At 61.4% G+C, this 57,671-nt stretch carries 47 protein-coding genes, 6 tRNA genes and 1 pseudogene (2 of these 54 only partly in view); 39 read left to right on the top strand and 15 right to left on the bottom strand.

Annotation, left to right across the window (positions count from 1 at the left end):
* On the top strand, positions 1-706 hold the 3' portion of the coding sequence (locus AUL39_RS06065; protein WP_059054688.1) for an alpha/beta fold hydrolase. Its footprint begins 767 nt before the window's first position; the window shows 706 of its 1,473 coding nt (coding positions 768-1,473); the start codon falls outside the window, past its left edge; it ends in the stop codon at positions 704-706.
* 93 nt (positions 707-799) lie between these two features.
* Here the strand turns inward: AUL39_RS06065 and AUL39_RS06060 are convergent.
* Both AUL39_RS06060 and AUL39_RS06055 read right to left on the bottom strand, forming a co-directional pair.
* A tRNA-Arg gene (locus tag AUL39_RS06060) sits at positions 800-876 on the bottom strand.
* A 23-nt stretch (positions 877-899) separates the two neighbouring features.
* Complete coding sequence (locus AUL39_RS06055) at positions 900-1,529, bottom strand: NUDIX hydrolase (protein ID WP_059054687.1); 630 nt, start codon at positions 1,527-1,529, stop codon at positions 900-902.
* Positions 1,530-2,319: 790 nt separating this feature from the next.
* Here AUL39_RS06055 and AUL39_RS06050 point away from each other — a divergent pair.
* From AUL39_RS06050 to ptsP, 7 genes are all read left to right on the top strand, one after another.
* The gene (locus AUL39_RS06050; protein WP_082667275.1) at positions 2,320-3,204 is read left to right on the top strand and encodes a transporter substrate-binding domain-containing protein; all 885 of its coding nucleotides are present in this window, start codon (positions 2,320-2,322) and stop codon (positions 3,202-3,204) included.
* A gap of 62 nt (positions 3,205-3,266) precedes the next feature.
* Complete coding sequence (locus AUL39_RS06045; RefSeq protein ID WP_059054686.1) at positions 3,267-3,920, top strand: amino acid ABC transporter permease; 654 nt, start codon at positions 3,267-3,269, stop codon at positions 3,918-3,920.
* Positions 3,913-4,755 carry an amino acid ABC transporter ATP-binding protein gene (locus tag AUL39_RS06040; protein ID WP_082667274.1) on the top strand — a complete coding sequence of 281 codons (843 nt, stop codon included), beginning with the start codon at positions 3,913-3,915 and terminating at the stop codon, positions 4,753-4,755. The genes AUL39_RS06045 and AUL39_RS06040 overlap by 8 nt, the downstream gene beginning before the upstream one ends.
* A gap of 116 nt (positions 4,756-4,871) precedes the next feature.
* Positions 4,872-4,947: transfer RNA gene (locus AUL39_RS06035), tRNA-His, on the top strand.
* A gap of 16 nt (positions 4,948-4,963) precedes the next feature.
* Positions 4,964-5,039, top strand: a tRNA-Lys gene (locus AUL39_RS06030).
* 263 nt (positions 5,040-5,302) lie between these two features.
* Entirely contained in the window at positions 5,303-6,340 is a 1,038-nt protein-coding gene (locus AUL39_RS06025) for a 1-phosphofructokinase family hexose kinase (protein ID WP_059054684.1), read from the top strand.
* 95 nt (positions 6,341-6,435) lie between these two features.
* On the top strand, positions 6,436-8,139 hold the full coding sequence (ptsP, locus tag AUL39_RS06020) for a phosphoenolpyruvate--protein phosphotransferase (RefSeq protein WP_059054681.1): 1,704 nt from the start codon (positions 6,436-6,438) through the stop codon (positions 8,137-8,139).
* Between the two features lie 102 nt (positions 8,140-8,241).
* Here the strand turns inward: ptsP and AUL39_RS06015 are convergent, their stop codons facing one another.
* On the bottom strand, positions 8,242-9,171 hold the full coding sequence (locus AUL39_RS06015; protein WP_059054679.1) for a diacylglycerol/lipid kinase family protein: 930 nt from the start codon (positions 9,169-9,171) through the stop codon (positions 8,242-8,244).
* Between the two features lie 152 nt (positions 9,172-9,323).
* Between AUL39_RS06015 and AUL39_RS11635 the strand changes: the two genes are divergently transcribed.
* On the top strand, positions 9,324-9,722 hold the full coding sequence (locus AUL39_RS11635) for a CdiA C-terminal domain-containing protein (protein ID WP_353612412.1): 399 nt from the start codon (positions 9,324-9,326) through the stop codon (positions 9,720-9,722).
* 153 nt (positions 9,723-9,875) lie between these two features.
* Here AUL39_RS11635 and AUL39_RS06010 read toward each other — a convergent pair.
* A tRNA-Gly gene (locus AUL39_RS06010) sits at positions 9,876-9,951 on the bottom strand.
* A gap of 160 nt (positions 9,952-10,111) precedes the next feature.
* Between AUL39_RS06010 and AUL39_RS06005 the strand changes: the two genes are divergently transcribed.
* Entirely contained in the window at positions 10,112-10,705 is a 594-nt protein-coding gene (locus AUL39_RS06005; protein WP_059054678.1) for a uracil-DNA glycosylase family protein, read from the top strand.
* A 16-nt stretch (positions 10,706-10,721) separates the two neighbouring features.
* Here the strand turns inward: AUL39_RS06005 and AUL39_RS06000 are convergent, their stop codons facing one another.
* On the bottom strand, positions 10,722-11,405 hold the full coding sequence (locus tag AUL39_RS06000) for a Crp/Fnr family transcriptional regulator (RefSeq protein WP_059054676.1): 684 nt from the start codon (positions 11,403-11,405) through the stop codon (positions 10,722-10,724).
* Positions 11,406-11,510: 105 nt separating this feature from the next.
* On the opposite strand from AUL39_RS06000, the gene hcp reads away from it, so the two are divergent.
* From hcp to AUL39_RS05980, 5 genes are all read left to right on the top strand, one after another.
* Positions 11,511-13,103 carry a hydroxylamine reductase gene (hcp, locus tag AUL39_RS05995; RefSeq protein WP_059054674.1) on the top strand — a complete coding sequence of 531 codons (1,593 nt, stop codon included), beginning with the start codon at positions 11,511-11,513 and terminating at the stop codon, positions 13,101-13,103.
* Positions 13,104-13,434: 331 nt separating this feature from the next.
* On the top strand, positions 13,435-14,172 hold the full coding sequence (locus tag AUL39_RS05990; protein WP_160327042.1) for a hypothetical protein: 738 nt from the start codon (positions 13,435-13,437) through the stop codon (positions 14,170-14,172).
* A complete protein-coding gene (locus AUL39_RS11075) occupies positions 14,138-14,335 on the top strand; it encodes a hypothetical protein (RefSeq protein WP_153001576.1) in 198 nt (65 codons plus the stop codon). Before AUL39_RS05990 ends, AUL39_RS11075 begins: the two co-directional genes overlap by 35 nt.
* The gene (locus AUL39_RS05985) at positions 14,332-14,688 is read left to right on the top strand and encodes a YjcQ family protein (protein ID WP_059054670.1); all 357 of its coding nucleotides are present in this window, start codon (positions 14,332-14,334) and stop codon (positions 14,686-14,688) included. The genes AUL39_RS11075 and AUL39_RS05985 overlap by 4 nt, the downstream gene beginning before the upstream one ends.
* A 103-nt stretch (positions 14,689-14,791) precedes the next feature.
* Positions 14,792-14,992 (top strand): HK97 gp10 family phage protein, encoded by a 201-nt coding sequence (locus AUL39_RS05980; RefSeq protein ID WP_059054668.1) that lies wholly within the window; start codon positions 14,792-14,794, stop codon positions 14,990-14,992.
* Positions 14,993-15,059: 67 nt separating this feature from the next.
* Here the strand turns inward: AUL39_RS05980 and AUL39_RS05975 are convergent.
* A tRNA-Pro gene (locus AUL39_RS05975) sits at positions 15,060-15,136 on the bottom strand.
* 260 nt (positions 15,137-15,396) lie between these two features.
* On the opposite strand from AUL39_RS05975, the gene gdhA reads away from it, so the two are divergent.
* From gdhA to clpX, 7 genes are all read left to right on the top strand, one after another.
* Complete coding sequence (gene gdhA / locus AUL39_RS05970) at positions 15,397-16,728, top strand: NADP-specific glutamate dehydrogenase (protein WP_059054665.1); 1,332 nt, start codon at positions 15,397-15,399, stop codon at positions 16,726-16,728.
* A 523-nt stretch (positions 16,729-17,251) separates the two neighbouring features.
* The gene (gene carA, locus AUL39_RS05965) at positions 17,252-18,505 is read left to right on the top strand and encodes a glutamine-hydrolyzing carbamoyl-phosphate synthase small subunit (protein ID WP_059054662.1); all 1,254 of its coding nucleotides are present in this window, start codon (positions 17,252-17,254) and stop codon (positions 18,503-18,505) included.
* Positions 18,506-21,715 carry a carbamoyl-phosphate synthase large subunit gene (gene carB, locus AUL39_RS05960; RefSeq protein WP_059054660.1) on the top strand — a complete coding sequence of 1,070 codons (3,210 nt, stop codon included), beginning with the start codon at positions 18,506-18,508 and terminating at the stop codon, positions 21,713-21,715.
* A gap of 342 nt (positions 21,716-22,057) precedes the next feature.
* Positions 22,058-22,144 (top strand) — tRNA-Leu (locus tag AUL39_RS05955).
* 67 nt (positions 22,145-22,211) lie between these two features.
* On the top strand, positions 22,212-23,573 hold the full coding sequence (tig, locus tag AUL39_RS05950; protein ID WP_059054658.1) for a trigger factor: 1,362 nt from the start codon (positions 22,212-22,214) through the stop codon (positions 23,571-23,573).
* Positions 23,574-23,687: 114 nt separating this feature from the next.
* Positions 23,688-24,308, top strand: coding sequence for an ATP-dependent Clp protease proteolytic subunit (locus tag AUL39_RS05945; protein ID WP_032111898.1), 621 nt, complete (start codon positions 23,688-23,690; stop codon positions 24,306-24,308).
* A gap of 3 nt (positions 24,309-24,311) precedes the next feature.
* Entirely contained in the window at positions 24,312-25,637 is a 1,326-nt protein-coding gene (clpX, locus tag AUL39_RS05940) for an ATP-dependent Clp protease ATP-binding subunit ClpX (protein ID WP_059054656.1), read from the top strand.
* Positions 25,638-25,744: 107 nt separating this feature from the next.
* Here clpX and AUL39_RS05935 read toward each other — a convergent pair whose 3' ends face one another.
* The 3 genes from AUL39_RS05935 to AUL39_RS05925 all read right to left on the bottom strand — a co-directional run bounded on the left by AUL39_RS05935 (position 25,745) and on the right by AUL39_RS05925 (position 28,538).
* Complete coding sequence (locus AUL39_RS05935; RefSeq protein ID WP_059054654.1) at positions 25,745-26,818, bottom strand: glycosyltransferase family 8 protein; 1,074 nt, start codon at positions 26,816-26,818, stop codon at positions 25,745-25,747.
* 197 nt (positions 26,819-27,015) lie between these two features.
* Positions 27,016-27,777: a TatD family hydrolase gene (locus AUL39_RS05930; protein WP_059054651.1), complete on the bottom strand. Its 762-nt coding sequence runs from the start codon at positions 27,775-27,777 to the stop codon at positions 27,016-27,018.
* A complete protein-coding gene (locus AUL39_RS05925; RefSeq protein WP_059054649.1) occupies positions 27,774-28,538 on the bottom strand; it encodes a tRNA threonylcarbamoyladenosine dehydratase in 765 nt (254 codons plus the stop codon). The genes AUL39_RS05930 and AUL39_RS05925 overlap by 4 nt, the downstream gene beginning before the upstream one ends.
* A gap of 166 nt (positions 28,539-28,704) precedes the next feature.
* Between AUL39_RS05925 and AUL39_RS05920 the strand changes: the two genes are divergently transcribed.
* Positions 28,705-31,392, top strand: a complete 2,688-nt coding sequence (locus AUL39_RS05920) for a valine--tRNA ligase (protein WP_059054648.1) — start codon at positions 28,705-28,707, stop codon at positions 31,390-31,392.
* A 210-nt stretch (positions 31,393-31,602) separates the two neighbouring features.
* Here the strand turns inward: AUL39_RS05920 and AUL39_RS05915 are convergent, their stop codons facing one another.
* The 4 genes from AUL39_RS05915 to AUL39_RS05900 all read right to left on the bottom strand — a co-directional run bounded on the left by AUL39_RS05915 (position 31,603) and on the right by AUL39_RS05900 (position 36,526).
* Positions 31,603-32,271, bottom strand: coding sequence for an ElyC/SanA/YdcF family protein (locus AUL39_RS05915; RefSeq protein ID WP_059054646.1), 669 nt, complete (start codon positions 32,269-32,271; stop codon positions 31,603-31,605).
* 253 nt (positions 32,272-32,524) lie between these two features.
* Positions 32,525-34,153: a UDP-glucose--hexose-1-phosphate uridylyltransferase gene (locus AUL39_RS05910; protein WP_408033261.1), complete on the bottom strand. Its 1,629-nt coding sequence runs from the start codon at positions 34,151-34,153 to the stop codon at positions 32,525-32,527.
* A complete protein-coding gene (locus tag AUL39_RS05905) occupies positions 34,144-35,358 on the bottom strand; it encodes a galactokinase (protein ID WP_059054644.1) in 1,215 nt (404 codons plus the stop codon). Before AUL39_RS05905 ends, AUL39_RS05910 begins: the two co-directional genes overlap by 10 nt.
* Before the next feature lie 85 nt (positions 35,359-35,443).
* Positions 35,444-36,526, bottom strand: a complete 1,083-nt coding sequence (locus AUL39_RS05900; RefSeq protein ID WP_059054641.1) for an aldose epimerase family protein — start codon at positions 36,524-36,526, stop codon at positions 35,444-35,446.
* A gap of 191 nt (positions 36,527-36,717) precedes the next feature.
* Between AUL39_RS05900 and AUL39_RS05895 the strand changes: the two genes are divergently transcribed.
* Positions 36,718-37,740, top strand: a complete 1,023-nt coding sequence (locus tag AUL39_RS05895) for a LacI family DNA-binding transcriptional regulator (protein ID WP_059054639.1) — start codon at positions 36,718-36,720, stop codon at positions 37,738-37,740.
* 301 nt (positions 37,741-38,041) lie between these two features.
* Positions 38,042-38,344: a hypothetical protein gene (locus AUL39_RS05890; protein ID WP_201783923.1), complete on the top strand. Its 303-nt coding sequence runs from the start codon at positions 38,042-38,044 to the stop codon at positions 38,342-38,344.
* A 36-nt stretch (positions 38,345-38,380) separates the two neighbouring features.
* Here AUL39_RS05890 and AUL39_RS05885 read toward each other — a convergent pair whose 3' ends face one another.
* Positions 38,381-39,997: a PucR family transcriptional regulator gene (locus tag AUL39_RS05885; RefSeq protein ID WP_160327041.1), complete on the bottom strand. Its 1,617-nt coding sequence runs from the start codon at positions 39,995-39,997 to the stop codon at positions 38,381-38,383.
* A gap of 247 nt (positions 39,998-40,244) precedes the next feature.
* On the opposite strand from AUL39_RS05885, the gene AUL39_RS05880 reads away from it, so the two are divergent.
* The 11 genes from AUL39_RS05880 to AUL39_RS05830 all read left to right on the top strand — a co-directional run bounded on the left by AUL39_RS05880 (position 40,245) and on the right by AUL39_RS05830 (position 52,097).
* On the top strand, positions 40,245-41,477 hold the full coding sequence (locus AUL39_RS05880) for a hypothetical protein (RefSeq protein WP_059054635.1): 1,233 nt from the start codon (positions 40,245-40,247) through the stop codon (positions 41,475-41,477).
* Between the two features lie 14 nt (positions 41,478-41,491).
* Positions 41,492-42,481, top strand: coding sequence for an aminomethyltransferase family protein (locus AUL39_RS05875; RefSeq protein ID WP_059054633.1), 990 nt, complete (start codon positions 41,492-41,494; stop codon positions 42,479-42,481).
* A gap of 12 nt (positions 42,482-42,493) precedes the next feature.
* Entirely contained in the window at positions 42,494-43,318 is an 825-nt protein-coding gene (locus AUL39_RS05870; protein WP_059054631.1) for an SDR family NAD(P)-dependent oxidoreductase, read from the top strand.
* A 555-nt stretch (positions 43,319-43,873) separates the two neighbouring features.
* Complete coding sequence (locus AUL39_RS05865) at positions 43,874-45,541, top strand: formate--tetrahydrofolate ligase (RefSeq protein WP_059054629.1); 1,668 nt, start codon at positions 43,874-43,876, stop codon at positions 45,539-45,541.
* A 217-nt stretch (positions 45,542-45,758) separates the two neighbouring features.
* On the top strand, positions 45,759-46,403 hold the full coding sequence (locus AUL39_RS05860) for a cyclodeaminase/cyclohydrolase family protein (protein WP_059054626.1): 645 nt from the start codon (positions 45,759-45,761) through the stop codon (positions 46,401-46,403).
* Complete coding sequence (locus AUL39_RS05855; RefSeq protein WP_059054624.1) at positions 46,403-47,245, top strand: bifunctional 5,10-methylenetetrahydrofolate dehydrogenase/5,10-methenyltetrahydrofolate cyclohydrolase; 843 nt, start codon at positions 46,403-46,405, stop codon at positions 47,243-47,245. The genes AUL39_RS05860 and AUL39_RS05855 overlap by 1 nt, the downstream gene beginning before the upstream one ends.
* A gap of 86 nt (positions 47,246-47,331) precedes the next feature.
* Complete coding sequence (folE, locus tag AUL39_RS05850) at positions 47,332-47,892, top strand: GTP cyclohydrolase I FolE (protein WP_059054899.1); 561 nt, start codon at positions 47,332-47,334, stop codon at positions 47,890-47,892.
* Between the two features lie 83 nt (positions 47,893-47,975).
* Complete coding sequence (locus tag AUL39_RS05845) at positions 47,976-48,836, top strand: formate/nitrite transporter family protein (protein WP_082667272.1); 861 nt, start codon at positions 47,976-47,978, stop codon at positions 48,834-48,836.
* A 60-nt stretch (positions 48,837-48,896) separates the two neighbouring features.
* Positions 48,897-50,324, top strand: coding sequence for a bifunctional folylpolyglutamate synthase/dihydrofolate synthase (locus AUL39_RS05840; RefSeq protein ID WP_059054619.1), 1,428 nt, complete (start codon positions 48,897-48,899; stop codon positions 50,322-50,324).
* 122 nt (positions 50,325-50,446) lie between these two features.
* Entirely contained in the window at positions 50,447-51,439 is a 993-nt protein-coding gene (locus tag AUL39_RS05835; RefSeq protein ID WP_059054616.1) for a 3-hydroxyacyl-CoA dehydrogenase, read from the top strand.
* Positions 51,440-51,665: 226 nt separating this feature from the next.
* Positions 51,666-52,097 (top strand): zinc ribbon domain-containing protein, encoded by a 432-nt coding sequence (locus tag AUL39_RS05830; protein WP_032111879.1) that lies wholly within the window; start codon positions 51,666-51,668, stop codon positions 52,095-52,097.
* Between the two features lie 382 nt (positions 52,098-52,479).
* Here the strand turns inward: AUL39_RS05830 and AUL39_RS05825 are convergent, their stop codons facing one another.
* Complete coding sequence (locus tag AUL39_RS05825) at positions 52,480-54,036, bottom strand: helix-turn-helix domain-containing protein (protein ID WP_059054613.1); 1,557 nt, start codon at positions 54,034-54,036, stop codon at positions 52,480-52,482.
* Positions 54,037-54,274: 238 nt separating this feature from the next.
* Between AUL39_RS05825 and AUL39_RS05820 the strand changes: the two genes are divergently transcribed.
* From AUL39_RS05820 to AUL39_RS05810, 3 genes and pseudogenes are all read left to right on the top strand, one after another.
* Positions 54,275-55,699, top strand: a complete 1,425-nt coding sequence (locus tag AUL39_RS05820; protein ID WP_201783922.1) for an aminomethyltransferase family protein — start codon at positions 54,275-54,277, stop codon at positions 55,697-55,699.
* A gap of 88 nt (positions 55,700-55,787) precedes the next feature.
* Positions 55,788-56,978, top strand: a complete 1,191-nt coding sequence (locus tag AUL39_RS05815) for an MFS transporter (RefSeq protein WP_059054611.1) — start codon at positions 55,788-55,790, stop codon at positions 56,976-56,978.
* A gap of 66 nt (positions 56,979-57,044) precedes the next feature.
* Positions 57,045-57,671: pseudogene (locus tag AUL39_RS05810) on the top strand (DUF2252 domain-containing protein); it runs 949 nt beyond the window's last position.

The following is a 57,671-nucleotide window of genomic DNA, read 5'->3' as shown; positions in this document are numbered from 1 at the left end:
CACCGGTGACGTGAACCTGCCCGATGGCTCTCCCTTCTCGGTGAGGCGACTTCAGCTCGTGGGGGGTGGCCTTGGTATGAAGCCTGCGCCCGAGCGCCTGCACGCCCTCTTCGACGTTGCCTTTGCCGATGGCGACGGTTCCTGCGACGATGCTCTTGCCGCGGCCGGTGGAGACGCCTCCCACGTGCGTCTCTTTGGTGGCTTCCTCGATCAGGTCCAGTCGATGACCTCCTCGTATACAAGCCCGCTCTACTGGACGCTCCAGGAGTTCATCTATGCGGACGGCACGCTGAACGCGCCCATAGACTGGGCCGCGGCACACGAGGCGGCGAGCAGGCCGGAGTTCTCCGAGGACGCGCGTCCCCTCATGCTCTTTGCCGAGGCGATGTTCCCCTGGATGTTCAAGGACGATCCTTCGCTCACGCCGTTTGCCCCCGCGATGGACATTCTCATGGCCGACACCGAGTTTGGCCATCTCTACGACCAAGAGCAGCTTGCGAGAAACGAGGTCCCGCTCCAGGCGGCTGTCTACTTCGACGACACGTATGTGGACTCTGGCCTTCAGCTGGACACGCTCTCGCGGGTGGGTGCAAGCCACGCCTGGGTCACCAACGAGTTCGAGCACGACGGCCTGCATGGCAGCGTGGTCTTTAAGCACCTCTACGAGGAGGCACTCAACCGCGGCGACTTGGCTGGCGTGAAGTAGGGGAGAGCTTCTCGGCACTCCTGCGGTGGGGCCGTCACGGCGCTTCAAAGAAAAAAGCCCAGGGCACTTTTCGTGCTCTGGGCTTGTCTTTTCTGGTGCTCCCTGGGGGATTCGAACCCTCGACATTCGGATTAGAAGTCCGCTACTCTATCCAGCTGAGTTAAGGGAGCATCGCCTGTGCGACCCTGTCATTCTAGCGCAAGTCGCCCATTGGCTCATCGCTGAGAAGCGCTCGCGCAGCAAGAACCCCCGCGACGGTCTTCCCGTCTTGGATGAGTCCTGCAGAGATTGCGCGCAGGACCTCGTCAAGCGGAATCCAAACCACGCGGACGACTTCGCCCTCGTCGGGACGGGCAGTACCCTGCGAGAGTCCCTGGGCGAGAAACACCTCGGTGTGCTCGTTCGTGAAGCCGGGAGACCCCAGCACGGTTGCCAGGTGCACGAGCTTCTCGGCACGAAGGCCAGTCTCCTCGGCAAGCTCGCGTGCGGCGCAGCTCTCGCCCTGCTCGCCTGCCTCGAGCTTTCCAGCAGGAATCTCGAGCGTCACGCGACCGAGGACCACCCGGTACTGACGCACCAGGCACACCTTGCCGCTTTGTATGGCAACGACTCCCGCGCCGCCGTGGTGGTGCACGACCTCGCGCCACGCATGTGAGCCGTCCGCGAGTTCTACCTCGAGGTGGTCCACGGAGAAGATCTTGCCTTGCCAGACGTGCTCGTCCCCGGTCACACGCTCAAGAAGCGAGGACTCTGGTTCGAGCGCCCTGCGAACCTCGTCAAGGCCTGCGTCATTCTCGCCTAGTCCCTGGGCCGTGCTATTCATGCGTTCCTCCTGGTCCGACTGTCTCCTCTGCTCCCTACCATAGCTGGTTTTTTCTTCAGGTTCAGCAGCAGCGCCTTGCTACCCATTTGCGACTACAGAACTACGCACGGTCGCGTTTCAAGTTTGTGGATTGCTGGGCTTTTGCGCGGCCCGGCTCTCACCGTGCGTAGTTTGGACAACTGTCGGACCGCTGTGCCTGCCGTACGCGGCGGCATTCTCTGCTCTCCGTCGCTGTCGGGCAGAAATAGGATGTTCCGTGTCTTGCTGAAGGGAAACTCCGTTCGGAAACTGCCCGACAGCGCCAGCACGCGATTCGGACAGATCATATTTGGCGCCGGCTGGATGCTCGCCAGATCAGCCTTGGCAGGAATCGACGGTTGGGCAACTGTTTTTCTGGGGTACCCCAAGTACAAACAGATTTGAAGTCTGATAAATCGCAGGTCAGAGAATTGCCACCGCGCTGCAGGCACATAAAGAGTCTTATCAAAACTGCTGCCAACCGGAAGTCTGCCCGCCTCGTCCGGCGCGTGGCCACCTCTTCATGCGCTGTTGAGAATTATTTCGACACTTTGGGGCCCGCTCGCCGCAGATTTCGTCCGAAATCTTCTCAACAGCAACTGCGTCGGTGACAGCGCCGGCAACGCCATGCCCCGATTGTTAAGCGAAGGATGCATGGCAGCTGAAAGTGTTGAACGTGGGGCAAGTCGCGGCTATTCTGTACACCTGTACTCCATCGTACTAAAGTGCCGCACGTTATTTTGCACGTCATTCACCGCAGATGGGAGCAACCATGTTCAACGCCACGCTCAACCGCCGCCAGTTCATCACCGCCGCCCTGGGAATCACGGGTGCTCTTGGCCTCGCCGCTTGCGGTTCCTCCACAACCGCCAGCAGTTCCAGCACAACTTCCAGCTCGGCCGATGCGTCCTCGGCCTCCACCACCTCCTTCGACGGCAACTTTGTCTTGGGCTTCGACCAGGACTTCCCGCCCTACGGCTATGTGGGCAACGACGGTTCCTACACCGGCTTTGACATCGACCTTGCCCAAGCTGTCTGCGACCGCGAGGGTTGGACGCTCGTGCCCACGCCCATCTCGTGGGACGCCAAGGACACGCTGCTCAACTCTGGCCAGATCACCTGCATCTGGAACGGCTTCACCATTGAGGGCCGCGAAGACGGCTACGCCTTCACCGACCCCTACATGGAGAACCGTCAGGTTGTTGTTGTGCCCGCTTCCTCCGACGTGCAGCAGCTCTCGGACCTTGCTGGTAAGAACGTCATTACCCAGGCGGACTCCGCGGCGCTCGACGTACTCTCGGAGGGTGGCTCGCAGGAGGAGCTTGGCAAGAGCTTTGGCAACCTCCAAACCATCGACAACTACAACACGGCCTTCATGATGCTCGAGAGCGGCCAGGTGGATGCCATCGCCATCGACTATCCCGTGGCCGTCTTCAACATTGGTGACAAGACCTCCGAGTTCCGCATCCTCGACGAGAACCTCAACTCCGAGCACTTTGGCGTTGGCTTCGCGAATACGGACGACGGCGCCCAGCTCGCCAAGACCGTCGAGGCGGACCTCCAGGTGCTCGACTCCGAGGGCACTGTCAAGGAGCTCTGCGAGAAGTACGCTGACCAGGGCGTCTCCTACGACCTCTGGTGCCTGCCCAAGGCGTAGGCGCAACTGCGCAATCACGACAACAACAGCGCACGCAACGGTGCGACAAGGGAGCTGGTAAGGTGGACTTTGGAACGATGGTGGGGATGCTCCTCTCGGGGTATCGCATATCGATGATCATTTTTGCGGTGACGCTCGTGGGGTCTATCCCCCTGGGCATGCTGGTGGCGCTGGGACGGCTCTCCAAGTTCAAGCCGCTCTCACTGCTCATGCAGCTCTTCATTTCGGTGCTGCGCGGCACGCCCCTGATGCTTCAGATGTTTGCCGTCTCCTTCATGCCGTACTACGTGTTTGGCCTCAAGACCGGGGCGGACTTCCCCATGATTGCGGTGCTCATCTCGTTTGTGATCAACTACGCGGCATACTTCGCCGAGATCTACCGCTCGGGCATCCAGTCCATCCCGCGTGGCCAGTACGAGGCCGCCGAGGTCCTTGGCTACTCCAGCCGCCAGACCTTCCAGCGCATCGTGCTGCCGCAGGTGGTCAAGCGCGTGCTCCCCGCCATGGGCAACGAGGTGGTCACGCTCGTCAAGGACACCTCGCTGGCCTTCTCGCTGGGCGTTCTCGAGATGTTCACGCAGGCGCGCGCCATCGTCACGAGCCAGCGCACCATGGCTGCCTTCGCCGTGGCCGCGCTTATCTACTGGGTTACCTGCCTCATCATCGAGTACATCATGAGGCGCATCGAAAAGAAGCTGGACTACTACCATGACTAACGCCGAGAAGCACGACGCCCGCGCGTCTCGTCACCAGATTCCCGTGCCCGACGCCTCTGTCTCGCAGATTCTGGGCCTGCCCGCCGTCTACGTGAAGGGCGCACGCAAGTCCTTCTCGGGCCGAGAGGTGCTCCACGACGTGTCGCTCTCCATCGCGCGCGGTGAGGTCGTCTCGGTCATTGGCCCCTCGGGCGCCGGCAAGTCGACCCTGCTGCGGTGCCTCACGCTGCTCGACACCTTTGACGCGGGCGAGCTCTACTACGGCAGCCTCCGCGTGACCGAGCAGGACGAGAACGGCAGGGCCAGCTACTCCAAGGAGGCAAGCGCCAAAGCCCGCATGCAGTTTGGCATCGTGTTCCAGAACTACAACCTCTTCCCACACTTCACCGTTATGCGCAACGTCTGCGACGCCCCCATAGCGGTGCAGGGGAGAGACCCCGACAAGGTCAAGGCAGAGGCCAAGCAGATCCTTGAGCGCTTGGGCCTTGCCGAGCATGCCGAGAAGGTACCCAACCAGCTCTCAGGAGGCCAGCAGCAGCGTGTGGCCATCGCGCGTGCGCTTGCCATGCACCCCAAGGTGCTCTATTTCGACGAGGCTACCTCGGCGCTTGATCCCAGGCTCACGGCGGACATGAGACGCATCATCCGCGAGCTTGCCGCTGATGGCATGGCAATTGGCATCGTGACCCACGAGATGGGCTTTGCGCGCGACGTGTCTGACCGCGTGGCATTCCTTCTCGACGGGCGTATCGTGGAGGAGGGGCCTGCCGAGGAGGTCATGGACCACCCCACGGACGCTCGCGTTCGGGAGTTCCTTGCCACTGCGGAGGACTAGGTTCTACGTCGCGTTCGACGCCGCTCAGATTTATTCCGAAAGTTTTTCAAGAAAGTGCTTGCATCCGTCTGATTCTTTGTCATAATAAACGAGCGCTTCACGAGGTGGGCCAAATGGTGGGTGTAGCTCAGTTGGAAGAGCGACGGACCGTGGCTCCGTAGGTCGAGGGTTCGAACCCCTTCACCCACCCCATCTGAAAGCCGAATATGGGTCGTTAGCTCAGTTGGTAGAGCAGGGGACTCTTAATCCCAAGGTCGAGGGTTCGACCCCCTCACGACCCACCATGTACATGCAGCCCGGGACCTCTGGTTCCGGGTTTTTCTTTATGCCGCCTCTCGCGTCGCCAAGCGGTGTGGCCAATCCAAAAGCCGCGCTCTATGGTTTCGTTTTTCCCCGGGTGTTAGGTTTCGATACGTTACACTGAATGGTAACTACGTCGGTGCAGTAGTCGCATGGGGTTTGCGGGGTGAGAACGATTCCAGCCCCCTGCCTCTCCCATTGCGGCATACTGTACCCTGCCGAGGGAACCCGCTGGAAGGAGCTTGTGTTGATTTACACGATGACCCTGAACCCCGCGCTCGACTACGTGATGCATCCCCTCACTCTGGATATGGGCTATACCAACCGTTCTTCGAGCGAGGAGCTCTACTGCGGCGGTAACGGTATCAACATCTCCACGCTTCTCAACGAGCTCGATGTAGTCAACGTGGCCATGGGCATCGTCGCGGGCTTCACTGGCGAGTACCTCATCAACGAGCTTCAGGATGCTGGTATCGCTAGCAACTTTGTGAAGCTGGATCGCGGCTACACGCGCATCAACGTCAAGCTCAACGGCATCGTTATGACCATGGTCAACGGCATGGGTCCCAAGATTCCGCAGAAGAAGGTCGACGAGCTTCTCGGCCGCATGGACGTCCTGCAGTCCGGTGACACCCTCGTCCTTACGGGCTCCATCCCCAACTCCCTGCCCGAGGACATGTACAACCAGATCATGGCCCGCCTTGCCGGCCGTGGCATCCAGTTTGTGGTCGATGCCCCCGGCCAGCTCCTCATGGAGTCCATCAAGGCGCATCCCTTCCTCATCAAGCCCAACAACCACGAGGTCGGCCGCATCTTCAAGGCTGATCCCATGCCCGAGACGCCCGAGGACTGCCTCCCGTACGCCAAGAAGCTCCAGGAGGGCGGCGCCCGCAACGTCATTGTCTCCTGCGGCGGCAACGGCTCGCTCCTTCTCGACGAGTACGGCACCGAGCACATGGTGCCCACGGCACGCGTGCGCCTTGTGAATGCAACGGGCGCCGGCGACTCCATGGTCGCTGGCTTCCTCGCCAAGGTCACGCGCGGCATGGATTACGAGAACGCTCTCATCTACGCTTCCGCCTGCGGTACGGCAACCGCCGCCAGCAAGGGCATCGCCAAGCGCTCGACCATCGACCGCGTGGTTACAGCCCTCTACAAGAAGATGGGTCGCGAGATGCCGGCAAGTATCGCGGACGATATCAAAAACGAAAAGGCACGCGCTGAGGCTCAGGCTCTTGCCGCCGAGGGAAACGATGGGGAGAAGCAGTCCCCCGAGGGCGAGTAACGCGTTAAACTGTGTTTGGCTCTTTAGCGCCCCACCCGGGGCGCTTGGCATTCTGGGAGGTGGCCGCACAGCGGCCGGTTATGAGGGGGATTGCAATGTATGAGGGAGTAAACGCATCTGATGGCATCGGCATTGGCGTGGCCCGTGTAGCCGTCGAGCCTGACCTCTCGTTCACGCCGCATGCGCCGGAGGATCCGGAGGCCGAGAAGGCTCGCTATGCTGCTGCTGTCGAGAAGTTCGTCGAGCAGACCAACGCTCAGATCGACCGCATGAAGCAGACGGTTGGCGAGGACGCAGCTGCCATCATGGGTGCTCATATCGAGTTTGCCGAGGACGAGGGCATCCGTGAGATGGTCACGGGCTCCATCGACTCTGGCATGTGCGCCGAGCAGGCCGTGAGCGAGGCCTATGGCACCTTCTACACCATGTACGCCAACATGGACGACGAGCTCTTCCGCGAGCGCGCGGCTGACGTCGCAGACGTCAAGACCGGCCTTCTCGCCGACCTTCTGGGCAAGGAGGTCGTCGACCTCTCCACGCTGCCCGAGAACTCCATCGTCGTGGTGCACGAGCTCACGCCGTCCATGACCGCCGACATCGACAAGGAGAACGTCGCGGGCATCGTCACCGAGACCGGTGGCCGCACGTCTCACTCCGCCATCATCGCCCGCGCGCTCGAGATTCCCGCGGTTCTCTCCGTTGCGGACGCCACGGTCAACATCAAGACCGGCGACATGGTTGTTGTCGACGGCACCAACGGCAAGGTCATCTCCCAGCCTTCCGACCACGACCTCGAGCACTATCGTGCCAAGGCTAAGGCGTTCGCCGAGGAGAAGGCCGCCCTTGAGGCCTACCGCGGCAAGGAAACCGTGACCGGTGACGGTGACAAGAAGCTGCTGGTTGCAAACATCGGCAACCCCGATGATGCCAACGCGGCTCTCGAGCACGACGCCGAGGGCGTTGGCCTCTTCCGTTCCGAGTTCCTGTTCATGGACGCCAAGGAGCTCCCCAGCGAGGACGAGCAGTTTGCCGCGTACCAGAAGGTCGCTCTCCGCATGAAGGACAAGCCGGTCATCATCCGTACGCTGGATGTGGGCGGCGACAAGGAGATCCCCTATCTGCACCTGCAGAAGGAGGAGAACCCCTTCATGGGCTTCCGCGCCGTGCGCTACTGCCTGAACAACCCCGACCAGTACAAGGTCCAGCTCACCGCCCTGCTGCGCGCCTCTGCCTTTGGTGACATCAAGATCATGCTGCCGCTCGTCACCACCATCGACGAGGTGCGCCAGGCCAAGGCCCTCATCGAGGAGTGCAAGCATGACCTCGACGAGCGTGGCGTTGCGTACAACAAGGACATCGAGGTTGGCACCATGATCGAGACGCCCGCCGCCTCGCTCATTGCCGACGATCTCGCCGCCGAGTGCGACTTCTTCTCCATTGGTACCAACGACCTTATCGGCTACACCATGTGCGCCGACCGCGGCAACGATCGCGTTGGTTATCTCTACCAGGTGTACCAGCCGGCGGTCCTGCGCTCGCTCAAGCGCATCATCGGCGAGGGCAACAAGGCTGGCATCATGGTTGGTATGTGCGGTGAGGCTGCGGCAGACCCGCTGCTTATCCCCATTCTCATGTCCTTTGGCCTGGACGAGTACTCCGTCTCCGCTCCCTCCATCCTGCGCACGAGGAGGATTCTCTCCCTCTGGACCAAGGAGGAGGCCGACGCCCTGGCCGAGAAGGTCATGGCTCTCAAGACCGCAACCGAGGTCAAGGCCATGCTCCAGGCGGCCGCAAGGTAGGAGAGCGCAGCGCCTTAGCGAAAAAGCTAGAAACCAAGGGCCCCGGCACCATCGTCGGGGCCCTTTTATGAGACAAAGGGACTGTCCCTTTGTCTCATTGCGCTACGGCACGATGACGCGGAGCGCCTTGGGTACCACGTCCACCTCGAAGTACGTTCCGCAGAGCTCCTCTCCGTCGACCTGGCAGGGAGGCTGCGTCTCGAAGTCCATGGTCGCATGGGTGAACTTAAGCAGGTTCACGCAGCTCGAGCCCGTGTGACGGCCAAACCTCGCAAGGCCGAGAAGCGAGAGCAGCCATGGGCGGCTAGGAATCTTGACGTTGTAGCATACGTCGAGAAGACCGTCGGACGGATCGGCGTCGGGGCAGATAGCAAAGCCTCCGCCATAGGTGGGGCCAACCTGCACAGCAAAGATAACCGTAGGAAGAGTGACCTCGGGCCTCTCGTCAAAGCGTGCCCTGCATGGCCAGCCATTAGAACCCTCGGAGAAGATGCGAATGCCAGACGTAATGAAGAGTCCCTCGCCGTGCTGAGAGGTCGTCTCTTCCTGGCGGCGTTTTACGGTGTCAAGCGCGATTGCCGCGTCCATGCCAAATGAGAGCGTCTCCATGAAGTACACGCCATTCACGCGACCAACCTCAAGCGGCGTCACGCGGCCGCGAACAAGTTGCGCAAGGGCTCGAGATGGGTCGTTGATTGCCATGCCTAGGGTTCTTGCGAAGTCGTTGCCGGATCCCATGGGAACGATGCCCAGCTGAGGCCGGTCATTTGCATCGCGCTCCATGAGGCCGTTCACTACCTCGTGGATGACGCCATCGCCGCCAAGGGCGATGACGGAGTCAAAGTCCTGGGCCTCGCGAGCGAGGTTCTGTGCGTCGCCCGCCGCCTTGGTGAGAATGAGCTTGTGCGCAGTGGTTGCGCCGCGATAGGAGTCGAGGAACCGCTGCACAAATGCGGCGCCCTCTGCGCCCTCGCCTCGGTTGGCGGCGGGGTTTGCTATGACAAACGTGCGGCCGAGCGGAGACGTGCCCATCCAATACCTCCCAAATCGCGTTGCTGCCCCATTGTAGGGTATGAGATGCGGAGTCTGGATGAGGAGGTCGATTGCGATGGACGTCTACGCCAGGATGTCCTCTGGTTGATTCCGCAGCTTGCTGAACCACAGGTTATTACTCTCTATGTAGAATGCTGTCCATGAAGAATTCTGGGAACATAACGATACCGGCTAACTGCGATGTATGGCCGCATGAGCTAAGGACGGCTCGTGCTCTCGCTGCAGATGGACGCTCGGTTACGTTCGTACGGCGAATAGGCGGCAATCGGGTGCGAACTCCGGACATCCAGATGGATGGGGTTCTCTGGGAGATGAAATGTCCCGAGACGGGAAATGTTCGGTCGCTCCAGAGAGTGCTGAGACGTGCTGCCACTCAATCACCAAACGTAATTATCGATTCCAGTCGCATGCGCGGTGCAAGCGACGCAGATGTTGAACATGAGCTGCGGCGCCTTTTACCATTTGTTGGACGGGTACGAAGGCTGTTGTTTGTGAGCAAGTCACGTCAGATAATTGACTTGACTTCATAACTTTGGGTATAAAAAAGATGAAGGCCAATGCACGGTGCGGAAGCACCTCCCGCGGAGGCCTTTTTATTATATCTAAGCTCTTTTAGTAACGATTCCTATTACTATAGAAAGAAAAAATGCCCAGGGTTACGAATACCCTGGGCTGCAATTACATGGAGCGGCGGACGGGACTCGAACCCGCAACAATCAGCTTGGAAGGCTGACGCTCTACCAATTGAACTACCGCCGCAAAGCATGGGGAAGTATACAACAAGATGGACGATGGTGGGAAGCGGGGCCAAAAGGCTTGCGTCACCTACAGCACTTCTCTATTCGTTGCATTTGCAACACACACGCCTTGCCGCGCGTGCCACAGTGGAGCCAGCAACATTGAGGCAGGAGGCCCTTCCATGACAGGTACTCAAGCAGACTTCGATAGCGTCTTCCAGGCGATTCGCGCAGACGAGCAGAACGGGGAGTTCACGCGGCAGGGGATTGACCCCCTCTACACGGCGTCTGCAACTTCTCGGCTGGTGATCATCGGCCAGGCTCCCGGCAGGGTTGCGCAGGAGACGCGCATCCCCTGGAACGACAAAAGCGGCGACCGTCTACGCAGCTGGCTGGGCATCGACCGCGTCACGTTCTACGACCCCTCCGCCGTCGCCCTTCTCCCCATGGACTTCTACTACCCCGGCAAGGGCAAGTCCGGCGACCTTCCGCCTCGTCGTGGGTTTGCGGAGAAGTGGCACCCCGTGCTTCTCGGCATGATGCCCCAGGTGCGGCTCACCGTGCTGGTGGGCTCCTACGCCACCCGGCGCTACCTCGAGCTCTCCTCGTCGACAAAGCTCACCGACGTGGTTCGCAACTACGCCGACTACCTGCCACAGTTCTTCCCACTCGTGCATCCCTCGCCCAGAAATCAGCTCTGGATGAGCCGGAACCCCTGGTTTGAGACGGAGGTGCTGCCGCGTCTTAGGAGCGAGGTCGCGTCGGCGCTGCGTTGATAGGGGAGAGATCCCGCTACCGCCTTGCGGCAACTTCGGGAAGCGAGAAGCGTCGGCGGTTTGCCGTGAGCTTACCTTCTCGCTCAAGCTCGCCGATCACAGTGCAGAGCGCGCACCTGTCAACTCCCAGGTAGTCGGCAAGCTGCTGGCGCGTGAACGGAATGTCAAACTCGCTCGACCCCGCAAGCTTCGATTGTGTTGAGAGATACGCGAGCAGTTTACCCTTGATTGACTTTGGGGCAGCGTCGCGAATCCTTCGGGTAAGGCGCACGTTCTTGCGCGCAACGGATGCCAGGAGGTTCTCGGCAACCCGCGCGTGGTAGGCGCAGGCCCTAGGACAGCTGTGCATGATGTGGGTCACATCGACGAAGAGCACCCGCGTGGGCGTCTTTGTGGCAACCACGTTGGTGAGCAGCGGTTCGTCCTGTAGGGCGGCGAATGCCTCCCCAAAGAGCTCGCCTGCCGAGAAGCTCCCCATGACGCTGGCGTTGCCCCAGACGTCCGCGCCCTCCACGCGCACGCCGCCCTCAAGGACGATGCCCACGCTTTTGACGGGGCTTCCCTCCACCCAGACCAAATCGCCCTTCTCGTACGTCTTGGGCCGTGCCGCAAGGCACCCCAGCATCTCGTTAACCTCCTGAGGCGTCACGCCCCTAAAGAGGGGCGTCTTGGACAGGAACTCGGCATCTACACCACGCATGTCGCACCGCCAAAAAAATCGAGGAATGTTGTGAACACAACTTAGCACATCTCCGGACGCGAGCAGACTAGTACACAACGAACCACCCAAAGAGAGAGGGAATTGATGGACGAGAAGATGTTCTGCTTCCAGTGCGAGCAAACCGCAAAGTGCACGGCATGCACCGGGCGCGCCGGCGTCTGCGGCAAGCCGTTTGACGTTGCGCTTGCACAGGATGAGCTCACGGGTGCGCTCGTGGGTCTCGCCTGCACCTGCAAGCAGGCCGGCACTCGCAGCGAGCTTGCCGACAAGCTCATCGTTAGCGGGCTCTTCACCTGCATCACCAACGTCAACTTCTCCAAGGACACCGTCGACGCCATCACGGCGGACGTGCGTGCCGAGAAGGAGCGCATCGCTGCCGCCGCTGGAATCGAGGCTGCCCAGGATCTGCTCCTCGGCCACGTTTGGTCTGACAACGAGGATGTGCGCTCGCTGAAGTCGCTCATTCTCTTTGGGCTTCGTGGAGCGGCTGCCTACGCGTACCACGCCCGCATGCTCGGCTCCGTGAGTGACGAGGCCCAGCAGGCCTTTGTCGATTGCCTTGCCACTCTTGCCACCGAGAGCGACCTCAACAAGCTTCTCGCTGTCTCCATGCAGGTGGGCAAGCTCAGCCACGACGTGATGGGCCTCCTCGACGCAGCCAATACTGGCGCCTACGGCATGCCCGAGCCCACCGAGGTCTCGCTCAAGATCGAGAAGGGCCCCTTCATCGTCATGTCCGGCCATGACCTCCACGACCTCAAGCTGCTCCTCGAGCAGACCGAGGGCACAGGCGTCAATGTCTATACGCACGGCGAGATGCTGCCCGCCAACGCCTATCCCGAGCTCAAGCGCTATCCGCAGCTCAAGGGCAACTTTGGCACCGCATGGCAGAATCAGCAGAAGGAGTTCGCCAACGTCCCCGCTGCCTTTGTGTTCACCACGAACTGCCTCATGCCTCCTCGCCCCAGCTACGCAGATCGCGTCTTCACGACTGAGGTTGTCTCCTATCCTGAGCTCGTGCACATCCCCGCGGCTGCCGATGGCTCGAAGGACTTCACCCCGGTCATCGAGAAGGCCAAGGAGCTTGGTGGCTACGACGAGGATGTGCAGCTCACGGGCATTAACGGCGGCACCAAGGTCGTGACTGGCTTTGCTCGCGCGGCGGTGCTCTCGGTTGCCGACAAGGTTGTCGACGCCGTCAAGGCTGGCAAGATCAAGCACTTCTTCCTCGTTGGCGGCTGCGACGGCGCCAAGCCCGGCCGTAACTACTACACTGAGCTCGTCAAGCAGGCTCCCAATGACACGGTCATCCTCACCCTTGCGTGCGGCAAGTACCGCTTCAACGACCTTGACCTGGGCGACATTGACGGTATCCCCAGGCTTCTCGACATCGGTCAGTGCAACGATGCCTACAGCGCCGTCGAGATTGCCCTGGCTCTCGCGGATGCCTTCGACTGTAGCGTGAACGACCTGCCGCTTTCGATCGTGCTCTCCTGGTACGAACAGAAGGCTGTTGCCGACCTGCTTGCCCTTCTCTACCTGGGCATCAAGGACATCAAGCTTGGGCCTACGCTCCCTGCCTTCGTGAGCCCCAACGTCCTTGACATTCTGGTGCGCGAGTTTGGCATTTCTCCCATCTCGACGCCCGAGGAGGACCTCACCGCGCTTCTCGCATAGGGGGAGTGAGCTGTTGCGGCGTTAGGCGAGAGGGGCCAGGCGAATTGTCGCCTGGCCCCTTTTTTCTCTTAGCGAAGACGCCTTTTGTGTTGCTGCGGCCTCGCCTAAACCTCACACGTGTTGTTTCTATTCTTATCTGTTGCGAGAAAATCCCTGTTAGTCTGCTGACAAAATCAAATAAGAAACAACACGTGTGAGGTTTCTGGGAAGAGGCAATCTGTGCCTCCTTGTGGGCGACGACGGCCGGTTCAGCAACGGCCTGCGCTACCCGGGAGACCCCACGGGGCCGGCCTCGGAGGTGTGGAACTGCCGCTGCACGCTGGTTGCCTCCATGCCCGGCTACGACGCCTTCGAGGACCGCAACGATTCCAAGCTTGAGACCAGCTACGAGGACTGGAAGGCGGGCCGCGACTCCAAGAGGCCAAAGCCGAGCGGCCGGAGCCTGAAGGAGTTCATGGACACGCCGGCGACCGAGAGGGCCGCACAGAGGGCAGGCGTCAGCAAGACGCAGCTGCGAAGGCGCATCGTGTCACAGCTCAACGCCGACGGCAGGACCGGCCGCGACTTCCCGTCGATGACCAGGGCAGAGCAGCAGGAGGCGCTAAGGCAAGCCGTAGAGCTTACAAGGAAGCAGGACAAGCCGCGCCGCAGAGTGAAGGTCGTCAACGACGCCCTGTACAACTCGCAGAAGAACTACGTCGAGAGACATGGCGGGAAGGTAATACGAGGAGACAAGGAGTGGGAGGACCATCTGGACAAGATGGGCGCTGGGGCCTCCGCAGTAGGAGACACCATCATCCTGAGGAACGATGCAACAACGTCAGAGGTTCTCGAGGAGGTCTTTCACTTCTGGCAGTCACAGCGTGGCGACTACTCGGAGTTTGACGCGGAAACCATGCGCAACCTGCGGGAACGCGATGCTCAGATGTACCTCTTGGATTCTGAGGAGCAGTACAATATCCCCAAAGAGGAGAACGAGCAGACAAAGAAAGCGATTGACTATTACCTAGGCAAGCTAAGGGGGTCTGGGGTTGATGAGAATACTGGATTGCATCGAAATCAACGGTAAGACGCTGATGGTGCTAGACCACGACCTCCCTAGCACCGGATGGCGCGAGCTTATCGTTGATGGCACCAAGTACGCGACCATTCCAGTGATGGACATGGGGGACAACAGCATAGCCATCGATGGCATCCATGACTTCACCGGCAAGGAGGTCACGTTCGCATGAGCGACTTCAAGACCATAGCCCGCATCCTGGGCGCCATCCGCTCCTGCGAGGGGCGTCCGTTCGACGTGGCGGCGGTGAGCCCGGAGGCCATGGGCGTCAGCGAGGAGCAGCGCGACGTGCTTGCGTGCAAGCTCCAGCGCGCCGGCAAGGTGGACGGCCTCATAACCACAGAGGACATCGACGGCGCGCCGCTGCGCGTGCTGTGGGCGCAGTCGTCGCCCGAGGTCACGCTGGACGGCCTGGAGTACATGGCCACCCGCGAGCCGCTAAGGAGCGCCGCGCGCGAGGTCGTTGGCGCGTCGGTGTTGGCGGCGGTCTCCGCCACGGCGGCCGCGCTCGGCTCGATGCTGTAGCCCAGCCCAAAACCCATGCATGGCTCAGGCCCCCGCCACCACGGCGGGGGCCTCTTCCTTGCCGCGTGACCGCGACGCGACCATGGCCGCGAGGTGATGCAGCATGGCGGGGAACATCGACGTTAGCGACCACACCCAGGAGTGGCTCTCGGCGCTCGCGCCGGGGCTCTCGCGCGGCCTGGAGCAGGTTGGCCTGGCCGCCGAGGGCCACGCGAAGGCCAAGTGCCCCGTGGACACCGGGCGCCTGCGCGACTCCATAACGCACGTGCAGCTGGACAACTGCGTCAAAGCGTCTGACAGGTAGTCGGTGTGTCTCTCGATAGGAAAAACAAAAATGGGGCGGGTTTTACCCCGCCCCACCTGCGATTATCTGGTCGGGGCGACTGGATTCGAACCAGCGACCCTCTGCTCCCAAAGCAGATGCGCTACCAAGCTGCGCTACGCCCCGAACGTTATGAAGTATAGGGTAGTTCTCGTCGCGCTTCAACGGGTCATCCTCCTCGGCGGGAACCGCTCGCTGTCCCTCCTTAATACCATTCGCCCGTATATGAACGGCGTTCGGTTACTGGCGCATTTCTATCGTGTCTCTAGCGAGGCATAGATCGTTTTCAACTCGTTCCTAACTCTATGATGTTCAACGATGTGCGCGTTCGGGGAAATCACCGCGCGTCTGGAAAGGGTCCAGAAGATCGAGGAACAGGAGACTTCATGACGTATTCCGAGAGGGTCATTGCACAGCTGGAGGAGCGCTACTCCGACCAGCCCGAGTTCATCCAGGCCGCCAAGGAGGTTCTCACCACGCTGCAGCCGGCGCTCGATGCTCACCCCGAGTATGAGCGCGCCGCGCTTCTCGAGCGTCTTGTCGAGCCCGAGCGCATAGTGATGTTCCGCGTGCCCTGGGTTGATGACGAGGGCAAGGTCCAGGTGAACCGCGGCTACCGCGTCGAGTTCAACTCCGCCATTGGCCCCTACAAGGGCGGCCTGCGCTTCCACCCGTCTGTGAACCTCTCGATCCTCAAGTTCCTGGGCTTCGAGCAGATCTTCAAGAACTCCCTTACCACGCTGCCCATGGGCGGCGGCAAGGGCGGCTCGGACTTCGACCCCAAGGGCAAGTCCGACCGCGAGGTCATGGCGTTCTGCCAGAGCTTCATGACCGAGCTCTGCCGCCACATTGGCCCCGACACGGATGTCCCCGCCGGTGACATTGGCGTTGGTGGCCGCGAGATTGGCTACATGTTTGGCCAGTACAAGCGCGTCCGCAACGAGTGGTCCAGCGTCCTCACGGGCAAGGGCATCCCGTATGGTGGTTCTCTCGCCCGTACCGAGGCCACGGGCTACGGCGCTGTCTACTTCCTCGAGAACATGGTCACCGAGAAGGGCGAGGAGCTTGCGGGCAAGACCATCTGCATCTCCGGCTCCGGCAACGTTGCCCAGTACGCAATCCAGAAGGCCGAGCAGCTTGGCGCCCACGTGGTGACTGCCTCCGACTCCAACGGCTACGTCTGTGATCCCGAGGGAATCGACTTCGACCTTCTCTGCCAGATCAAGGTCGTTGAGCGTGGCCGCATCAAGGAGTACGCGGAGCGCAAGCCCGGCTCCGTCTATCACGATGGCGAGCGTCCCTGGGGCGAGAAGTGCGACATCGCGATGCCTTGCGCCACGCAGAACGAGCTTGACCTCGATGACGCCAAGAAGCTCGTGGCCAACGGCTGCGCGTACGTGGTCGAGGGTGCCAACATGCCCACCACCACCGACGCGACCACGTTCCTCATCGAGAACGGCGTGTACTTCGCTCCCGGCAAGGCGGCCAACGCCGGCGGCGTCGCTGTCTCTGGCCTCGAGATGAGCCAGAACCACGAGCACCTCTCCTGGTCCTTCGACGAGGTGGACGAGAAGCTCAAGGGAATCATGAACTCCATCTACAGCGCCGCCGCTTCCGCTGCGCGCGAGTACGGCCACGAGGGCAACCTCGTGTTTGGTGCCAACATCGCCGGCTTCCTCAAGGTCGCCGACGCCATGATGGCCCAGGGTGTGTGCTAGCCCGCTGATCTGCGTTTTTCGCGGCAAGTGATTGGTCTGGCCCTCCGGCGGCGTGACGCCTCCGGAGGGCCTTTATGTTTTCACCTTTAGAAGGGGCTCGCTCGCGATTCTTTTTTGATGCCGCGCCTCTTGGACGTTTAAGGTGCCCTAACCGTCCAAATTCCGCGGAACAATTTTATGCCGCCAAAGTTCGACGTTTAAGGGGGCTTAAACGTCCGGAATCAGCGCCTTGACGAGAAGGTCAGCGGCTCCGTTCCACGGCACCAAACAATATGTTTGGTATCCACACAAGTATCCATATCCATGCCAAACCATAGGGGATTGTTGCAGACTTGTTGAATTCGGTCAACGAAACATGCATGCCCCGTATACTTGCAACGACCTTTAACGAGCGGTACGAGATACCGAGAAGGCGTCCATAGCGCAGAATCCGGCCCAGCCTCTCGGGAGCACGCGCACGCTGCGCGCGGCTCCTTTTTTATGGCACGTCGGCGGCGCTGCACGCAGAAAGGACGGTGTTGCTGTGAACCTCTTGGTCGATGGCGGCAGGCATCGGGAGGCCCTCCTGGCGCTTGAGGACGGTACGGCCCTCAGGGGCCGAAGCGTTGGCGCGGAGGGCGAGACCTTCGGCGAGATTGTGTTCAACACGTCCATGGTGGGCTACCAGGAGATCGTGAGCGACCCGTCATATGCTGGTCAGATTGTCACCTTCACCTATCCTCAGCTGGGTAACTACGGCGTCAACGAGAAGGACATGCAGGCAGACGCACTGCATCTCAAGGGCTTTGTGTGCCATGACGCCTGCTACACGCCAAGCAACTGGCAGAGCGTCGTGAGCCTGCCGGACTTCCTTGCGTCCCGCGGTGTCGTGGGCATCGAGGGCGTGGACACCCGCGCGGTCACCCTGGCCATTCGCGAGGGCGGGGCCATGCGCGCGGCAATCTCGACCACGGACCTCGACCCCAAGAGCCTCGTCCGCCGCGTCCGCGAGTCCCCGCACATCGAGGAGCACAACTACGTCGCCGACGTCTCCTGCAAGGAGCCGCACGTCGTGAGGCCTAAGGGCGAGGTGCACCACCGCGTGGTTGCCGTGGACTGCGGCGAGAAGACCGGCATCGTGCGCCGCATGGCCGAGGTGGGCATCGAGGTCACGGTTGTCCCCTGGGACACACCTGCCGAGAAAATCATTGCCATGGAGCCCGACGGCGTCTTTTTCTCCAACGGCCCTGGCGACCCCGACACTGTGCCCACCGTGCCCGAGACCGTGCGCGCCATTCTCGGCAAGCTCCCCGTCTTTGGCATCTGCCTGGGCAACCAGATGATCACCCTGGCTGCGGGCGCCCGCGTCGAGAAGCTCCCCTACGGCCACCACGGCGGCAACGAGCCCGTGATGAACCTTCTCACCGGCAAGGTTGAGATCACGGCACAAAACCACAACTACGGCCCGGTCTTCTCTACCTTTGGTCCGCTTGTCCCCGAGCTCTCCGGCGGTCTCACCGAGCATCCCGAGAGCCTCCTTACCTGGAGCCGCATGCACGTTGCTCCCGTCGCCATGAACGAGCGCTACGGCCGCATCCGTCTCACGCACGTTAACCTCAACGACGGCACGCCCGAGGGCATCCAATTCCTCGACCTGCCGGCCTTCTCGATGCAGTACCACCCCGAGGCCAAGCCCGGCCCCAACGACTCGGCGTACATGTTCGAGTCCTTCTCGCGCCTCATGGACGGACGCGAGGACTACCTTGCCATCGACGTTCGCGAGGGGAGGCGCTTCTAGTTGCCTAAGCGTACCGACATCAAGAAGATCCTCATCATTGGCTCTGGCCCCATCGTCATTGGCCAGGCTTGCGAGTTTGACTACTCCGGTACCCAGGCGTGCAAGGCGCTGCGCGAGGAGGGCTACGAGGTCATTCTCGTCAACTCCAACCCCGCCACCATCATGACCGACCCCGAGACCGCCGACCGCACCTACGTTGAGCCCATCACGGCCGCCTCGGTCGCCAAGGTCATCGCCAAGGAGCGCCCAGACGCGCTGCTGCCCAACATGGGCGGCCAAACGGGCCTCAACTGCGCCGTGGCGCTTGCCGAGCAGGGCGTGCTCGACAAGTACGGTGTGGAGGTCATTGGCTGCGACATCGAGTCGATCCAGACCGGCGAGGACCGCGAGCTCTTTGCCGAGGCCATGCGTGACATTGGCCTGGAGGTCGCCCGCTCCGAGACCGCGCACACGCTCGAGGAATGCGAACACGCGGCGGAAGACATTGGCTACCCCGTGGTGATCCGTCCCGCCTACACGCTGGGTGGTGCCGGCGGCGGCATGGCATACACCCACGATGACCTGGTGCGTATTGCCCGCGAGGGCCTGGCGCTCTCTGCCAACTCCGAGGTTCTCATCGAACAGAGCCTCGAGGGCTGGAAAGAGATCGAGATGGAGGTCATGCGCGACTCCGCTGGCAACGGCATCGTGGTGTGCTCCATCGAGAACCTCGATCCCATGGGCGTGCACACCGGCGATTCCATCACCGTGGCGCCCTGCCAGACGCTCAACGACTTCGAGATGCAGCGCCTGCGCGACTACTCGCTGGCCGTGCTCGAGCGCGTGGGCGTTGCCTGCGGTGGCTCCAACGTGCAGTTTGCAGTGAACCCCAACGACGGTCGCGTGATCGTCATCGAGATGAACCCGCGCGTGAGCCGCTCCTCGGCCCTGGCATCCAAGGCCACTGGCTTCCCCATTGCCAAGGAGGCGGCGCTTCTCGCCGTTGGCTACACGCTGGACGAGATTACCAACGACATCACGCAGGCCACGCCGGCCTGCTTCGAGCCCTCGATTGACTACTGCGTGGTAAAGATTCCGCGCTTTGCTTTCGAGAAGTTCAAGGGCGCGGACTCCACGCTCACCACGCGCATGAAGGCCGTGGGCGAGGTCATGGCCATTGGCTCCACCTTCGAGGAGGCGCTGCAGAAGGCCATGCGCTCGCTCGAGCAGGGACACGCAGGCCTGGGTGCCGACGGCAACGACAACTTTGACGAGGACGCCTTCGAGGAGCGTGTGACCACGCCCACTCCTCAGCGCATCCTCTATGTGGCAGAGGCGCTGCGCCGTGGCTGGGGCGTGGAGCGCGTCTTCGAGCTCACGCACATCGACCGCTGGTTCCTTAACCGCATCGCGGACATCGTCACCGCCGAGCGCACGATCTCCGAGCTGGGGCTCATTGGCCTCGACCACGACCACATGCTGGCAGCCAAGGAGCTTGGCTTCTCTGACCGCCAGATTGCCTACCTCACGGGGACGAGCGAGGAGGTTGTGCGTGCCGTGCGCGAGGTCGTGGGCGTTCGTCCGCTCGTGAAGACCGTCGACACCTGCGCCGGCGAGTTTGCCGCCCGCACGAGCTACCACTACTTCACCTACGAGGACGGTGGCGCCACCGAGCGCACGGAGGCAGAGAAGCCCCGTGTGGTTATCCTCTCGGCCGGTCCCAACCGCATTGGCCAGGGCATCGAGTTTGACTACTGCTGCGTCCACGCCGCGTACGCGCTCGAGGCCAAGGGCTACGAGACGGTCATGGTCAACTGCAACCCCGAGACCGTCTCGACCGACTACGACACCTCCGACCGCCTCTACTTCGAGCCGCTTACCTTCGAGGACGTCATGAACGTCATCGAGGTCGAGAAGCCCGTGGGCGTCATCGTGACGTTGGGCGGCCAGACCCCCATCAACCTTGCCGGCAGGCTCAAGGCCGCGGGCGTCCCCATCATGGGCGCCCAGCCCGAGGCCATCGACCTGGCCGAGGACCGCGACCGCTTCGCAAGCCTGCTCGATCGGCTGGAAATCGCCTACCCACCCTCCTCGACGGCAGAGACCATGGAGGACGCCACCGAGGTCGCGCGTCGCATTGGCTACCCGCTTCTTGTGCGCCCGAGCTACGTACTGGGCGGTCGTGGCATGGCTATTGTCTACGACCACGACGACCTGCGCACCTACATGGCCGAGGCAACGCGCGTCTCGCCCGACCACCCGGTCTACCTCGATTCCTTCCTCGAGGACGCCATCGAGTTGGACGTTGACGCCCTCTGCGACGGCACGCAGTGCTATGTGGGCTCGGTCCTCGAGCACATCGAGGAGTGCGGCATCCACTCCGGCGACTCCGCGTGCTGCTGGCCGCCCTTCTCGCTCTCCGATTCCATCGTGGAGCGCGTGCGCGAGATTACCCGCAAGCTTGCGCTTGCGGTGGACATCCACGGCCTTCTTAACATCCAGTTTGCGGTCAAGGACGAGCAGGTCCTGGTCATCGAGCTGAACCCGCGCGCCAGCCGCACGGTGCCCTTCTCGTCCAAGGCCACCGGCGTGCCCCTTGCGCGCTGCGCCGCACGCATCATGTCCGGCGAGACCATCGCCCAGCTGGGGCTTCCGCCCGAGGACCGCACGCCTTCGCATTACGCCGTGAAGGAGGCCGTCATGCCCTGGAGCCGCTTCCCGGGTGCCGACGTCCACCTTGGGCCCGAGATGAAGTCCACCGGCGAGGTCATGGGCATCGACACGACCTTCCCCAAGGCTTACGCCAAGACGCGCGAGGCCATTGACTACGAGATCCCCATGTCGGGCAAGGTGTTTGTCTCCGTGTGCGACAGGGACAAGCGCTCCATCGCGCCCGTTGCGCTCTCGCTCACCAACCTGGGCTATGACCTTGTCGCCACGCGTGGCACGGCAAAGACGCTGCGCGCCGCCGGCATTCCGTGCGAGGTCGTGCGGCCCATCAGCGAGGGCAGCCCCAACGTGCTTGACATGATGGCTGCGGGCGAGATTGCTTTCCTCATCAACACCCCGCGCGGCGGGAGCTCGCGCGGCGACGGCGCCAAGATCCGCAGCGAGGCGGTGAACCGCGGCGTCGACATGGCAACGACCATGTCTGGCGCGACGGCGCTCATCCAAGCAATCGCCGCGCTGCGCAAGGGCCCGCTCGACGTCTACGCACTGCAGGACCTGTAGCACTTCTCGTGCGGTTGCGCTTACGTGCCCTCCGGCGTCACCGCGACGCCGGAGGGCTCTTTCGTACGTGGTTGCTGCCAAAACGCGCCTTCCGGCGGCAAAATGTCGCCGGAAGCGTCATTTTGGTGCAAGATGCAACAAGCCAAGCCCTCCGGAGACAAATTGCCGCCGGAAGCGTCATTTTGGTGCAAGATGCAACAAGCCAAGCCCTCCGGAGACGAGGTCGGGTTCCCTCTGGAGTCGGTGATTGGCGCCGCCTACGTGTGCTCGTGTCGATTTCTTTCTCGTTTCCTAGGCCAAGACCTGTGCATTTGCTATTATGGCAAGGCTATGTGTGACTATGCGGGCGTGGCGGAACTGGTAGACGCGCTGGATTTAGGTTCCAGTGGGGGAGACCCCGTGAAGGTTCGAGTCCTTTCGCCCGCACCACATGAGCCGCATGCGCAGGAAACCACGGCGGACGCCCGCCCGCCGAGGACGAGACACTGGAGGAACGTTGAAGATCACCGTCACCGCTGAGGAGCCGAAAGACAACAAGGTTGCCGCAAAGCTCACCATTCCCGCCGCCGACGTCGACGCGGCTGTCAAGAAGACCTACAAGGACTTCGCGCACAAGTACAACTTCCAGGGCTTCCGTCGTGGCCACGCTCCCCGTCCCGTGATCGACGGCATCCTGGGCAAGGAGTCGGTGCTCGCCCAGGCCACCAACGACCTCCTCAACGCCGCGGAGCCCCTCATGCTCGAGGAGCTCAACATCGTCCCTGTTGGCCGTCCTGACTTTGCCCAGGACGCCGACCTCGCCCAGGAGGGCCAGGATTACACCATCGACGTCACCATTGGCGTTCGCCCCGAGGCCGAGCTTGACTCCTACGATGCGCCTCAGATCAACATGCCTCCCGAGGAGGTCACCGACGCCGAGGTCGAGGCCCAGGTCAAGCGCTACATGACCTACCACACCTCCTATGAGGACGTCCCCGAGGGTGAGGCCGCCCAGGAGGGCGACGTCGTGAAGGCCGACATCGAGAACGTCGAGGGTGCCGAGAAGCTCGCCGGCGAGGGCCAGACGCTCGCGCTCGTTGACGGCCAGGTTCCCGACGAGGTCAAGCAGGCGCTCACCGGCGCAAAGGTTGGCGACGTTGTGGACCTTGCCTGGACCATCAAGCACGAGGACGGCGACGAGAGCCACGAGCACTCCTACAAGGCCAAGGCTACGGTCAAGGGCATCCAGCGCCCCACCACGCCCGAGCTTGATGACGAGTTCGCCAAGAAGAGCTTTGGCTACGACACCGTCGACGAGTTCAAGAGCGCCGTGCGCGACGAGATCGCCGAGGATAAGAAGGCCAACCTTCCCAACCTCAAGGAGGACCGTGTCGTCGAGGCAGTGGGCGAGCGCCTGCAGCTTGACGAGATTCCTTCTGACTACCAGGAGGAGGTCTTCAACGAGCTTGGCCAGGAGGTTCTCGGCCAGATGCAGCGCTCTGGCATCTCCCTTGACATGTACCTCAGGGCTCGCAACATCTCTCCCGACGCCTTCATCGCCGACCTCCACGCTCAGGCCGAGGAGCGCGCCCGCCAGTCCCTGGCGCTCGACGCCATCGCCCGCCAGCTTGGCCTTGAGGCCACCGAGGAGGACGTCCGCAACGAGTTCGAGAAGGCCAACGTCGGTGACGTGGACAAGGCTATCGAGCAGTGGCGCTCCGAGGGCCGTCTCCCGGCCATCCGCGACTCCATCAAGCGCACCAAGGCCCTCGACTGGCTGGTCGAGAATGCTCAGGTGACCATTGTGGACGAGGCCGCCGAGGCTGCCAAGGAGTCCGAGGGCGAGAAGTCCGAGGACGCCACCGAGGACGCCGAGTAGCCTCGCTACCAGAACCAATGGTGCAGACCCTGTGAACTGACGCCGTGCCCCGGATGGCGCAAGCCATTCGGGGCACATTGGAACGGAACACAAACAATTCCTGAAGGGAGCATCATGCACAACCCAACGAACATCCCGCTCATCCCGTACGTTGTTGAGCAGACCCCGCGTGGCGAGCGCAGCTACGACATCTACTCGCGCCTGCTCAACGACCGCATCGTCTTTCTTGGCGAGGAAGTTACGCGCGATTCTGCCAACCTCGTGATCGCGCAGCTCCTCCACCTGGAAAGCCAGGACCCCGACAAGGACATCTCGCTCTACATCGACTCTCCTGGCGGTGACGTATACGCTGGCCTTGGCATCATTGACACGATGAACTTCATCAAGCCCGACGTCTCCACCATCTGCGTGGGCATGGCTGCCTCCATGGGCGCAGCCATTCTCGCCAGCGGCACCAAGGGCAAGCGCCTTGCGCTGCCCAACTCGATGATCCTCATCCACCAGCCCAGCTCTGGCGTCCAGGGTCAGCAGACCGACATCCAGATTGTGGCCGACGAGACCAAGTGGATCCGTGAGCACCTCAACCAGATGCTTGCCGACGCCACTGGTCAGCCCATCGAGAAGATCAACGCCGACACCGAGCGCGACAACTACATGCGCGCAAGCGAGGCGCAGGCCTACGGCCTTGTCGACAAGGTCATCACCAACCGCAACGATCAGGGTAAGCAGGAGTAGCGCATGGCTCAGGACCGCGACAACGGAAACGGACGCTCGTACGGCGACAACGAGATGCACTGCTCGTTCTGTGGCAAGAGCCGCAGCCAGGTGAGCAAGCTCATCCAGGGTCCCGGCGGGGTCTACATCTGCGACGAGTGCGTTCGTGCGTGCTCTCAGATGATCGAGGAGGCGGATGGCACCGCTGCGGAGGAAGACGACGTGGACGAGGAGTCCCCGCTGCCGCTCAAGGAACTTCCCACCCCGCACGAGATCTATGACGAGCTCTCGCAGTACGTGATTGGCCAGGAGGCGGCAAAGCGCGCCATGAGCGTGGCCGTCTACAACCACTACCGCCGCATCCTCTCGGGCAACGACGAGGTTCCCGAGGGCGAGGAAGAGGTTGAGATAGCCAAGAGCAACATCCTGCTCCTTGGCCCCACCGGTACCGGCAAGACGCTGCTTGCGCAGACGCTTGCCCGCTTCCTTGAGGTGCCCTTCGCCATCGCCGACGCCACCACCCTTACCGAGGCCGGCTACGTGGGCGAGGACGTGGAGAACATCCTGCTCAAGCTCATCACCGCGGCCGATGGCGACGTCTCCCGCGCCGAGCTTGGCATTGTCTACATCGACGAGATTGACAAGATCGCGCGCAAGGCAGAGAACCTCTCCATCACGCGTGACGTCTCCGGCGAGGGCGTGCAGCAGGCGCTGCTCAAGATCCTTGAGGGCACCGAGGCAAGCGTGCCCCCGCAGGGCGGCCGCAAGCACCCGCAGCAGGAGCTCATCCACATCGACACCACCAACATCCTGTTCATCTGCGGTGGCGCGTTTGTGGGTCTCGACAAGATCGTTGCCGACCGCATTGGCAAGAAGGGCGTTGGCTTCAACGCCGAGCTTGGCAAGAACGTCGACCAGGACGAGGACGAGCTCATGGAGCAGGTCATGCCCCAGGACCTGCACAAGTTTGGCATGATTCCCGAGTTCATTGGCCGCATCCCGGTGATCACCTCCACGAGGGAACTCAAGGAGGAAGACCTTGTGGACATTCTCACCAGGCCAAAGAACGCGCTGGTCAAGCAGTACAAGCGGCTCTTCGAGATTGAGGGCGTCGAGCTGGAGTTCACGCCCGATGCTCTGAACGAGATAGCGCGTCAGGCCATAGCCCGTGGCACGGGCGCCCGCGGCCTGCGTGCCATCTGCGAGTCAACGCTCCAGTCCACGATGTTCGACCTCCCGAGCGACCTCGACATTACCAAGGTCATCGTTACCAAGGAGTGCGTGGGCGGTGCAGAGAAGCCCGAGGTGGTGCGGCAGGAGTCGCTTCTGCCCAAGCACCGCGCGAGCTAGCACGCTTGAGCTGGTAGCGTAACGTTGCGGCCGCGTCCGGAGACCCGGGCGCGGCCGTTTTCTTACTGATCGTTGAGACCTGGCTGCTATGCCTTCGCTAGCCTTCGCTAGCCCACCGAACCGCCAAAGCGCTCGTAGTACTCGATGAACTTCTGGCGACGCTTGGTCCCGGCAGGGCAGGTGTAGTCGAATGCGTGCATGATTCCGCGATAGATTGCCACGGCCTTGATGCGTCGAGCCATGCCGTCCACGGTCCTTCGGGATTTCTCAAGTTGATCTCGCAGGTACTCGAGGTAGGGAGAGCCTGCCGCGTACTGCCAGAAGAGTCCGGCGAGATCGGAGTCTGGGTAGAGCCACGGCCTGTTGTCGGGACCGGCGTAGTGGACAATGCGATAGTCCCGCCTGGCCTCGTCGTACTCGTCTTGGACGTCCTTGGGAGCCTGCGCCACTATGTGGGTGCGACGCATGTACTGCCAGTCCACAAGGTAGTTCCACTTCATATGAACCCGCCGGTAGTGACCGTCCACCACCTTGTTAAGGACGTCCTGGTCAAGCCAGCGCCATGTGCGCTCCGTAGCAATGTCGAGCAGCTCCTCGGCCGTGATGGTCTGACGGAACTTCTCAAGATTCATGAGGAGCACGCCTGCCTGGAAGTAGTCGTGCGGCTCGGACATGCCCAGCTGGTCCTTGAGGTAGGCGTAGACCGTGGGATCATAGCCGTCAATCTGGCCAATGGTGTCCGCGTCACGCGTGGCCGCCAGGAGGTATCCCGTGACGTCCGTGTCAAAGAGCTCCGCCACGTCCGAGCACACCACAATGTCAGAGTCCAGGTAGATGGCCTTGTCTACATTGTCCAGAAGCGTCGGGGCCAAAAGGCGGAAGTACGTCTCGGGCCTAAAGTGGCCATGATGGGGGAGCTTGATGTCGCCCAGCGCGGCATCTACGTCCAGAAAGCCCAGGCCAACATTGTGCTTGGAAGCCTGCTGTGTGAGCGTGATCATGCTCTTGGGCGTGATGTCGCGCGTGAGGACCACGATGTCATAGTGACGGCTAGGGGAGACGTTCACCAGGATGGACTGGAGCGCCACCGAGAGGTAGGGAACAAAGAGCTCGTTGCAGGCAAAGACGAGAACAACGTCGTTGAGGTCAAGTGGCAGCTCCCGTGACGAGGTTGCCAGCATGGTTCCCCTCTGCGTTTTCTGCGCGACAGGTGTTCCGCTCTGTAAGATCATCGTCTGGCTGCTCCCTGTAGGATGGCCGTGTCTGCAAACAAAACTGCACAACATGACTCTACCATGACGTGGAAGCCGCGCTGCGTTCGCCCGCCCGTCCCCGCCAAAGAGACAAAGGGACAGTCCCTTTGTCTCATGCCTTTGTCTCATGCGAGAAGGGCGGCGGCATTCGTGGCTGCCAGAGCAGCCACGTCCTCGCCGCGCACCTCTGACGCCTTCGCTATCGCCCGCTCGAGTGACGAGGAGATCTCTTCTGCGCTGCCCAAGACCTTCTCGCCTGCGGGGAGGTCGGTCTCGGTGAGCAGCAGCTCTGAGGGCACCTCGCGCACGTACTCGCGCCCGCGCCTGGTTGCAAGGGAGTGCTCGCCAAACGAGAAGTGGCACCCCATGCGGGCGGCGCGCCACAGCTCCTCTGGCCTTCCGGAGAACCAGTGGAATATACAACGGCAGGACCTGACGGCGCCCGTGCGCTCCAACACGTCGAGCACCACGTCTGTCGAGCGCACGGAGTGTATGGAGACGATCTTGGGGCACGAGGGGTCGCTCGTCTCGGCGCAGATGCGCATGATGCGCTCGAAGGCCGAAACCTGAGCGCGTTGCGTTCCCTCGCCCACGTGCGCTGGCGAGAAGTCCAGGCCAACCTCGCCAACAAAGCGCAGTTCAGGCAATATGGAGACCAGCGTGTCAACGTCCTTCTCGGCAATGCGACCGTCTGCGATCCACCAGGGATGGGCGCCAGCGGCAAGATGGACCCCCGGTGCGTCGGCAAGCTCCTGCGCCGCGCAAAGATAGCCCGCTGGCGTCACCGTGCAGGCGAGAAACGAGAGCCCAAATTCCTGTGCCTGCGCTGCCACCTGCGGTGCGTTTGCGTAGAAGTCAAGGTGCACGTGGGCGTCGAAGAGCCTCATCGCGCGTTCCCCCCGCTGGTGGTGATCCTGCCGTCAAGCCCCGTGAGCGACAAGATCACGTCACCGGCAATCATCTGACCCATGATGGGCGGGAAGTAGGACATGGTTCCCAGCGTTGCCGCCTTGCCGGAAGCACCATCGGGCGCTTGGGGGCGCACTGGCTCCTCGGGCGAGTAGAGCACCCTCAGTCCGCGGATGCCGCGCTTGCGGCACTCCTTGCGGATGATGCGGGCGAGCGGGCACCCATGCGTCTGCGAGATGTCAGCAAAGCGCAGGAGCTCGGGGTGGAGCTTATTGGCGCCTCCCATGCTCGAGACCAGGGGCATTCCCTCGTCCTGGCACCAGCGAGCTACGACGAGCTTGGCGGTCACGTTGTCGATCGCGTCCACCACAAAGTCCGGGCGCGGGTCTAGCCCGCCCAGAATCTGGCCTATGTTGTCTCGTGTGAGAAACACGTGGATGGGTGTGATGCTGGCTGAGGGGTTGATGTCTGCCACAATGCGCGCCATAACGTCGGTCTTGCGCTGGCCCACGGTACTCGTGTAGGCCACGGCCTGGCGGTTGATGTTGCTTGGCTCGACTACGTCGCGGTCTACGAGGACGAGCGACCCCACGCCACCGCGCGCAAGGGCCTCGGCGCAGTTGGAACCCACGCCGCCCAGTCCAAGGACCACCACGCAGGAGTTTGCGAGCCTTCTCACGGCGTCCTTTCCCATGACCAGCTCGAGCCTGGACGTGGGTGTCTCGTCAACGTTTGCCATGCGTCTCTCCGCGTTCTAGCTTGTCCTCTTGCAATCGCCCCGATAATAGTCGAAAGCATGAGACAAAGGGAGACTCCCTTTGTCTCATTGCACCTGTGCTAAGCTGGGAAGCTGCAATCTGGGCGCCGCCTGCGCCCCACATGGCTGTGTTCGAGAGGACCGTATCGTGGAAGAGATGCCCAAGACCTACAATCCGCAAGAGGCCGAGCCCCAGCTCATCCAGAAGTGGGTTGACGCTGGCTGCTACCGTCGCAGCAAGGGCGTAGGGGACTGCACCGTTGTCATCCCGCCGCCAAACGTGACCGGCATCCTGCACATGGGCCATGCCATGGACGATTCAATCCAGGACACCTTCATCCGCTACAACCGCATGCGCGGCCGCTCGACCCGCTGGATCCTGGGAACCGACCACGCCGGCATCGCCACCCAGACCAAGGTGGACAAGAAGCTCAAGAGCGAGGGAAAGTCTCGCCTCAAGATGGGGCGCGAGAAGTTCCTCGATGCCTGCTGGGATTGGACCCACGAGTACGGCGGCACGATCGTCTCGCAGATCAAGCGCATGGGTTGCTCGATTGACTTCGATGACGAGAAGTTCACCATGAGCCCCGAGTTCAGCCGAGCCGTGCGCAAGGTCTTCTGCGACTGGTACCACGACGGTCTCATCTACCGCGGCAAGCGCATCGTCAACTGGTGCCCCGTGTGCGGCACCGCCATCTCGGACGACGAGGCCGAGTACCATGACGAGAAGGGCCACCTGTGGTTCCTGCGCTATCCGCTCACCGAGCCCGTCGATGGCATCGAGTACATCACCGTGGCCACCACGCGCCCCGAGACCATGCTGGGCGACACCGGCGTGGCCGTCTCGCCGGAGGACCCGGAGAAGGCCAAGCTCGTGGGCAAGACGGTGATGCTGCCCATCGTGAACCGCGAGATTCCCATCTTCTCCGACTGGCACGTCGACAAGAACTTTGGTACCGGCTTTGTGAAGGTCACGCCCGCGCATGACCCCAACGACTTTGCCATGGGTCAGACGCACAACCTCGAGCAGATCAACATCCTCGACGAGCACGCGCACATCGTGGACGGCTACGGCGAGTTCTCTGGCATGGATCGCGACGAGGCACGCGAGGCCATTGTGAAGTGGTTCGACGAGCACGGTCTTCTCGACCACATCGAGGACCTCGAGCACTCGGTCATGCACTGCTACCGCTGCGACACCGCCCTCGAGCCCTGGCTCTCCGAGCAGTGGTTTGTTGCCGTCGACAAGCTCAAGGGGCCTGCCACCAAGGTCGTCCAGGATGGCGAGGTCAAGTTCTATCCCGAGCGTTGGACGCAGACCTACCTCACCTGGATGGATAACCTCAAGGACTGGTGCATCTCCCGCCAGCTGTGGTGGGGCCACCGCATCCCCGTGTTTTACTGCGAGGACTGCGGCTGGGAGGACGCCCTCATGGAGGACACCGACGTGTGCCCCAAGTGTGGCGGCCACCACGTGCACCAGGACCCCGACGTCCTGGACACCTGGTTCTCCTCGCAGCTGTGGACCTTTGCCACGCAGGGCTGGCCCGACCACCCCGAGGACATGGAGGGCCACCACCCCACTAAGGTGCTTGTCACCGCACGAGACATCATTGCGCTCTGGGTTGCCCGCATGATCATGAGTTCGCTTTACTTCACGCACGAGGTGCCGTTCCACGACGTGTACATCTACGCCACCATCCTCGCCAAGGACGGCAGCCGCATGTCCAAGTCCAAGGGCAACGGCGTTGACCCCATGGCGCTCATGGACAAGTACGGCGCCGACGCCATGCGCTACAACCTGCTCACGCTCATCACCACCAACCAGGACGTCAAGTTCGACGCCAACCTTGACAAGAAGACTCGCGCGCTTATCGACAGTCCGCGCACCGAGCAGGCGCGCTCCTTCGTGACTAAGATCTGGAACGCCAGCCGCTTCGTCCAGATGAACCTTGATGGCTACACGCCCGGTGCACCCAAGGCCGAGACGGCCGAGGATGCCTGGATGCTCTCGCGCCTGGCTCGTGCCGTTGAGGCCGCCACGCGTCAGCTCGAGGGTTACGAGTTTGGAGACTACGCCCGCGACCTGCAGTCGTTCTTCTGGGGCGAGGTCTGCGACTGGTACATCGAGCTCTGCAAGGGGCGCCTGCTCCACGGCACACCGGAGGAGCGCCTCCAGGTGCAGCGCAACCTCGTCTACGTGCTCGACGTCTCCATGCGCCTGCTGCACCCCGTGATGCCCTTCGTCACCGAGAGCGTGTGGGACGCCCTGCCCGCGAGCGGCCTCGACGACCACTCCTCGCAGTTCCTCATGACTGCCGCATGGCCTGAGCCCGCAGACCTTGCTACGTTTGTGAACGACAAGGCCGAGCACGACTTTGAGCTTGCCCGCCGCGTGGTCTCTGCCGTGCGCTCGACGCGCGCCCGCTATCGCCTGTCGCCCAAGGCCGAGCTCGACGTCTGTGTGCGCGCCGCGGCCGAGGACGTTGCCGTTCTCGAGTCTCAGCGCGGCTTCATCTGCAGCGTGGGCCACGTGGACCAGCTGGCGCTTGGCGCCCAGCAGGACAAGCCTGCAGGTTCAGTGAGCGTTGCCGATGGTGCGCTTGAGATCTTCGTGGTGCTCGGCGGGCTGGTTGACCTTGCCGCCGAGGGAAAGCGCCTGGAGAAGGAGCTGGCAAAGGCCGAGAAGGAGCTTGCCGGTACCAAGCGTACCCTCTCCAACGAGGGCTTTGTTGCCAAGGCGGCGCCTGAGGTCATCCAGAAGAAGCGCGACCGTGCCGAGGAGCTGGAGCAGTCCATCGAGCAGCTCCGCGCACAGATTGCCGACTTGGCGTAAGGTGGCACGGTTCTCTCGTCCCCGATGTTTGCTGGGCCCGTGGCGGTTGTGCCGCCGCGGGCCCTTTTTCTCGACTTACAAATTCCAATCGGTTGGCGGCGCTAACCAATGGAAATTTACAAGGCGAGCTTTTAATCTGCAAATTCCGATTGGTTAGAGGTGGCTAAACAAATCGGATTCTGCAGGAAAGAGGGGGCCGCACCAGCCCTGCTAACCCGCAAAGCGGGGGTCGGCCTTTCTCATCGACCAGGGGTAGCGCGCGAGAAGGTGCTCCCACGCTGCCCCCACCTCGTTGGGAATGTCCACATGCGCAAGAAAGCCCTGGCCACGCGGCCCATAGCCGTTCTCGTCGTCGGCGAGGCGGGGAATCTCGCCCATGAGCAGGGTCAGGTAGCAGCGCATGTTCCACATGCCGGGCGGGGAGTAATCAAATGCCAGCTCGCCGTCGCGCACAACCACGTGCACCGCGTGGGTAACAAATGCGATGGGCAGCACGCCGGGCATCTCCTTCTCTACCTCGGCGACCATGCGTCGCTGCATGGTGGCGTCCTGCGAGAGGATCAGGCTCTTGCAGGAAACGCCCTTCTCGGTGAGGAGGTCCCGCAGGTAGGTGATGTTGTTTCCGCAGTTGGTCGAACGAGCCTCCAGAAAGTCCGCCTCAAGGCCGTGCACGTGGGATAGGTATGACGAGATTATCTGTGCCTCCGTGGCATCGTCTGCAAACTGCAGTTCCGGGCATAGCTCGCGCACCCTTGCCCTGAACGTCTCCGTTGTGTGTCCAGCGCCGCCAACAATTACGTACGTGCGCGCGACGCCGGCGCGCATCGCGTCTGCCAGCACGTCTCCGCCGGCGAGGATGGAGCCGCCAAAGAGCGCCATCACGTCCGCCTGCTCAAAGCCGTAGCGCGATTCCTCGCCTCTCGGGAACCCTCAACACGTAGAAACGTGCGGTTTAGTAGCAGCTCCCAAATGGCACTCAAGGCGTTTACCTGCTGTTATTCTCAACAGTACTTTAAAATAACAGCAATTAAGCCGCAGGTTTTCGAAAAGGGGATACGTGCGCGTCTCCTGCTAACGAAATGGCCATCCCAGCGTTGCCGGGATGGCCTCAACCGTTCGTCGCCGTTCGTCGCTACAGCGATGCTACAAAGCGCTTCTGCGCTGCTCGACCGGCCTCGTCCCACTTGAAGACGCCGGCGTCCTCAAGCACGTGCGAGAAGACCAGGCCCACACCGTCGCGAACCACCTGGTGCACGTTTGCTGTGGTAAGCCCAGGGTTCTCCTCGGCAAGCTGCGCCGCCCAGTCGGCGTGCGATGAGGCCAGCGGGTCTGCCGCCATCTCCTCCCTGGTCGCTCCAGCAACAAGCAGCTCCTCAACGCGGCCAAGCTCTCCCACCAGGCGCGGAGGCAGGATGGCAAGCCCCATGACCTCGATGAGGCCGATGTTCTCGCGCTTGATGTGGTGCCATTCCTCGTGCGGGTGGAAGACGCCCAGCGGATGCTCGGCGCTTGTGACGTTGCAGCGAAGTGCGAGATAGGCTTCGTACGTGGTGCCTCCCACGTTGCCCTGTGCATCCACGCGCCGCACAATGGGGGTTACCGTGTTGTGCGGCGTGCCGTCAGCGTCGTGCGCGATAACGCCCACAGACTCGTCGCTCCAGCCGCGCCACGCCGCAACCACGTGGTCGCAGGCGTCAAGCAGCTGGTCTCGGCTTTGGGAGGAGAGGCGCAGGACCGAGAGCGGCCAGTGCAGCACCTCGCCGGAGACCTCTGGGAAGTCCGGCAGCGAGAACCTCTCGGCAGTGGCCGCACGCATCATGGGAAAGACGTGCGCGCCTCCCTGGAAGTGGTCGTGCGAGAGGATCGAACCGCCAACCACGGGCAGGTCTGCGTTAGAGCCAATGAAGTAGTGGGGCAGCAGGTCCACAAAGTCGAAGAGACACGAGAGCGAGGCACGGTCCACGTGCATGGGGCGGTGACGTGCGCTCATAGCAATGCAGTGCTCGTTGAAGTACGCGTATGGACTATACTGCAGGCCCCAGCGCTCGCCGCCAAGGGAGATGGGGATGATTCGCAGGTTCTGCCTGGCGGGATGCGCACCCATGGGGTCTGTGGCGGCGCGCCCTGAGTAGCCCTCGTTCTCAATGCAGAGCTGGCAGGCGGGGTACTTCTCGCCTGCGGGCGCCTTGCCTGCCGCGGCAATCTCACGCGGGTCCTTCTCTGGCTTGGAGAGGTTGATGGTTATCTCAAGCGACCCCCAGCTTGTCTGCGTGTTCCAGCAGACGTTCCGGGCAATGGCGGTACGGCGCACGTAGCCGGCGTCGCAGCAGATACGATAAAACCAGTCGGTCGCTGCCTTGGGGCCGCTCTGTGCGAGAAGATCCCTGAACGTTGCCTCGACCTCGGAGGGCTTGGGCATGAGTAGCCCCATGACGCGCATGGCTATGCGGTCGCGGCCGCTCGCTGTGTCTGCGGTGCAGCCGTTGTCCACCGCGACCTCGGCGAGCGTGGCGAGAAGGTCATCCGGCGCCGTGGCCGTTGCGCCCTTCGTGACGGCGGGGGAGTCCGGTCCCTCGGCAAGCACCCACGCGTCGCTAGGTCCGGGGCCGGTTGCGCCCACGGCCTCAAGCACGGCATTCGCGCCCCAGACACGGTCCGCCCAGCCAATGAGCCCATGGTTGGCGGCATAGTCAACAATCCCCATAGCAGCGGCAACAAGGGTTGCGCCGTCAATGGGTGTATGTGCGCTTTCTACTCCCATTCCGCGTACGCCCCCCTGTCAGAGATGCGGTAGCGCCTGCAGGAGCCAGCGCCAAGCCATGCGTCCATGCGGTCGGAGAACTCCTCAACCAGGTCGAGCGGGACAAAGCACTGGATGGTGCCACCAAAGCCGCCGCCGTGGATCCTCGTGGCGCCGCGTCCGTCGAGAACGCGCTCGGCAAGCCCAAGAGCCACCATGGCAGGCTGGCTCTCCACGCCGCACGAGACGTTCTGGAGGAACATTGCCGAGCTCGCCCCCGAGGTGCGCGTGCACGCGAGGAAGGCGTCGATGTCCGGTGCATTGAGTGCCGCCCAGCGCTTGTCGACCAGCTCGTTCTCGCGCCAGTAATGGATGGCGCGCAGCACCGCGCGGTCGCCAAGGTCGCGCCGCAGCTCGGGGACGTGGGCGTCGAAGTCGTCCTGGTCAACCTCGCAGAGGCGCTTCTTTCCAAACACGGCGGCAACTGCCTGCATCTCCTGGGGCATGGCGGCGTACGCGTCGGTGAGGTCCGCGTGGCTCGAGCCAACGTCCACAAGGCAGAGCGCATAGCCGTGGTCCTCGAAGTCGAACTCCAGGCGTCGGGCAACAGGGTCCTCGGGAACGGCAAAGTCGATGAAGGCGAGGCCGCCCAGGCAGACGGACGCCTGGTCCATGAGGCCGCACGGCTTGCCAAAGTAGACGTTCTCGGCAAACTGGCTCATGCGCGCCATCTCGAGCGCGTCATAGCTGCGTCCCTCCCAGAGAGCCTCCATCGCGCGTCCCAGCGCTGCCTCGACAGCCGCGGACGAAGAGAGGCCACCTCCCACGGGGATGGTGCTCGTCATGGCAAGGTCAAAGCTCGCGGGGATCCTACCGTCCTGGGCCATCCTGAACGCCATGCCCCTTACCAGAGAAGCCGTGGTGTTCTTTTCGGCGTCCTGGGAATCAAGCGATTCGAGGGAGACCTCAATGGTGGGGTATCCGTCGCTTGCCAGGCGCACGACGTCCAGCCCGTTGGGGCGGGCGAGCGCGTCAACGGCCACGTTCAGAGCGCCCGCGATAACGTGGCCCCCCTCGTGGTCGGTGTGGTTGCCCGCGATCTCCGAGCGGCCCGGGGCGTGTACCCGTAGCAGGCGCTCTCCTGCGGGGGGCTCGCCAAACTCCTGGCAGAAGAGCTGCCGCGCCCGTTCGATGCCGTTCTGGCGTCCGACGCACGTCTCGTTCATCGTGTTCTCCTTCCTCCCGGCATGCCGGGCAACGCGTCTTCGCAATGAGGGGGCAGCGCCCGTCTCACCTTTACAGCATTTTTCTTCAGCGTGACATGGTTCCTAGCTGGTAGACGATCGTTTGGATGTACGGCTGGGCAGGTGTGCAGATTGGCTGCGGCCACGAGAGGTGGTGTGCGCAGTCCGGATAGAACTCAGGCTCGAAAGCAAAGCCGGCGCGTGGCTGATAGGTGCCGCCGCCTTTGGCGTGGGCGTCGTCGAGCCAGTTTCCCGTGTAGAGGTGCGCGCCCGGCGTGGTGACGTATATCTCCAGCGTACGACCGCTTCTGGGGTCACGTGCCGAGAGGGCCAGGCGTGGTGGGGCACCCGGCTTCCAGTTGCGGATGCAGAAGCAGTGATCGTATCCGCGTGCCCGCCGCAGCTGCTCGTCATTACCGTCAATGTCGCATCCCAAGGTCTTTGGCTCGCGAAAGTCGAAGGGCGTTCCGTCGACGGGGCGAATCTCACCCGTCGAGACCGAGTCCTCGCGGATAGGGAGAAACTCGTCTGCCTCGAGGCGCACGACCGTTCCCATAGCGGTGCCAGCGTTGTGGCCTGCCAGGTTGAAGTAGCTGTGGTTGGTCATGTTCACAAAGGTGAGGGCATCGGTCTTGCAGGAGTACGAGACCGTGAGGCGCGTGGTCTCATCGGGAAGGTCGACAAGCGAGACCTCGCAGGTGAAGGTACGGTTGCCTGGAAGGCCAAGCTCGCCCTCGCCAAGCTGGCAGGTAAGGCGCACCGCGTTTCTCTTCTCGACTGCGGCTGCCCTCCATATGCGCTTGTGGAGCCCCGAGGTAAGGCTGGTGTGGAGGTTGTTGCGTTGGCCGGGTCCATCGTTTCTCGCAAGGTGGCAGGCGACGGCGGGGCCTATGGTCATCTCTGCCCCGTCCGTGCGGTTTGCGATGGGCCCTACGGTGGAACCGTGGCAGGCGGGGTTGTCGAAGTAGTCCTCGAGAGACGCCATCCCAAGGAGCACGTCTCCCGCCGTACCCGAGGCGTCTGGTACCTCGAGCGAGAGCAACGCTGCCCCAAATTCCATGAGCCTGAGGCGCGCCCGAGGAGTGCTGATTGTGAAGAGATGGACCTGCTCTCCCGTCGGCATACGCCCAAGGACCTCCGAGCTAACCATGGGGTCTCCTCTCACGTGCGATAATTGCCCAGTAAGCAGCAATTTGTGTAAAGCTGCTCGAATGCAAGCAGAGTTATGTTAACGTACTCAGCGACGTTGGGCGGCGAGAGTCTCGAGGTTTTTCGCGCTTGTCCGACGGACGGTAACTGGTGGGGCCCGACTGGGCAGATGCGTGCAGGAGAGGACCTGGGATGAGCGCGGTTCGCCACGACAGCTCGTATCATTTTGTCTCGATGGCAGACGTTGCTGAGAGGGCGGGGGTCTCTCAGCAGACGGTCTCTCGCGTGGTCAATGGACAGCCCAATGTGAGCGAGTCGACGAGGCGGGCGGTCCAGAAGGCCATGGACGAGCTTGGCTTCAGGCCAAACTTCGCCGGAAGGTCGCTCAGGAGCGGCAGGTATCGCTCCGTGGGGCTCTGCATCTACAACATAACAGAGTTTGGTAACCTCTCCACGCTCGACGGCATCATGACTGCTGCGCGGGAGCATGGGGATGCCATCACCATGGTCGAGATGGGCGACAACGATCCAGTCTCCCTCGAGCGCATGACCAAGCGCATGCTCTCACTGCCGGTTGACGCCATGATCATGAGCATGAGCATCAAGGCGGAGGACTTCGAATCCTTCCGCCCCAGCCCGGGATTTGGCACGGTCCTGCTCACCATGTACGAGCACCCCCATTGCACCACGGTTGACTCTGATCAGTACGGTTGCTCGATGCTCGTGATGGACCACCTGTTCTCGCATGGGCATCGCCAGGTGCGCTTTGTGGCCGGCCCCTCGTACTCCGTCGACTCCAACTTCCGCGAGCGGGGCTGGCGAGACGCGCTCGAGGTGCGTGGCATCGACGTTGCCGAGCCTCTGCGCGGGGACTGGACGGCTGACAGCGGCTACGAGGCTGGCGCGACACTTGTCGCCGACAAGGACATGACGGCTGTTTACGTTGCCAACGACCAGATGGCGCTCGGCGTCATTGCTGCGCTTGAGGATGCCGGCAGGAGGGTGCCGGAGGACGTGAGCGTGGTGGGCGTGGACGATTCGCTTTCCGCCTCGGTGCCGCACAACCGGCTCACGACCGTTCGGTTTGACCTCTTCTCGCGCGGACGTCGTGCTTTTGAGCAGGCGCTTCTCGGTACAAGTCCCAACTACCACATCCAGCAGATCAGAATCGCCGGAACGCTCGTCGAGCGCCAAACCGTCGCCGACCTGCGATGAGACAAAGATGAGACAAAGGGACAGTCCCTTTGTCTCATTCTTGCCGAGGATGAAAGAGGAGTACCTTGTGACGATCGCGCTCAAGGTGCATCGGTCACGCAGGGGCGAGCATGACCGTGCGACGACTGCTCATAGTGAGTCCCGGTCGGAATATCTATGGCGCGCACTTGGTGCTGCGCGGGGATAGGGGTCTCTTTGCCCTATGCCATCCTGCCGCCCCGCGCATCACGTTCACTTTGTAGGTGTTCCCCTCGAAAAACACCCCTGCTTTGTGCGGTGTACGTACGCGCTTTCTACCTTGATGCTAGTTGAGAGCTGCGAGGGTGTCCTCGCAATCCACCAGCAGGGCGGGATGCATGCAGCATCCCGCCAAGGAGAGGAGAGCGCAATGGGTGTTTCTGTTGACAGCAAGATCAAAGCGCTTGCGAAGAACGAGGCGGCTGCGGATATCATCTGCAAGTATTCGCCCGGCTTCAAGACCGACCCTCAGATGAAGATGGTGTATGGGCTCACTCTGAGGAAGCTCGCGAGCTTCCCCCAAGCCAAGGAACTTGCGGACCATCTCGACGAGATTGACGCAGAGCTCAAGGCCTTGGGAGACTAGGCGCTGGAACCATCGGCTGCCTTATAACGGGGAGTGCTACATCAGGGGGATGCTGCCGCTTTGGCTGTATCCCCCGAGCTGGTTTCTCAACTGGCCACGAAGCTCCAACGCTCGCAGTACCATCTCCAGTCGCAGCCGTTCGTCCGGGTCCTCCAGGTCTTCGTCCAAAAGCGAACGTATGCGCTCGAGGCGGTCTATGAGCGTGGAGCGATGGATGAAGAGAGCCTGGGCAGTGTGCGTGACGTTCATGTTGTGCTTCAGGTACTCGCTCATGGTCTGGACGTATGAGGTTGCAGAGTTCTTGTCGTGGGCAAAGAGCCGCCTAAGACCGCTCGTGAAGTACAGCTCGACGGGCATTTCTCCCGTGCAGTTCTCCAACAGCTCTGCGAGCGCATAGTCTTGGAATCGGTAGAGGGAGGGACCTTCCTGCAGGCAAGAGCCCTTGTCAAGGGCAATGCTCGCCTGTAGGAAATAGCTTCTTGCCTCAAGCGGGTTGCTCACATGATCGGACATCCCTGCCTTCATGTCTAGGGAGACGAGAATGGGGAGGAGCCTGCGCTCAAGCTCGTCTCTGCGACTCCCCTCTGGTGCAAGACGGTCGATGCGAATGAAGGCGGCAACCGAAGTCTGCTTGTACTCAAATGCGATTGTACCGGGGATGTCCTCCTCGAGCGAGTTGCAAATGTAGGACAGCGGGAGCTCCCGAGACCGCCTTTGGGGTCGCATCAGCACGCAAACGTAGGTGCCATTCGAGGATGCTGCCTGAAGGGCTGCGAGCTCCAGGGTGCCAAGGGGAAGGTTCTCTATCAGGTTGGAGAGGGCTCTCTTCAAAATGTCGTTGCGGGTCTCCGTTTTGCCTCTGGGTTGGGATACGCACCGAAGCACCATGCGCGCAAGATGCCTGGCGATGAATGAGTCGCCAGGACGCATGCTCCTGTCGTAATAGAGGAACGAGAGGCACCCGTGGTATCCATTAGCGTCGATGAGATTAACATTCAGGCTTTGTAGCTGGTCAAACTCAAGGGCGAAGGGCTCCTTTTCGCTCATTGAGAGATTGTAGGACGCAAGGTACTGGTCTACCTGCGAGAGGGGAAGCCTTCTGCCCGCCTCCTCTGCCGCGCCATCTGGGACGCCTTCTGGAGACTCCGCCGAATCCGCCCTCAGGCCTGTTGAGGCTATGCAGTCGAAGCTCGAGTCCACAACGATCATCGACGCAGGGGTGACTGCTGCGGATGCCTCGAGCATCGACTGGATTGAGCCGCCGTCTTCGAGTATCTGGTAGGTGTCGAGCACCCAGTTTCCAATGCGGAGAAACACCTGCTGGACTGCGGAGAAAACAGTGTAGAAATCAAGGCTCGGGCTAACGGTGATGACTGCGCAGTGCCTCCGAAACCAATCCAACCTCCTGGTGTCGCCTATGCAAAGCAGGGCGCAGCCTTGTCCAAGCTTGGTGAGACGGGGGAGACGGTCTGCGCTGGTTACGAAGATTCGTCCTCCCCGCAGCTCGGGGGCATCTGTTGCCAGGAGTTCGGGCGCCTCGAGCGTCTCCTCCAGGGGAGAGGCACCGGAGAGCTGCGCCTCGAACTCAGCCGGAAGGCCTTCGCAGATCAACTGAGGACTCACCTTCATGACAATCACCACATGCCTGGACATGACACCAAGTGCCGTTACGTAATGTGCTTGCCAATGTAGCAGACAGGAAGAGCCGAGCCGATCCATTCCGTCAAGGGGCCGACGTGTCTCGGTGGAAGGGCGACTGCCTCTCGGGACCAACAGATCGTAGGTGTCCCTCGAGGCACAATCCTCCAAACTGCCGCTGGCAGTAAATGCCCTCCAATTACATCCTCCATTTTATGAGGCACGTGCTGCCTTTCGGTTCGCATAGGAGGAGGAGTGGGTCATGGCACTAAAACAGAGGGTTGATCTCCATCGTGGTGTCGAGACGGCGTTTGGGAAGGTGATTCCCGAGAAGGAGGCGTATTCCTTCTGCCTCAGAACGATTGCCGCGTTCTCCGCAAACATCTTCCAGGTGATGCGCATCCTCAACGATGACTGGGAGGACCGGACTGCGCGAATCTGCGAAACCGCGAACATGATGAACTGCGCAGCGTGCTCGGGCTCCGAGGGTCAGCTCCAACAGTATCTCAATGCCTTCTACGACGAATGGAACATCCCGGAATTCGTAGACAGGGAGGCGTGGATAGGTGCCATATGGGGAGACTATGGTGATGAGGCAGAGGATATGGCTGGGCGCGTGATTCAATTCACGCGAAACCGTGTCGAGAAGGAGCTCGATTCCTGCCCTTGGGACATTGTCGGCTCCGAGATGTGCAACATGACAACGGCGATGTTTACCGCCAACTTCGACATCGCTGCAGGCGGTGAGCATGGCAAGATCACCAATGACGTCGCGTTGAACATGTGCGAGGCGCGTGGGTGCGGCGACCCCCACTGTCGTGTGGTCGCGGAGCGGCTCGATGCGTTTGGCCTGCATCACCAGGGCTGGCTTGACCACAGGGGCGAGTCCGCAGCTCCCGTTCACGATACGCCGCTGGAGCGTCGCGTGAAGCATGCCCAAGGCCTTCGAAACGGCCAGTATACGCAGACTTTTGGCGAGGAGCACTCCTTCGAGTGGCAGTACAACTGGGTTGCCCAGATGGGCTGGGTCTGGTCTATTTCGTTCCCGCTTATTGCAATCAGGGATATGGAGAAGAACGACGGAGACTTTGACCGCGTGCTTCCGATTGTCTTTTCAACGGCAGGCAAGAACCACTTTGTCGACCCATTTGCACGGGAGGGTCTCCGTGCGTGGCTCGACATCCCCCGCGAGGTGGGCGACAACGACCCGCGTGTCATGGGCGCCTACATTGGGGCCATCATGGGCTGCCAGCTTGTTCCCTTCGAGTGGGAGGCCTTCGACAGCGATGGCGTGACCATCAAGGTCTCAACCGATGACTTTAACGGCCGTTTCCCCATGGCTCCTCTCGACGAGATAACCGCCGGATACGAGGCTGAGTGGAACGGTGCCGTCAAGACGCTTGTCTCGCCCGAGTGGTCCGTCTGGATTGACGGGAAGGACGACGAGTACCAGTTCATCCAGATTGGCCGCAAGATCGATACACACATGGTGTAGGGGAGTGACGAATCATGCTGTTTAAAGACGATGAGGTTGCTCGTGCAGATGCGCTTGCAGTGAGGAAAGACTCCGGTTGGTATCGCTGGACCCACGACACGGTGGACGTAACGGGGGCAGACTCGACCGCCCTGCTCGACAAGCTTCTAGTCAATACCGTTGCTCAGTGCAACGTGGGGCGCGAGAAGTACACCACGATGCTCGACGATAGCGGTGGAATTATCGATGACCTTATGGCAATCCGCCTTGAGGAGAACCACTGGTGGCTCTCTACGCTCTACGGACCTCAGATGGTCCGCTGGCTGGGAGAGCATGCGGAAGGATGCGATGTCGCCTTCTCTGACATCACGCCAGAAATCGACATGTTCTCCGTGCAGGGGCCTCGTTCAGCAGAGGTGATGGACAAGCTGCTGGATGCTCCCGTCGATGAGCTGAAGCGCTTCCAGATTGTCGATGCCAGCATTGGTGGGATTTCGGTTCGCGTGGACAGAGGCGGCTTCACCGGCGAACTCGGCTATGAGATCTATTGCTCTCGCTCTGATTCCGACCAGATTCTCAAGCTCTTGCGTGACGCAGATTCTCGGGAGCTGCAAACGCTCGAGGTTTTCGTGAGGAGCCTACCCATGGAGAAGGGCATGGCCCTTAGGCAGGACTATCACCACCTGACGCCCTTCGAGGCAAACCTTGGATGGTCGGTGCATCTCGACAAGAAGGGTGACTTTGTGGGGCGCGCTGCACTGGAGAAGGCTCAGGAAGTTGGCCCGCGCTATGCGTTCGTCGGCGTTGAGATTGAGCGCGAGAGCTATGAGGACATATGCCAGAACGAGATAGTCCGCAAGCGCGGAATACCAGTCGGAAAGTGCCGCCAGATGATTTACGGCTACACCGTCGGTAAGAACATCGGCTACGCAATAGTCGATCCGAAGAGATGTCCCCTGGGGACCAAGGTGACCATTGGGCCAAATGACTCGCCCGCCGTCATCGTTGCTCCCAAGTGGTGCTAGGAGGGATATGCCATGTCTTCCATGAAGGGAAAGGTCGTTGTACTCGTTGGATGCGCTTCGGGGATGGGGGCAGCCACCCTCAAGATGCTTCTTGCCGATGGCGCAACGGTGATTGGATTCGACAACAACAGAGACAACATGGCCGATACGCTCGAGGAGATCTCCGAGGAGCTGCCCGAATTCAAAGGCAATCTTGAAATGGTCTACGGGGACGTAACGAGCTCCGAAGACCGTTCGGGTCTTGTTGCGGCGGCTCGCGAGAAGTACGGGCGAATCGACAGTCTGCTGTATGTCGCCGGGGTCCTCGACCTCATGTGCCCTGCTCACAAGACAGATGATGCACTTTGGCAATATGTCATGGATGTGAACTGCAACGATTGCTTCTACCTTGTTCGAGACTGCCTTCCCATGCTGCTCGATCATGAGGGGCCTGCAGCAAATGTTGTGATAGTCGGTTCGGTGGGCGGACTGTATGGCTCCACTGCGGGGGCGGCATACGTAACCTCAAAGCACGCAGTCCTTGGCCTTGCGCGAAATCTTGCATGGTCGTATCACTGGCGCAACCTTAGGGTGAACGTCGTAAACCCGGGGGCAATACTCTCCGGCATCCTGGGGAACGCTATGGAGAAGTGGCCAGATCGCGACGTCATGGATTCCGAGGGCAACGAGCTGTACAACGTTCGCGGGGGAGTTTCACTGGGTCACGATGCGGACGGCAACACCATGATGGGAACGCCAGAGGACATTGCAAGGGCAATACTGTTCCTTCTCGATGATGACAATGCCTATGTGAATGGTGCCCAGATAACCGTGGACGGTGGCTGGACCACCTTCTAGCCCATGATGCGAAGATAACTGCAAGGGTGGGCCCGCTCTTCTGGGCGGGCCCTTCTCTAGGCAATTGGCTGCCTGGTCGCGAGGATTTTTGATGCGCCGTTAGGTGAGCAACGAGTCTTTCACGGCTTGGCTATCCGTTCTCGGTGGTATCCACGTCTCATCCTGGATTCTTGCGATGGCGACGTGGCCCGGAGCGACACGAGTATCACGTCATTCTCAAACGGTATTCCCATTCGCTCACACCGCAGGTAAGGTTGAGCTAACGAGGGGCAGAGCGCCTGGTCAAATTGAACGGTTTTCTGCACCTCGATTTGTATTGTTTTGACATTGAGAGGTGCGTGGCAGGGCCGTAGCATCTCCTTGCAAGCGACGGGGAGACAGCCTTGGTTCGTTGGTATCTCAGGTGCGTTCACTCGGTAGTATCCATGTTTCATCTTGGATTCTTGCGATGGCGACGTGGCCCGGAGCGGCACAATGGGACGCGGTCAGTTCGTCCCGTGAAACTCGGTAACCGTTGGCGTCGACCAGCGCCATAAAGCGAAAGGAAGTCAGGAGATGGCAAAGTCAGATATCGAGATTGCCCAAGAGGCGAAGATGCTCCCCATTACCGAGGTCGCCAAGAAGGCGGGGTTGGGTCCCGAGCAGCTGGAGCTCTACGGAAACTACAAGGCAAAGGTGGACATCCACGCCTTTTCCAATACGCCCATGAAGGGCAAACTCATTCTGGTCACCGCCATCAACCCCACGCCCGCAGGCGAGGGCAAGACCACCACGTCCGTGGGACTTGAGGACGCCCTCTGCAAGATGGGCAAGAACGCCATGCTCTGCCTGCGCGAACCTTCGCTTGGCCCCGTCTTTGGCATCAAGGGTGGCGCCGCGGGTGGCGGGTACGCCCAGGTTGTCCCCATGGAGGACATCAACCTGCACTTCACCGGTGACTTCCACGCCATTGGCGCGGCCAACAACCTCTGCGCCGCTATGCTGGACAACCACATCAAGCAGGGCAACACCCTTGGCATCGACCCGCGCCGCATCGTTTGGAAGCGCTGCGTCGACATGAACGACCGCCAGCTCAGGAGCATCGTCGACGGCCTGGGAGGCGTTGCCAACGGCATGCCGCGCGAGGACGGTTTCGACATCACCGTGGCCTCCGAGGTCATGGCCTGCTTCTGCCTGGCCACCGACCTCATGGATCTCAAGGCGCGTCTCGGTCGCATGGTCATTGCCTACACCTTTGACCGTAAACCCGTCACGGTCCACGACATTCACGCCGAGGGTGCCATGACGGCGCTGCTCAAGGATGCCATCAAGCCCAACCTTGTGCAGACGCTCGAGAACAACCCCGCCTTTGTGCACGGCGGACCGTTCGCCAACATCGCGCACGGCTGCAACTCCGTCGAGGCAACAACCACAGCCCTCAAGCTCGCCGACTACGTGGTGACCGAGGCAGGCTTTGGCGCAGACCTTGGCGCCGAGAAGTTCCTTGACATCAAGAGCCGCTACGCCGGCCTGCACCCCTATGCCGTCGTGCTGGTTGCCACCGTCCGTGCGCTCAAGTACAACGGCGGCGTCCCCAAGAACGAGCTCACCGCAGAGAACCTCGACGCCGTCAAGGCAGGTCTTCCCAACCTGCTCCGTCATGTCTCCAACATCAAGGACGTCTTCAAGCTTCCGGTGGTCGTTGCCATCAACGCATTCCCCACGGACACCGCTGCCGAACTCAGGCTCGTCGAGGACGAGTGCAACAAGCTTGGCGTGAACGTTGCCCTCTCCGAGGTCTGGGCAAAGGGCGGCGAGGGTGGCCTGGCGCTTGCCGAGGAGGTCGTGCGCCTCTGCGAGCAGCCCAACGACTTCCAGTTTGCCTACGATCTTGATGACACGATTGCCAACAAGCTCAACGCCATCGCCACCAAGATCTACCACGCCGACGGCGTGGACTACACCACCAAGGCGGCCAAGCAGCTCAAGGAGCTGGAGGAGCAGGGCTTTGGCAAGCTTCCCATCTGCGTTGCCAAGACGCAGTACTCCTTCACCGACGACCAGCACAAGCTCGGTGCCCCCGAGGGCTTCCGCATCACCGTGCGCAACCTCAAGGTCTCCGCAGGCGCAGGGTTTATCGTGGCGCTCACGGGCGACATCATGACGATGCCCGGACTCCCCAAGGTGCCGGCCGCCGAGAAGATCGACGTGACGCCTGACGGCAAGATCGTCGGGCTGTTCTAATACCCCTGGGGGCGGCCCCGGAAATCACGCGAAGGTGCTTCGCGCTTTGCGCTCAGAAACCTTCGCTTAGATTTTCGGGGCCGCTACCAAAGACTCAAGCAGCCCGACGCGGTTGGCCCCCCTGCGGCACGTCGAGCTTATCGGCGGGCACCTTGGGGAGTCGCTTGGGCGCACTTCTAAAATTGGTTCGATTGTTTATCCTCTGGGTGGAGGGTTAATGGATACTGTTGCGGATTTGCGGTTGGGAGAGTTCTCGGGCGTGCTCGCATCCAAGGCCCCTGTGCCTGGCGGGGGTGGGGCCTCGGCGGTCGCCGCTGCTGTGGGTGCCTCGCTTGGGCAGATGGTCGCGAGTCTCACGCTTGGCAAGAAGAAGTACGCGGACGTCCAAGGGCGCATCGAGGAGCTCATCCCACGCTTCGAGGCAGTCCGGGCGGACCTTCTCGCCCTGGCAGACGAGGACGCCAAGGCGTTCGAGCCGCTCTCGCATGCTTATGGTCTCCCCAGGTCGACCGAGGAGGAGCGGGCGCACAAGGCCGAGGTCATGGAGGCCGCGCTTCGGTGTGCCTGCGAGCCACCGCTCAAGATCATGGAGAAGACCTGCGAGGCGATCGACCTTGTTGACGAGGTGAGCCTCATTGGCACGAGAATCGCGATCAGCGACGCTGGCGCCGGCGCCACGCTTCTCTCGGCTGCGCTCAGGGCGGCGAGCCTCAACATCTTCATCAACGCCAAGTCGATGACAGACCATGAATACGCTGCGGACCTTCTGTCCCGCACGCAGGAGATGCTCGACGAGGGGTGCAAGAAGGCAGACAATGCCTACCTGCGCGTAGAGAGGGGAATCCGTTGGCCCAGCAGATAATGAAGGGAGCGCCGGTCGCAAAGGCGCTCACGGAACGACTTGTGCCTCAGGTGGAGGAGCTGGTCTCCCAAGGCGTGCGTCCCACGCTTGCCATCGTGCGCGTGGGGGAGCGGGAGGACGACCTCTCCTACGAGCGCGGGGCGACAAAGCGAGCGGATAAGGTGGGTCTCGGCCTGCGCAAGTTCGTGCTGCCCGCGGATTGCTCACAGGAGCGGCTTGCCGGCGTGATCCGCGAGGTCAACGAGGATGCGTCCATCCACGGTTGCCTTCTCTTCCGGCCGCTTCCCAAGACCTTGGACGAGGCTGCCATCTGCGCCTTGCTCGACCCCGCAAAGGATGTGGACTGCATCACGCAAGGCTCCCTCTATGGCGTCTTTGCAGGCCAGCCGGTTGGCTTTCCGCCCTGCACCGCCGAGGCCGTGGTCGAGCTTCTCGACTACTACCAGGTTCCGCTCGAGGGTGCCAAGGTGACTGTGGTTGGCCGCTCGCTCGTTATAGGTAAGCCTGTCTCGATGATGCTCCAGGCGAGAAACGCCACCGTGACCATGTGCCACACCCGCACGCGCGACCTTGCGGCTGCCTGCCGAAACGCGGACGTCGTGGTTGCTGCGGCAGGTCACATCGGCACGGTTGGGGCTGCGTGCGCCTCTCCCCAGCAGGTGGTGGTCGACGTGGGCATCAACTGGGACGAGAAGGCAGGCAAGCTTGTGGGCGACGTGGACTTCGATTCCGTCGAGCCCGTCGTGCGCGCCATCACGCCCGTTCCGGGCGGCGTTGGCTCTGTGACCACGGCGGTGCTTGCCAAGCACGTGGTCGAGGCGGCTCAAAGGACAGTGAGGTAGCGGTGGACTATCGCGAGGACGAGGACTACGACCTTCCCGAGCAGACCGAGGGCCCCGGCAGGTCCTCCGAGCTTTCGTATGGGAAGCTGGACAAGCCGCGCGTCGAGGCTGCCGTGAGGGAGCTTCTCGCTGCCATTGGCGAGGACCCAGACAGGCCAGGGCTTGTGGGCACGCCGGATCGCGTGGCAAGGGCATGCGAGGAGATATTCGGCGGCATGCAGGAGGACCCCGGCCGCTACCTGCGTAAGCAGTTCCACGAGCCCGGCAACGAGGAGATGGTCGTCGTTCGAGACATCCCCTTCGCGTCCATGTGCGAGCATCACGTCCTTCCCTTCATGGGGAAGGCCAGCGTCTGCTACATCCCGCGGGACGGGCGCATCACGGGCCTCTCGAAGATCGCCCGGTGCGTCACGGGCTACGCCCACAGGCTCCAGCTGCAGGAGCGGCTTACGAGCCAGATTGCCGACGCCATGGTGCGCGAGCTTGATCCTCTCGGCGTTCTTGTCGTGGTCGAGGCGGAGCACACCTGCATGACCATCCGCGGCATTCGTACGCCCGGCGCCAAGACCGTGACCTCGGCCGTCCGTGGTTGCCTCAAGACCGACTCCAAGAGTCGTGCAGAGGCCTTAAGGCTCCTGGGGCTGTAGTCGAGCGGCTTCTCTCATGCCTCTACAACTGATGTACTTGTGCGTTGGACCCGGGGCGCCTGGGTCCCAGGGAGGTTTGTGCCATGGCTATGCATGGTGGTGGCGGTTCTCCGATGAATACGAGTTGGGAGTGTCTCTCAACTCCGCAGGTGCTTCACAAGGCGGCGGACGTGGGGGAAATCAAGGTGTCTTCCCCGCCCGGGCGGTCGTTTCTCCTCGCCGTGATGGCTGGCCTCTTCATAGCCACGGGTGCCGCCTGCATGCTCGTTGTGAAGTCTGACTCTAGCCTTGGGTTTGCTTCCTCGCAGATCCTAGGCGGCGTGGTCTTCTCGGTTGGCCTCGTCCTTGTGGTCGTAGCTGGGGCCGAGCTCTTTACCGGCAATAACCTCATGGTCATTGGGTGCCTCTCTCGCCGATATAGCCCTGGGAAGCTCGTAGGCTCCTGGCTCATGGTCTACGCGGGCAACTTCTTGGGCTCGCTCCTTCTCGTCCTCATCCTTGTGGGCTCAGGCTTTGCGGGTCTCAATGGCGGTGCGGTTGGCGTTGCCGCAGCAGGTGTGGCCTCGTCAAAGGCATCCCTCCCGCCAATTGCGGCTTTCTGTCGGGGAATTGCGTGCAACGTGCTGGTGTGTCTTGCGGTCTGGATGTCGTTCGCTGGGCACTCCATTGCCGATAAGTTCTTTTCCTGCGTGATGCCGGTCATGGCCTTCGTTGCGTCCGGATACGAGCACTGCGTGGCCAACATGTTCTTTTTGCCATATGGGCTCATTGTCCAGGCGCTGGGCCAGGGAGGGGATGCCATGGCTGTCCCGCTTGCGGGCGCATGCTCCAACCTCCTCTGGGTGAGCCTTGGCAATTTGGTTGGCGGTGCCATGCTTATTGGCTGTGGATACTGGCTTGCCTACCGCAAGGACATGGCTGCCGGTGTACGTTCGAATGGCTAACCTAGGGTGGCATTTCCAAGAGCTGCACGCATCATCCGCATCGAAAGGGCGATTACTAGCATGTACAGGCTTCCGTTTGACGTTTCCCCAACAACCTACGACGAGGCACTGGCAACGCTGCACTCCGCGCTGCGTTTTGGCATTTGCCCCATGCTCGAGAGCGTCGAGGACATGCTGACGGAGCTGGGGGACCCTGACCTTGCCTTTCAGGGCGTGCAGATAGCAGGCACCAACGGCAAGACGTCAACCGCGCGCTTTACAGCGGCGATTCTGCGCGGTGAGGGCCTCCGGACTGCGCTCTACACCTCGCCCGAGCTTGTGAGCTACACCGAGCGCATGGAGGTTGACGGCCGTCCCGTCTCTGGGGGTGCGTTTGCGCGCGGCATCGCGGCAGCCTTTGAGGCTGGACAGCGCGTGAATGCGCGCCGCACGGCAGCGGGAGAGAGGCCGTACGACATCACCGAGTTCGACCTGCTCACCGTTGCGGCATGCGTGGTGTTTGCCGAGGCAGGCGTGGACGTTGCGGTGCTCGAGTGCGGCATGGGAGGACGCTGGGACGCAACCTCTGCCGTAAAGTCAATCAAGAGCGTTGCCATCACGGGGATTGGCCTCGACCACATGCGCATCTTGGGCGACACCTTGGAGAAGATCGCTGGCGAGAAGGCCGCTATCATCAAGCGCGGTCGCACCTGCGTGCTTGGGGTGGGAACGGCCACGCCCGATACCATGGAGGACGTGTTTCTCGACCAGTGCGTCAGCGAGGGCGTGGTACCCACGCTCCTGCGTCCCGAGGACCTGGCAGACGCGGCGGGGGAGATGCACCCCGGCGTGCCCCGTGCGCACGCCGACCTCCCCCATGCGACGTATCGCGTGACCGAACGGCCAAACCGTATTGGCGGCTCGCTTGTTCTCGACGTGCGTACTACGCGCTCGTCCTACGCAGAGGTGAGTGCCCTCAAGCCCGTCTACCAGGCAGCAAACATTGCGTGCGCGCTACAGCTGGCCGAGGACTACCTTGGCCGGCCGCTAGACGCCGAGAAGCTCTTTGATTCCGTGGTGACATGTCCCACGCCGGGTCGCTTCGACGTCCTGCGTCCCGAGCCCGTGGTTCTTGTGGACGCGTGCCACAATCCGCAGAGTGTGCAGACCTTCCTCACCGCCGTGCGAGCCGTTGCCCCTAAGGTGGAAGAGCGTCCCTCGCTTCTCTGCGCTGTTCTAGCTGACAAGGATGTCGAGGGCATCGTCCGGCTGCTTGCTCCGGAGTTCCCTCGCGTCTACTGCGCCCAGACCTCCTCGCCGCGCGCTCTTTCTGCAGGTGAACTCGCCGCGTCCTTCTCGCATGCGGGCAATGCGCCCGTCGCCACGTTTGCCTCTATTCCCGAGGCAGTGAGTGCACTTGAGGGCGAGTCGTATGTGGCCTGCGGGTCAATCACTACTGCCGGCGAGGTGGCGGGCATCTTTCGCCCCGGCGTACAGGCTCGCGGATAGGTCCTGTGCGTAAGCCGTCTACCACCCATCTGGTTGCATCCGCGAACTACTCGCGCCGGTGCCTGGTCCAACTACGATAAAATTGCGGCCAGTATGGTTGCATTTTCGATGGGAGGATGGATATGAGCTTCAAAAAGGTTGTGGTCGCTGGCGGCGGAGTTCTCGGTTCTCAGATAGCGCTGCAGACGGCCTACTGGGGATACGACGTTACCATCTGGCTGCGCTCCGAGGGTTCTATTGGCCGCTGCCAGCCCAAGCTTGACAAGTTTGAGCAACAGTACCTCGAGGCCATCGAGGGCATGAAGGGCGCCACGAGCGAGAATGACCCCGCCTGGTGCCCGGGCCTCGCCGATTTCGACTCGTTTGACGCCGATGAGTGTGCCGCCCGCGCGCGCAAGGCGCATGACGACATGAAGCTCGAGCTCGACCTTGGCAAGGCCGTTGCCGACGCCGACCTTGTGATTGAGTCGATGGCCGAGGTGGCCGACCAGAAGGCGGACTTCTTCAAGAAGGTCGCGCCACTCATGCCCGAGAAGACCATCATCGTCACCAACTCCTCGTCGCTTCTGCCTTCGCAGTTCACCAAGGACACCGACCGTCCCGACCGCTACCTGGCGCTTCACTTCGCCAATTCCATCTGGAAGCACAACGTGACCGAGGTCATGGTGCAGAGCGAGACGAGCGATGCCTCGTTCCAGGCGGTGCTCGAATTTGCCCGTGGCATCCACATGCAGCCGCTGCCGGTGAAGAAGGAGAAGGCGGGATACCTTCTCAACTCCCAGCTTGTGCCCTGGATGCTCTCTGGTCTTGACCTTCTCGCCAATGGCATCTCAGATCCCGAGAGCATCGACAAGGCATGGACATCGGGCACGGGCGCGCCTAAGGGCCCGTTCCAGGTGTTCGACACTGTTGGTCTCACCACGGCCATGAACATCGTCGACCAGTACCAGAAGGTGCCCGGCATCGCGACGCCCCTTCTCAGGAAGATGATGCTGCCCTACAACTTCAAGGGCATGAAGGCCGTGCTGCAGAAGTATATCGACGAAGGCAAGCTTGGTATGGCAGCCGGCGAGGGCTTCTACAAGTATGACGAGAACGGCGACATCATCAGGTAGATGCTTGCGTCATGCCGCGGCAACATATGGGTGTGCTGTTGAGGCTACGTCCGCATTGTGTGGAGAATCGTACGTTGCGTGTGGCTCTCTGGCGCTTACTGCCGAGGTTGCAGGCATTCTCGGCCACATCTGATACAATCGTCAATCGCGTTTCTCGGTAGCGCGTTACTGACGGTTTGATAGTCAGACGCCGCGTACACATGTGCCAACAAGAGGAGTCCAGGGAATGCAAGACCTTATCGACCAAATTCTCACGCCTGAGGTAAGGATGGTCCTCTACCTCTTGGTTGTGTGCGTTGTCATGCTCTACGTCCTCTCCATCGTCTACGTCATTCGCGACGCCCAGCGTCGTGGCGCGGAGCCTTGGTGGATGTGGGCAATCATCTCGGTCATTCCCATCGTGGGGCTTCTCGCCTATGTCATCCTGCGTCCCAGCTCCTACCTCATCGACCGCGAGGAGCAGGACCTTGACATTGCTCTTCGTGAGCACCAGCTTTCGCACTACGGCATCTGTCCCAAGTGCGGTGCTCCCATCGACCGCGACTTTGTGGTGTGCCCCATCTGCAACACGCAGGTGAGGAACGTCTGCCCCACGTGCCATCGTCCGCTCAACGCCGACTGGAAGGTGTGCCCGTACTGCCGTACGCGCATCCAGTAGGTAAGTGCACATTGCATTGAGAAGGGCCCCGTTTCGACGGGGTCCTTTTTGTTGTCGCTGGCGCCCGTGGGCGCCTTTTCGCGGCAGGTGGGGACGAAACCTTCGCTCGGGCGCCAAAACGGCGCCCGAAGGCCCACTTTGGCAGCAAGTGCGTACGAAACCCCTGCTCGGGCGTCAAAACGGCGCCGGAAGGCCCATCTCGTACGGAATCCCGTCTGAAACCCCTGCTCGGGCGTCAATTTCTCGCCGGAATGCGAATCTTCGCAGCAAGCGCCCCCAACCAAGGGTATAGAGGTTCTTTCCTAGTCCTAAGATACTTGCGAACAGAAATGAACAATTAGAAGTCCCCATGGGAAGCTAATCTTGCGGATGCGTAGCTAGACTACCTTTCCAGGCTTTGCTGCATGAGAAGACGGCATGAGAGCGCAAATCGCAGTAGCTCGTCTTCGTCCATAGAGTTCATATCGAGGCTCCAGCGCTGTTGAATGCTGGTCATTCGGTACTCAAGCGTGTTTCTATGCATGTAGAGCGCTCGAGCCGCACGCGAGACGTTGCATCCATTCATTACGTAGGCGAATATGCAGCTGAGAACCTCGTCTCCGCGCTCGCTTTGCGCGATGCGGAGTGCCATCGGATGCAGAGGCACGTCGAGTGGCGTCGTCTGTTCCATCTGGTGCAGGAAGTCGGAGAAGAAGACGTCATCATACGTTGAGACACCTTTTCTGCCATTGCCATTTCCCTCGCGTACGGCTATGCGCGCCTGTCTCCATGCGGACCGCGCATGGAGAAACTCGAACTCATTGCTCACCCCGCAGGGAATGTCTTGGCTATCGCGGTGACGGAGCATCTCGATAAACTCCTCGCGCGAAGCCGTAGGCTGGCTCTGGTCAAGATGAATGAGAATGACGAGATAGCGATCTTGGTCAATAACGATTGAACCAGGATATGCAAGCATAATTTCGGCGCGATAGGGATTGCTGTAGGGTGAGTCGCTATTGTCGGGCAAGGGCATGACTGCAAGGCAGTAGCGGTCATTGATGTGCCAACTTTTACGCTCAAGCTGGTAGCGCACGATGCGTTCTTCAACAGTGTCCCCCTGGATGAGCAACCGTAATGTGTGTCCGATAGGAGAGCGGTGATGCTGTCCGGCAATGGTTGTCCTGAACATCTCTCCCAGGCGATCGCGTACGTGCATGGCAAGAGAAATCTGCGCGCTGTCAAAGGGTGCCAATAGGTCTACCTGCGCAAGCATTCCCAATACTTGGCCGTCTTCGTTGATACATAGCGAGAGATTCTCGTGAAGCGGCGAGCGTTTCGGGCGAATAATCGTCGGCACAGCTGAGTTAGCGATGTTCGCAGAGATTTTCGTGCGCTCTTCTGCAGTGTAGTAGCCTACAGGAGCGCGGCCCTTATCCAGTACGACTCCCCAGATTGTCTCTTGGTAGTCACCAGAAACTTCGCCAGCATAGGACATGAGTCCGCTTGTCTCATCAAATACAGCAACAGGGTTAGTGAGCTGCTTAACCGCAATTTCCAGGATGTTCTGGAGCGGCTTGCGTGCGATGATTTCTTCGGTGAGGGCCGTATCCCACGCATCCAAGGCTTCCTTAACATCCATTAGTCTGTTGGCAAGCTCGTTTGCGCTCTTGGTGTGTGCGACAAGAATCTCGGCGGTTTCTCCCGATTTCGCAAAGAGTCGATCAGCCAAGGTGTCAGCGTTCTCGTCCTCGCCGCATGCGACTGCCACGGATGCGCCGGCCCGCGCGAGTTGCTCAGCATCATCGGGATCGCAAACCCACAGCGCGTCGTGGCGTGCTTCACCGAGCTGGTCACCCCACAGCCTTATGCCCTCCAGCGTAAGGGCGTAACCAGTCGACGAACGCCAGACCGAGCAATTTTTCCCTAGCTTTTCGGCGAGAACTGCAACGCTTGTCTTCATTGGCTCCCCCAAACCCCAATCCGGTTCCCCGCCCCAGATGGTCCCCAGGCTACACCAACACCAAAAGCACAACGACCCTTCTCGGAACTCGGTCGTTCCAGTTCGCTGAAGATTGGAAACTATGCCCAAAATCACGGCAAACGAGCATCGACTTTTCCATATCGGCGTAGAAAGCAGGACGGCAGAATACAGGCAAGGAAATCGGGAAACCCCATTTCACATGGGAAGGGAGCACGTTATGGCACATCAGGAAATGAATATGGCCCAGGCAAACGCTACGCTGCTCATGCAACCTGTTCCGGGGATGTACATCCCCTTTGAATACGAGGGGCTGCCGGTAGAGGCGACCGCGTATCGAACTTCTGCTATGATCAACGTCTCTCTCATGGCAAGCCCCATCTATGACATCGTGGGTCCCGATGCCTGTGAGTTTCTTCAGTCCATCTGCGTGAATGACTTCACCAAGCTCAAGTACACCGGCCTTCGCCATGCAGTTATTTGCAACGACAAGGGTCAGATCCTCTCCGACGGCGTTGTGATTCGTATCGCCGAGGACCGCTACCGTACCTACTGGCTTAACCCGCCCATTCAGTATCTCTGCGAGAACTCCAAGCTCAACGTCCACGGAGAGGACATGTCCGGCACCGAGTTCTTCATTCAGGTGCAGGGCGAGAAGTCCCTGGAGATTCTTGAGGAGGCCTTCCAAGCCGACCTGCACGACATCAAGTTTGCCAAGCACCGCATCCAGGACGTCGAGGGCACGCCCGTCCAGGTCATCCACCTTGGCATGACGGGTAACCTCGCCTATGAGGTTCATGGTCCCATCGCCGACTACACGAAGATCTACAACAAGATCTGGGAGACGGGCCAGAAGTTTGGCGCCAAGCAGCAGGGCCAGCACTGCTATTGCCTGTTCAATCACACCGAGGCCGGCTTCCCCAACATCAACTTGCACTATCCGCTCCCATGGTTCGAGAGCGGCGAGGGACTGGCCACGTGGTGCGCGGAGCACCCTGCCATCGCCTCATACAACATGGGGCGCAGGCTCAACGGATCGGTGGGCGATGACCTTCAGACCCGATTTGTCATGCCTTATGACACCGGTCTCGGTTTTCTCGTCAAGTTCAATCACGACTTCATGGGCCGCGAGGCGCTCGAGAAGATTGCCGCAAACCAGACGCGCAACGTATGCACGCTCGAGTGGGATCCCGAGTCCGTCGGTAGGGTGTTCGCGGCGATGAACACCGCAGGGAACAACGTGGAGGACATCTCCGACCCCACTGACTGCCGCTTTGTTTACAACTTTGCTAACCAGTGCTACGAGTATCGCGCCGACAAGGTACTCAACGAAGCAGGGAAGATGATTGGCATCTCGAGCGGCCGTATTCACTCCTACAGCTACGGCACCATGATCTCCCTCGGCTTCATTGACCCTACCTACATCAGGGAGGGTACTGAACTCACGCTTGTTTGGGGTACGCCGAGCACCCAGCAGATGGATGTGAAGGTGCGAGTCGCACGATATCCGTATAACAAGGACCTCGTCCGCAACGAGGACCGCGACGTGTCCGAGATCCCCACGTTGGGACACGGTCGCATGGTGGGGCAGACCACTGGCGACGGCAGCGCGTGGGGCGACTGGTACAAGTCCTACAACGAGTAGCTTCTGCGTTCTTTTCTGTCGTTGAATTGTCATTCTGGGGCGGGCAGGCGTTGCTCTGCTCGCCCCATTCCTTTTGGGAGGGGCACCTATGGAAGACTCACGTAGGAAGCGCTACGCAAGCATGGCGCTTGCGGCAATCTGCATTGGCTACCTCGCGCCAAACTACGCTCAGTACCAGCTCTCTCCTCTCGCTACGAGTCTGATTGAAGAACTCTCGATCTCGGCAAGTCAGTTCTCATCGCTCTTCACGGCGCCCATGATTCCGGCAATCCTCCTCTCCCTGGTCGCTGGAGTTTTGGTTGATAAGCACAATCCGCGCCTGGTCGTGGGCATCGCCTTTGTGGCCTCGACGATTGGCGCCGTGCTTAACGTGATGGGCAGCTCCTACGGTGTGCTTTTGGTTGGCTTTGCGCTCACTGGGCTTGCCGCATCGTTTCTCAACTCCTGTGGGGCAAAGCTCCTTGGCTCCTGGTATTCGCCCGAGCAGCTCTCCGAAAAGCTTGGCGTGGCGTTTGCCTTCTCCACGGTTGCCATGACCGTAGCACTTGCGACGACCGCCTACTTCCCAAATCGCCGCGCTGCCTTTTTTCTTTCGCTCGCGCTGTTTGTTGTCTCGACGATCGCTTGGTTTGCACTGTACCGTAATCCCGAGACACCGGACAGGAGCGTCGAGGCTGCTCCTGCGGCCGACCAGTCCGGCCTTGGTAAGCTGCTAAAACGCGTGGTCTCCAACGATCGCGTCTGGCTTGTGGGTCTCGCTCTCTTCTGCGTTATGGGCGCCAACGTTGTTATGAGCTCGTTTGTGCCTACGATTCTGCAGTCACGCGGCATCGATTCCGTCGCTGCGGGTTACTATGCCAGCGCTTACACAATCGGCAGCCTTGTGAGCTGCATCCTCGTTCCGATGAGTGCCAAGAAGCTGGGGTCCAAGAACACGTTTGTTGTGCTCGATACCTGCGCGTTTGCGCTAGTGGGCTTTGGCTGGATGGCACCGGAGGGGTTCCTGCTCATGGCAGCGCTCTTTCTTGCGGGGTTCTTCGTAGGCGGTAATATGCCCCTGCTCATGGCCGTGCCCATCAAGCTTCCTGACGTTGGGCCCAAGCTTGCGGGTACCGCGGGCGGGCTCGTGGCAACGGTGGAGCTTCTCGGCGCTGTAATTCTTCCAAGCTACGTGCTGATTCCCGCCGCAGGTGGCAACCTTGGCGTCGCCTTTGTTCTCGCGGGGGTCTGTATGCTCGTGTCCTGCGCCTTTACGCTTCTGTTGCCTCGCGAGGTCTAGTGCATGGAGCCTAGCCGTGCGGTCCTCCGGCCTATACTTGCTGCGGCACCGTAGTAGGAGGACCGCATGGCACAGAGCGAAGGGGAAGCCCCGGAGGAGAAGTTCCAGACGCAGGTACCAAGACAGGGCCTGCAAGCTGTGGTTTATTCGCGAATGAAGTCGCTTCCCGCATCCGCCCAGGGGGCAGTGCTCTCGCGCCTGCCCTCTCTTCCCAGCGCAAGCGGTATCGGTCATGGTCGACTGCGCGAGCTTCTCGAAGAGCAGCTCAAGCCAAAGGAGCGCGTCACGCGCGAGGAGTCACGGGCGTACGGCAAGTCTCTCAGGAAGCAGGTCCCTCGCAGCAGCCACGCCGCTTGGACGATCGAGCAGAACCGTCAGCACGCTATGGAGCTTCTCCGCGCGCAGGAGAAGGACCGCGTGCAGAGCCTGCTTCCCATACGCCACCAGCGCATGGCTGAGTCGCCCTTCTCGTTCTACCGCGGCGGTCATCATAGCCGATGACCTCGCTCGTACCCCAACGATGGGCATCAGGGTGCAAGCCTGCGGAGACGCGCACCTCGTCAACTTTGGCATCTTTGCCTCGGCCGAGCGCCGCCTGGTCTTTGACATCAACGACTTCGACGAGACCCTGCCCGCGCCCTGGGAGTGGGATCTCAAGCGCCTGGTGACCAGCGTCGAGATCTGCGGGCGCCA

It is taken from the genome of Tractidigestivibacter scatoligenes (genome assembly GCF_001494635.1).
GTDB classification, from domain to species: Bacteria; Actinomycetota; Coriobacteriia; order Coriobacteriales; family Atopobiaceae; genus Tractidigestivibacter; species Tractidigestivibacter scatoligenes.
The sequence above is the reverse complement of the archived record's forward strand: the minus strand, read 5'-3'. Positions and strand labels throughout refer to the sequence as shown.

Coding starts and splice junctions, on each gene's coding strand:
- AUL39_RS06050 (WP_082667275.1), top strand. CDS start 2,320: ATGTTCAACGCCACGCTCAACCGCCGCCAGTTCATCACCGCCGCCCTG.
- AUL39_RS06055 (WP_059054687.1), bottom strand. CDS start 1,529: ATGAATAGCACGGCCCAGGGACTAGGCGAGAATGACGCAGGCCTTGAC.
- AUL39_RS05885 (WP_160327041.1), bottom strand. CDS start 39,997: ATGTCCAGGCATGTGGTGATTGTCATGAAGGTGAGTCCTCAGTTGATC.
- AUL39_RS05870 (WP_059054631.1), top strand. CDS start 42,494: ATGTCTTCCATGAAGGGAAAGGTCGTTGTACTCGTTGGATGCGCTTCG.
- AUL39_RS06000 (WP_059054676.1), bottom strand. CDS start 11,405: ATGCGTGGTGTAGATGCCGAGTTCCTGTCCAAGACGCCCCTCTTTAGG.
- AUL39_RS05915 (WP_059054646.1), bottom strand. CDS start 32,271: ATGGCGCTCTTTGGCGGCTCCATCCTCGCCGGCGGAGACGTGCTGGCA.
- AUL39_RS05945 (WP_032111898.1), top strand. CDS start 23,688: ATGCACAACCCAACGAACATCCCGCTCATCCCGTACGTTGTTGAGCAG.
- AUL39_RS05820 (WP_201783922.1), top strand. CDS start 54,275: ATGGCACATCAGGAAATGAATATGGCCCAGGCAAACGCTACGCTGCTC.
- AUL39_RS05865 (WP_059054629.1), top strand. CDS start 43,874: ATGGCAAAGTCAGATATCGAGATTGCCCAAGAGGCGAAGATGCTCCCC.
- AUL39_RS05835 (WP_059054616.1), top strand. CDS start 50,447: ATGAGCTTCAAAAAGGTTGTGGTCGCTGGCGGCGGAGTTCTCGGTTCT.
- AUL39_RS11075 (WP_153001576.1), top strand. CDS start 14,138: ATGAGAATACTGGATTGCATCGAAATCAACGGTAAGACGCTGATGGTG.
- AUL39_RS05900 (WP_059054641.1), bottom strand. CDS start 36,526: ATGGTTAGCTCGGAGGTCCTTGGGCGTATGCCGACGGGAGAGCAGGTC.
- hcp (WP_059054674.1), top strand. CDS start 11,511: ATGGACGAGAAGATGTTCTGCTTCCAGTGCGAGCAAACCGCAAAGTGC.
- AUL39_RS06005 (WP_059054678.1), top strand. CDS start 10,112: ATGACAGGTACTCAAGCAGACTTCGATAGCGTCTTCCAGGCGATTCGC.
- AUL39_RS05855 (WP_059054624.1), top strand. CDS start 46,403: ATGAAGGGAGCGCCGGTCGCAAAGGCGCTCACGGAACGACTTGTGCCT.
- AUL39_RS05840 (WP_059054619.1), top strand. CDS start 48,897: ATGTACAGGCTTCCGTTTGACGTTTCCCCAACAACCTACGACGAGGCA.
- AUL39_RS05930 (WP_059054651.1), bottom strand. CDS start 27,777: ATGAGGCTCTTCGACGCCCACGTGCACCTTGACTTCTACGCAAACGCA.
- gdhA (WP_059054665.1), top strand. CDS start 15,397: ATGACGTATTCCGAGAGGGTCATTGCACAGCTGGAGGAGCGCTACTCC.
- AUL39_RS06015 (WP_059054679.1), bottom strand. CDS start 9,171: ATGGGCACGTCTCCGCTCGGCCGCACGTTTGTCATAGCAAACCCCGCC.
- AUL39_RS05990 (WP_160327042.1), top strand. CDS start 13,435: ATGCCCGGCTACGACGCCTTCGAGGACCGCAACGATTCCAAGCTTGAG.
- AUL39_RS05880 (WP_059054635.1), top strand. CDS start 40,245: ATGGCACTAAAACAGAGGGTTGATCTCCATCGTGGTGTCGAGACGGCG.
- ptsP (WP_059054681.1), top strand. CDS start 6,436: ATGTATGAGGGAGTAAACGCATCTGATGGCATCGGCATTGGCGTGGCC.
- AUL39_RS05925 (WP_059054649.1), bottom strand. CDS start 28,538: ATGGCAAACGTTGACGAGACACCCACGTCCAGGCTCGAGCTGGTCATG.
- AUL39_RS05830 (WP_032111879.1), top strand. CDS start 51,666: ATGCAAGACCTTATCGACCAAATTCTCACGCCTGAGGTAAGGATGGTC.
- AUL39_RS05935 (WP_059054654.1), bottom strand. CDS start 26,818: ATGCTGGCAACCTCGTCACGGGAGCTGCCACTTGACCTCAACGACGTT.
- AUL39_RS05825 (WP_059054613.1), bottom strand. CDS start 54,036: ATGAAGACAAGCGTTGCAGTTCTCGCCGAAAAGCTAGGGAAAAATTGC.
- AUL39_RS05910 (WP_408033261.1), bottom strand. CDS start 34,153: ATGGGAGTAGAAAGCGCACATACACCCATTGACGGCGCAACCCTTGTT.
- AUL39_RS05875 (WP_059054633.1), top strand. CDS start 41,492: ATGCTGTTTAAAGACGATGAGGTTGCTCGTGCAGATGCGCTTGCAGTG.
- AUL39_RS05895 (WP_059054639.1), top strand. CDS start 36,718: ATGAGCGCGGTTCGCCACGACAGCTCGTATCATTTTGTCTCGATGGCA.
- AUL39_RS06040 (WP_082667274.1), top strand. CDS start 3,913: ATGACTAACGCCGAGAAGCACGACGCCCGCGCGTCTCGTCACCAGATT.
- AUL39_RS05845 (WP_082667272.1), top strand. CDS start 47,976: ATGGCTATGCATGGTGGTGGCGGTTCTCCGATGAATACGAGTTGGGAG.
- AUL39_RS05985 (WP_059054670.1), top strand. CDS start 14,332: ATGAGCGACTTCAAGACCATAGCCCGCATCCTGGGCGCCATCCGCTCC.
- AUL39_RS05980 (WP_059054668.1), top strand. CDS start 14,792: ATGGCGGGGAACATCGACGTTAGCGACCACACCCAGGAGTGGCTCTCG.
- clpX (WP_059054656.1), top strand. CDS start 24,312: ATGGCTCAGGACCGCGACAACGGAAACGGACGCTCGTACGGCGACAAC.
- AUL39_RS05905 (WP_059054644.1), bottom strand. CDS start 35,358: ATGAACGAGACGTGCGTCGGACGCCAGAACGGCATCGAACGGGCGCGG.
- AUL39_RS05860 (WP_059054626.1), top strand. CDS start 45,759: ATGGATACTGTTGCGGATTTGCGGTTGGGAGAGTTCTCGGGCGTGCTC.
- AUL39_RS11635 (WP_353612412.1), top strand. CDS start 9,324: ATGCTGTCCATGAAGAATTCTGGGAACATAACGATACCGGCTAACTGC.
- AUL39_RS05815 (WP_059054611.1), top strand. CDS start 55,788: ATGGAAGACTCACGTAGGAAGCGCTACGCAAGCATGGCGCTTGCGGCA.
- AUL39_RS05890 (WP_201783923.1), top strand. CDS start 38,042: ATGCTAGTTGAGAGCTGCGAGGGTGTCCTCGCAATCCACCAGCAGGGC.